At 64.1% G+C, this 57,317-nt stretch carries 54 protein-coding genes (1 of these 54 running past the window's edge); 25 read left to right on the top strand and 29 right to left on the bottom strand.

Annotated elements, in window-relative coordinates:
• A protein-coding gene (locus ACODSO_RS24180; RefSeq protein ID WP_489039212.1) for a thymidine phosphorylase crosses the window boundary here: on the top strand, positions 1-928 show its 3' portion. It extends 356 nt beyond the left edge of the window; the window shows 928 of its 1,284 coding nt (coding positions 357-1,284); its start codon lies off the left edge, out of view; it ends in the stop codon at positions 926-928.
• Here the strand turns inward: ACODSO_RS24180 and ACODSO_RS24175 are convergent.
• Positions 925-2,292: an aspartate aminotransferase family protein gene (locus tag ACODSO_RS24175; RefSeq protein WP_489039211.1), complete on the bottom strand. Its 1,368-nt coding sequence runs from the start codon at positions 2,290-2,292 to the stop codon at positions 925-927. The genes ACODSO_RS24180 and ACODSO_RS24175 overlap by 4 nt on opposite strands.
• Positions 2,289-2,753, bottom strand: coding sequence for an Lrp/AsnC family transcriptional regulator (locus ACODSO_RS24170; protein WP_489039210.1), 465 nt, complete (start codon positions 2,751-2,753; stop codon positions 2,289-2,291). The genes ACODSO_RS24175 and ACODSO_RS24170 overlap by 4 nt, the downstream gene beginning before the upstream one ends.
• A gap of 142 nt (positions 2,754-2,895) precedes the next feature.
• On the opposite strand from ACODSO_RS24170, the gene ACODSO_RS24165 reads away from it, so the two are divergent.
• Both ACODSO_RS24165 and ACODSO_RS24160 read left to right on the top strand, forming a co-directional pair.
• Complete coding sequence (locus ACODSO_RS24165; protein WP_489039209.1) at positions 2,896-4,386, top strand: gamma-aminobutyraldehyde dehydrogenase; 1,491 nt, start codon at positions 2,896-2,898, stop codon at positions 4,384-4,386.
• A complete protein-coding gene (locus tag ACODSO_RS24160; protein WP_489039208.1) occupies positions 4,383-5,798 on the top strand; it encodes an NAD(P)/FAD-dependent oxidoreductase in 1,416 nt (471 codons plus the stop codon). Before ACODSO_RS24165 ends, ACODSO_RS24160 begins: the two co-directional genes overlap by 4 nt.
• Before the next feature lie 169 nt (positions 5,799-5,967).
• Here the strand turns inward: ACODSO_RS24160 and ACODSO_RS24155 are convergent, their stop codons facing one another.
• Together ACODSO_RS24155 and ACODSO_RS24150 are read right to left on the bottom strand one after the other, a co-directional pair.
• Positions 5,968-6,819, bottom strand: a complete 852-nt coding sequence (locus tag ACODSO_RS24155) for a universal stress protein (protein ID WP_489039206.1) — start codon at positions 6,817-6,819, stop codon at positions 5,968-5,970.
• 14 nt (positions 6,820-6,833) lie between these two features.
• Complete coding sequence (locus tag ACODSO_RS24150; RefSeq protein WP_489039205.1) at positions 6,834-8,354, bottom strand: APC family permease; 1,521 nt, start codon at positions 8,352-8,354, stop codon at positions 6,834-6,836.
• Positions 8,355-8,549: 195 nt separating this feature from the next.
• On the opposite strand from ACODSO_RS24150, the gene ACODSO_RS24145 reads away from it, so the two are divergent.
• Positions 8,550-9,662 (top strand): adenosine deaminase, encoded by a 1,113-nt coding sequence (locus tag ACODSO_RS24145; protein ID WP_489039204.1) that lies wholly within the window; start codon positions 8,550-8,552, stop codon positions 9,660-9,662.
• A gap of 3 nt (positions 9,663-9,665) precedes the next feature.
• On the opposite strand, the gene ACODSO_RS24140 is transcribed toward ACODSO_RS24145, so the two are convergent.
• The 5 genes from ACODSO_RS24140 to ACODSO_RS24120 are packed head-to-tail and all read right to left on the bottom strand — an operon-like array spanning position 9,666 to position 13,025.
• A complete protein-coding gene (locus tag ACODSO_RS24140) occupies positions 9,666-10,943 on the bottom strand; it encodes a primosomal protein (protein WP_489039203.1) in 1,278 nt (425 codons plus the stop codon).
• A gap of 15 nt (positions 10,944-10,958) precedes the next feature.
• The gene (locus ACODSO_RS24135) at positions 10,959-11,261 is read right to left on the bottom strand and encodes a YbaB/EbfC family nucleoid-associated protein (protein ID WP_489039202.1); all 303 of its coding nucleotides are present in this window, start codon (positions 11,259-11,261) and stop codon (positions 10,959-10,961) included.
• The gene (locus ACODSO_RS24130) at positions 11,258-11,581 is read right to left on the bottom strand and encodes a hypothetical protein (RefSeq protein WP_489039200.1); all 324 of its coding nucleotides are present in this window, start codon (positions 11,579-11,581) and stop codon (positions 11,258-11,260) included. The genes ACODSO_RS24135 and ACODSO_RS24130 overlap by 4 nt, the downstream gene beginning before the upstream one ends.
• Positions 11,578-12,729, bottom strand: a complete 1,152-nt coding sequence (locus ACODSO_RS24125; RefSeq protein WP_489039199.1) for a C40 family peptidase — start codon at positions 12,727-12,729, stop codon at positions 11,578-11,580. The genes ACODSO_RS24130 and ACODSO_RS24125 overlap by 4 nt, the downstream gene beginning before the upstream one ends.
• Complete coding sequence (locus ACODSO_RS24120) at positions 12,726-13,025, bottom strand: type VII secretion target (protein ID WP_489039198.1); 300 nt, start codon at positions 13,023-13,025, stop codon at positions 12,726-12,728. Before ACODSO_RS24120 ends, ACODSO_RS24125 begins: the two co-directional genes overlap by 4 nt.
• A 98-nt stretch (positions 13,026-13,123) precedes the next feature.
• Here ACODSO_RS24120 and upp point away from each other — a divergent pair, with 98 nt between their 5' ends.
• Positions 13,124-13,747: a uracil phosphoribosyltransferase gene (gene upp, locus ACODSO_RS24115; protein ID WP_489039197.1), complete on the top strand. Its 624-nt coding sequence runs from the start codon at positions 13,124-13,126 to the stop codon at positions 13,745-13,747.
• Here upp and ACODSO_RS24110 read toward each other — a convergent pair.
• Complete coding sequence (locus tag ACODSO_RS24110) at positions 13,729-14,022, bottom strand: hypothetical protein (protein ID WP_489039196.1); 294 nt, start codon at positions 14,020-14,022, stop codon at positions 13,729-13,731. The genes upp and ACODSO_RS24110 overlap by 19 nt on opposite strands.
• Here ACODSO_RS24110 and ACODSO_RS24105 point away from each other — a divergent pair.
• Positions 14,017-14,682, top strand: coding sequence for a DUF2797 domain-containing protein (locus ACODSO_RS24105; protein ID WP_489039195.1), 666 nt, complete (start codon positions 14,017-14,019; stop codon positions 14,680-14,682). The genes ACODSO_RS24110 and ACODSO_RS24105 overlap by 6 nt on opposite strands.
• On the opposite strand, the gene ACODSO_RS24100 is transcribed toward ACODSO_RS24105, so the two are convergent.
• From ACODSO_RS24100 to ACODSO_RS24090, 3 genes are read right to left on the bottom strand one after another with little or no spacing between them, the layout of a single operon-like run.
• Positions 14,679-16,280, bottom strand: coding sequence for a phospho-sugar mutase (locus ACODSO_RS24100; RefSeq protein WP_489039194.1), 1,602 nt, complete (start codon positions 16,278-16,280; stop codon positions 14,679-14,681). The genes ACODSO_RS24105 and ACODSO_RS24100 overlap by 4 nt on opposite strands.
• Positions 16,277-17,104, bottom strand: a complete 828-nt coding sequence (locus ACODSO_RS24095) for a purine-nucleoside phosphorylase (protein ID WP_489039193.1) — start codon at positions 17,102-17,104, stop codon at positions 16,277-16,279. Before ACODSO_RS24095 ends, ACODSO_RS24100 begins: the two co-directional genes overlap by 4 nt.
• Positions 17,105-17,155: 51 nt before the next feature.
• The gene (locus ACODSO_RS24090) at positions 17,156-17,755 is read right to left on the bottom strand and encodes a TetR/AcrR family transcriptional regulator (RefSeq protein WP_489039192.1); all 600 of its coding nucleotides are present in this window, start codon (positions 17,753-17,755) and stop codon (positions 17,156-17,158) included.
• Between the two features lie 58 nt (positions 17,756-17,813).
• Between ACODSO_RS24090 and ACODSO_RS24085 the strand changes: the two genes are divergently transcribed.
• The 4 genes from ACODSO_RS24085 (at position 17,814) to ACODSO_RS24070 (ending at position 21,903) form a co-directional block, all read left to right on the top strand.
• Complete coding sequence (locus tag ACODSO_RS24085) at positions 17,814-18,764, top strand: NAD-dependent epimerase/dehydratase family protein (protein ID WP_489039191.1); 951 nt, start codon at positions 17,814-17,816, stop codon at positions 18,762-18,764.
• Positions 18,765-18,850: 86 nt separating this feature from the next.
• Positions 18,851-19,558 (top strand): enoyl-CoA hydratase/isomerase family protein, encoded by a 708-nt coding sequence (locus ACODSO_RS24080; protein WP_068380674.1) that lies wholly within the window; start codon positions 18,851-18,853, stop codon positions 19,556-19,558.
• Between the two features lie 15 nt (positions 19,559-19,573).
• Positions 19,574-20,743: a M20 family metallopeptidase gene (locus ACODSO_RS24075; protein WP_489039190.1), complete on the top strand. Its 1,170-nt coding sequence runs from the start codon at positions 19,574-19,576 to the stop codon at positions 20,741-20,743.
• Entirely contained in the window at positions 20,740-21,903 is a 1,164-nt protein-coding gene (locus ACODSO_RS24070; RefSeq protein ID WP_489039189.1) for a M20 family metallopeptidase, read from the top strand. The genes ACODSO_RS24075 and ACODSO_RS24070 overlap by 4 nt, the downstream gene beginning before the upstream one ends.
• Here ACODSO_RS24070 and ACODSO_RS24065 read toward each other — a convergent pair.
• On the bottom strand, positions 21,900-22,361 hold the full coding sequence (locus ACODSO_RS24065) for a gamma-glutamylcyclotransferase family protein (RefSeq protein WP_489039188.1): 462 nt from the start codon (positions 22,359-22,361) through the stop codon (positions 21,900-21,902). The genes ACODSO_RS24070 and ACODSO_RS24065 overlap by 4 nt on opposite strands.
• Before the next feature lie 171 nt (positions 22,362-22,532).
• Between ACODSO_RS24065 and ACODSO_RS24060 the strand changes: the two genes are divergently transcribed.
• The 3 genes from ACODSO_RS24060 (at position 22,533) to glpD (ending at position 27,219) form a co-directional block, all read left to right on the top strand.
• On the top strand, positions 22,533-23,936 hold the full coding sequence (locus ACODSO_RS24060; RefSeq protein WP_489039187.1) for an NAD(P)H-quinone dehydrogenase: 1,404 nt from the start codon (positions 22,533-22,535) through the stop codon (positions 23,934-23,936).
• A 231-nt stretch (positions 23,937-24,167) separates the two neighbouring features.
• A complete protein-coding gene (locus tag ACODSO_RS24055) occupies positions 24,168-25,340 on the top strand; it encodes an aminotransferase-like domain-containing protein (RefSeq protein WP_489039186.1) in 1,173 nt (390 codons plus the stop codon).
• Between the two features lie 127 nt (positions 25,341-25,467).
• Positions 25,468-27,219 (top strand): glycerol-3-phosphate dehydrogenase, encoded by a 1,752-nt coding sequence (gene glpD / locus ACODSO_RS24050; RefSeq protein ID WP_489039185.1) that lies wholly within the window; start codon positions 25,468-25,470, stop codon positions 27,217-27,219.
• Between the two features lie 44 nt (positions 27,220-27,263).
• On the opposite strand, the gene ACODSO_RS24045 is transcribed toward glpD, so the two are convergent.
• The 3 genes from ACODSO_RS24045 to ACODSO_RS24035 form a co-directional block, all read right to left on the bottom strand.
• Positions 27,264-27,806, bottom strand: a complete 543-nt coding sequence (locus tag ACODSO_RS24045; RefSeq protein ID WP_489039184.1) for a hypothetical protein — start codon at positions 27,804-27,806, stop codon at positions 27,264-27,266.
• A gap of 228 nt (positions 27,807-28,034) precedes the next feature.
• Positions 28,035-28,817, bottom strand: a complete 783-nt coding sequence (locus ACODSO_RS24040) for a DNA-formamidopyrimidine glycosylase family protein (RefSeq protein WP_489039183.1) — start codon at positions 28,815-28,817, stop codon at positions 28,035-28,037.
• Position 28,818: 1 nt separating this feature from the next.
• Entirely contained in the window at positions 28,819-33,357 is a 4,539-nt protein-coding gene (locus ACODSO_RS24035; RefSeq protein ID WP_489039182.1) for an ATP-dependent helicase, read from the bottom strand.
• A gap of 85 nt (positions 33,358-33,442) precedes the next feature.
• On the opposite strand from ACODSO_RS24035, the gene ACODSO_RS24030 reads away from it, so the two are divergent.
• A complete protein-coding gene (locus ACODSO_RS24030; protein WP_068380757.1) occupies positions 33,443-33,700 on the top strand; it encodes a modification methylase HgiDII in 258 nt (85 codons plus the stop codon).
• A 108-nt stretch (positions 33,701-33,808) separates the two neighbouring features.
• Here ACODSO_RS24030 and ACODSO_RS24025 read toward each other — a convergent pair whose 3' ends face one another.
• Both ACODSO_RS24025 and ACODSO_RS24020 read right to left on the bottom strand, forming a co-directional pair.
• Positions 33,809-35,335, bottom strand: coding sequence for an NAD-dependent epimerase/dehydratase family protein (locus ACODSO_RS24025; protein WP_489039180.1), 1,527 nt, complete (start codon positions 35,333-35,335; stop codon positions 33,809-33,811).
• On the bottom strand, positions 35,332-36,561 hold the full coding sequence (locus ACODSO_RS24020; RefSeq protein WP_489039179.1) for an aminotransferase class I/II-fold pyridoxal phosphate-dependent enzyme: 1,230 nt from the start codon (positions 36,559-36,561) through the stop codon (positions 35,332-35,334). Before ACODSO_RS24020 ends, ACODSO_RS24025 begins: the two co-directional genes overlap by 4 nt.
• Before the next feature lie 305 nt (positions 36,562-36,866).
• Between ACODSO_RS24020 and ACODSO_RS24015 the strand changes: the two genes are divergently transcribed.
• A complete protein-coding gene (locus ACODSO_RS24015; protein ID WP_489039178.1) occupies positions 36,867-38,000 on the top strand; it encodes an acyl-CoA dehydrogenase family protein in 1,134 nt (377 codons plus the stop codon).
• A 5-nt stretch (positions 38,001-38,005) separates the two neighbouring features.
• Here the strand turns inward: ACODSO_RS24015 and ACODSO_RS24010 are convergent, their stop codons facing one another.
• Complete coding sequence (locus ACODSO_RS24010; protein WP_489039177.1) at positions 38,006-38,605, bottom strand: ribulose 1,5-bisphosphate carboxylase large subunit; 600 nt, start codon at positions 38,603-38,605, stop codon at positions 38,006-38,008.
• A 68-nt stretch (positions 38,606-38,673) separates the two neighbouring features.
• Here ACODSO_RS24010 and ACODSO_RS24005 point away from each other — a divergent pair, with 68 nt between their 5' ends.
• The 4 genes from ACODSO_RS24005 to ACODSO_RS23990 all read left to right on the top strand — a co-directional run bounded on the left by ACODSO_RS24005 (position 38,674) and on the right by ACODSO_RS23990 (position 42,217).
• On the top strand, positions 38,674-39,891 hold the full coding sequence (locus ACODSO_RS24005; protein WP_489039176.1) for an NAD(P)H-binding protein: 1,218 nt from the start codon (positions 38,674-38,676) through the stop codon (positions 39,889-39,891).
• The gene (locus ACODSO_RS24000; protein WP_489039175.1) at positions 39,891-40,604 is read left to right on the top strand and encodes a CPBP family intramembrane glutamic endopeptidase; all 714 of its coding nucleotides are present in this window, start codon (positions 39,891-39,893) and stop codon (positions 40,602-40,604) included. Before ACODSO_RS24005 ends, ACODSO_RS24000 begins: the two co-directional genes overlap by 1 nt.
• 84 nt (positions 40,605-40,688) lie before the next feature.
• Positions 40,689-41,126 carry an Lrp/AsnC family transcriptional regulator gene (locus tag ACODSO_RS23995; protein ID WP_068380711.1) on the top strand — a complete coding sequence of 146 codons (438 nt, stop codon included), beginning with the start codon at positions 40,689-40,691 and terminating at the stop codon, positions 41,124-41,126.
• Positions 41,123-42,217: a lysylphosphatidylglycerol synthase transmembrane domain-containing protein gene (locus ACODSO_RS23990; RefSeq protein ID WP_489039174.1), complete on the top strand. Its 1,095-nt coding sequence runs from the start codon at positions 41,123-41,125 to the stop codon at positions 42,215-42,217. The genes ACODSO_RS23995 and ACODSO_RS23990 overlap by 4 nt, the downstream gene beginning before the upstream one ends.
• Here the strand turns inward: ACODSO_RS23990 and ACODSO_RS23985 are convergent.
• Together ACODSO_RS23985 and ACODSO_RS23980 are read right to left on the bottom strand one after the other, a co-directional pair.
• Positions 42,166-44,862 (bottom strand): molybdopterin-dependent oxidoreductase, encoded by a 2,697-nt coding sequence (locus ACODSO_RS23985; RefSeq protein WP_489039173.1) that lies wholly within the window; start codon positions 44,860-44,862, stop codon positions 42,166-42,168. The two genes, ACODSO_RS23990 and ACODSO_RS23985, sit on opposite strands and share 52 nt — an antisense overlap.
• Positions 44,859-45,668: an FAD binding domain-containing protein gene (locus ACODSO_RS23980; RefSeq protein ID WP_489039172.1), complete on the bottom strand. Its 810-nt coding sequence runs from the start codon at positions 45,666-45,668 to the stop codon at positions 44,859-44,861. Before ACODSO_RS23980 ends, ACODSO_RS23985 begins: the two co-directional genes overlap by 4 nt.
• Before the next feature lie 150 nt (positions 45,669-45,818).
• Here ACODSO_RS23980 and ACODSO_RS23975 point away from each other — a divergent pair, with 150 nt between their 5' ends.
• Positions 45,819-47,369 carry a PucR family transcriptional regulator gene (locus ACODSO_RS23975; protein WP_489039171.1) on the top strand — a complete coding sequence of 517 codons (1,551 nt, stop codon included), beginning with the start codon at positions 45,819-45,821 and terminating at the stop codon, positions 47,367-47,369.
• Positions 47,370-47,379: 10 nt separating this feature from the next.
• Entirely contained in the window at positions 47,380-48,009 is a 630-nt protein-coding gene (locus ACODSO_RS23970) for a DUF2461 domain-containing protein (RefSeq protein WP_489039170.1), read from the top strand.
• Between the two features lie 93 nt (positions 48,010-48,102).
• Here the strand turns inward: ACODSO_RS23970 and pucL are convergent, their stop codons facing one another.
• The 4 genes from pucL to uraD (ACODSO_RS23950) are packed head-to-tail and all read right to left on the bottom strand — an operon-like array spanning position 48,103 to position 51,765.
• Positions 48,103-49,023, bottom strand: coding sequence for a factor-independent urate hydroxylase (pucL, locus tag ACODSO_RS23965; protein ID WP_489039169.1), 921 nt, complete (start codon positions 49,021-49,023; stop codon positions 48,103-48,105).
• 1 nt (position 49,024) lies between these two features.
• Positions 49,025-49,351, bottom strand: coding sequence for a hydroxyisourate hydrolase (gene uraH / locus ACODSO_RS23960; RefSeq protein ID WP_489039168.1), 327 nt, complete (start codon positions 49,349-49,351; stop codon positions 49,025-49,027).
• Positions 49,348-49,851: a 2-oxo-4-hydroxy-4-carboxy-5-ureidoimidazoline decarboxylase gene (gene uraD, locus ACODSO_RS23955; protein ID WP_489039167.1), complete on the bottom strand. Its 504-nt coding sequence runs from the start codon at positions 49,849-49,851 to the stop codon at positions 49,348-49,350. The genes uraH and uraD (ACODSO_RS23955) overlap by 4 nt, the downstream gene beginning before the upstream one ends.
• Positions 49,852-49,860: 9 nt before the next feature.
• Positions 49,861-51,765 carry a 2-oxo-4-hydroxy-4-carboxy-5-ureidoimidazoline decarboxylase gene (gene uraD, locus ACODSO_RS23950; RefSeq protein WP_489039166.1) on the bottom strand — a complete coding sequence of 635 codons (1,905 nt, stop codon included), beginning with the start codon at positions 51,763-51,765 and terminating at the stop codon, positions 49,861-49,863.
• Between the two features lie 165 nt (positions 51,766-51,930).
• On the opposite strand from uraD (ACODSO_RS23950), the gene ACODSO_RS23945 reads away from it, so the two are divergent.
• Positions 51,931-52,473, top strand: coding sequence for a nucleotidyltransferase family protein (locus ACODSO_RS23945; RefSeq protein ID WP_489039165.1), 543 nt, complete (start codon positions 51,931-51,933; stop codon positions 52,471-52,473).
• A 69-nt stretch (positions 52,474-52,542) separates the two neighbouring features.
• Here ACODSO_RS23945 and ACODSO_RS23940 read toward each other — a convergent pair whose 3' ends face one another.
• Positions 52,543-53,385, bottom strand: a complete 843-nt coding sequence (locus ACODSO_RS23940; protein WP_489039164.1) for a DUF6597 domain-containing transcriptional factor — start codon at positions 53,383-53,385, stop codon at positions 52,543-52,545.
• 55 nt (positions 53,386-53,440) lie between these two features.
• Between ACODSO_RS23940 and ACODSO_RS23935 the strand changes: the two genes are divergently transcribed.
• From ACODSO_RS23935 to ACODSO_RS23925, 3 genes are all read left to right on the top strand, one after another.
• A complete protein-coding gene (locus ACODSO_RS23935) occupies positions 53,441-53,818 on the top strand; it encodes a VOC family protein (protein WP_489039163.1) in 378 nt (125 codons plus the stop codon).
• 277 nt (positions 53,819-54,095) lie between these two features.
• The gene (locus tag ACODSO_RS23930) at positions 54,096-54,485 is read left to right on the top strand and encodes a VOC family protein (RefSeq protein ID WP_489039162.1); all 390 of its coding nucleotides are present in this window, start codon (positions 54,096-54,098) and stop codon (positions 54,483-54,485) included.
• A 97-nt stretch (positions 54,486-54,582) separates the two neighbouring features.
• Positions 54,583-56,007 carry an HNH endonuclease signature motif containing protein gene (locus tag ACODSO_RS23925; protein ID WP_489039160.1) on the top strand — a complete coding sequence of 475 codons (1,425 nt, stop codon included), beginning with the start codon at positions 54,583-54,585 and terminating at the stop codon, positions 56,005-56,007.
• Between the two features lie 75 nt (positions 56,008-56,082).
• Here the strand turns inward: ACODSO_RS23925 and ACODSO_RS23920 are convergent, their stop codons facing one another.
• Together ACODSO_RS23920 and ACODSO_RS23915 are read right to left on the bottom strand one after the other, a co-directional pair.
• The gene (locus ACODSO_RS23920) at positions 56,083-56,790 is read right to left on the bottom strand and encodes a haloacid dehalogenase type II (RefSeq protein ID WP_489039158.1); all 708 of its coding nucleotides are present in this window, start codon (positions 56,788-56,790) and stop codon (positions 56,083-56,085) included.
• A gap of 2 nt (positions 56,791-56,792) precedes the next feature.
• Positions 56,793-57,224: a DUF1707 SHOCT-like domain-containing protein gene (locus tag ACODSO_RS23915; protein ID WP_489039157.1), complete on the bottom strand. Its 432-nt coding sequence runs from the start codon at positions 57,222-57,224 to the stop codon at positions 56,793-56,795.
• Between the last annotated feature and the right edge of the window lie 93 nt (positions 57,225-57,317).

The raw sequence follows: 57,317 nt of genomic DNA, 5'->3' as shown, positions 1-57,317 counted from the left end.
CGGCACCCTGGACAAGCTCGAGTCGATTCCGGGGTGGCGGGCGGATCTGTCGAGTGCGGAGATCCACGCGATACTGGCCGACCCTGCGGTCGGCGCGGTGGTGTGCGCGGCAGGCGCCGACCTCGCCCCCGCCGACAAGCGGCTCTACGCACTGCGGGACGTCACCGGCACAGTCGAATCGATTCCCCTCATCGCAAGTTCGATCATGAGCAAGAAGATCGCCGAAGGAACGGGCGCACTCGTCTTGGACGTCAAGGTCGGAGTAGGCGCATTCATGAAGAACATCGACGACGCGCAAGCACTCGCCGAAGCGATGGTCGGACTCGGGGCCGACGCGGGGGTTCGGACGGTGGCCGTGCTCACCGCTATGGATTGCCCCCTCGGGCTGACGGCGGGCAACGCTCTCGAGGTCGAGGAGTCGCTCGATGTTCTCGCCGGCGGGGGGCCGGCGGACATCGTCGAACTGACGCTGGCGCTCGCACGGACAATGCTGACGGCCGCCGGAATCGAGGGTGTCGACCCTGCCGACAAGCTTGCCGACGGGACCGCCATGGATCGGTGGCGAGCGATGATCGCAGCGCAGGGCGGAGATCCCGCAGCGCCACTACCGGTGGCGAAGGAATCCTGTCTCATCAGCGCAGAGTCCGACGGTGTGGTCACCGCGCTCGACGCGATGGGTGTCGGCGTCGCTGCGTGGAGGCTCGGCGCCGGACGTGAGCGCCAGGGTGAGGCTGTGCAAGCAGCGGCAGGTGTGCGGCTGCACGCCAAACCGGGCGACCGCGTCACCGCCGGTGCGCCGCTCGCAACCCTGTACACCGACACGCCAGAGAAGTTCGAGTATGCAGCCGAGGCGATTGCGGGCGCATGGACGATCGGCGACACTGCGGTGGACGCATCGCCGATCGTCCTCGGGAGGATCGGCGGTTAGAGAAGGTTCCCGGCTTCGGTGAGCACGCTGCGGAGTATCTGTTCCATGTCGTCGAACTCCTTCTGGCCGCAGATCAGCGGAGGAGCGAGTTGGACGACGGGGTCGCCTCGGTCGTCCGCGCGGCAGTACAGACCGGCGTCGAACAGTGCGGTCGAGAGGAAGCCGCGCAGGATGCGTTCGGCCTCGGCGTCGGTGAAGGTCTCCTTCGTGGCCTTGTCCTTGACCAACTCGATTCCGTAGAAGAATCCCTCACCTCGAACATCGCCGACGATGGGAAGATCGCGCAGTTTCTCCAACGTTGCACGAAACGCCGGTGCGGTCTGTGCGACGTGGGCGTTGATGCCCTCGCGTTCGAATATGTCGAGGTTCGCCAGTGCGACTGCGGCCGACACCGGGTGCCCGCCGAACGTGTAGCCGTGCGCGAAGCTGGACGTACCGTCGTCGAACGGTTCGAACAGCCTGTCGGAGGCGATCATCGCGCCGATCGGGGAGTATCCGGACGTCATTCCCTTCGCACACGTGATGATGTCGGGGACGTATCCGAAATCGTTGCACGCGAACATCGAGCCGATTCGACCGAATGCGCAGATGACCTCGTCGGATACCAGAAGTACGTCGTAGCGATCGCAGATCTCGCGGACACGCTCGAAATAGCCGGGCGGCGGCGGGAAGCATCCGCCTGCGTTCTGGACAGGCTCGAGGAACACTGCGGCGACGGTGTCGGGGCCCTCGAATTCGATAGCCTCGGCTATGCGATCCGCGGCCCAGATGCCGAAGGCCTTCGGGTCGGTGTCCAAAGGAGCCGGCGCGCGATAGATGTTGGTGTTCGGCACCCTGAACGCGCCCGGCGTCAGCGGTTCGAACGGTTCCTTCAGCGCCGGAATGCCGGTGATCGCGAGCGCACCCTGAGGAGTTCCGTGGTATGCGATCGAGCGTGAGATCACCTTGTGCTTACCGGGTTTGCCGACCTTCTTGAAGTACTGCTTCGCAAGCTTCCACGCACTCTCGACGGCTTCTCCGCCGCCGGTGGTGAAGAAGACACGGTTGAGATCGCCCGGTGCGTACCCCGCAAGTCGCTCGGCGAGCTCGATGGCAGGAGGCGTGACATACGACCACAGCGGAAAGAACGAAAGTTCCTTGGCCTGCTTCGCTGCAGCCTCGGCGAGTTCTTCACGGCCGTGACCGACCTGGACGACGAACAAGCCGGACAGGCCGTCGATGTAACTCTTGCCGTTGGAATCGAAGATGGTCGATCCCTCACCCCGAGTGATGATCGGAGGGGTGATGCCCGCCCCGTGACGCGAGAAGTGGCCCCAGAGGTGCTTGGCTGCAGAGGCGTCGAGCTCGGCTGTTGTCTTGGTCATCGGGTACCCCAATTGTATTGTTGTTTGACGAGTTTGAGATATACGAGCGTTTCGGTGCTGGTGACGCCAGGTAACGTTCGGATCTGCTTGTTGAGGATCTGTAGCAGGTGCTCGTCGTCCTCGCAGACGACCTCGACGACGATGTCGAACGAACCTGCTGTGAGAACGACGTAGTCGACGGCGTCCTGTGTAGCGAGTTCGTCGGCGAGCTCGTAACTGTCACCGGTGCACTTGATTCCGATCATCGCCTGCCGGTTGAAGCCGACCTGTATCGGATCGGTGACAGCAACGATCTGCATGACACCGGACTCGGTCAGCTTCTGAACTCGTTGCCGCACAGCTGCTTCGGACAGGCCGACAGCCTTCCCGATGGCGGAGTAGGAACGTCGGCCGTCCTCCTGTAACTGTTCGATGATGGCTTTGGAGACGTCGTCGAGTGGAACCGGCGGCTGATCGGGCATACGTCGATACTGGACTCTTCAGAGCGATTGTTCAAGCCCGAAGGTATGGAATTCGTCTTGAAATTGTTAGTTTTCGGCAGAATCAGTCGAAAATTGCGATTCTAGCTAGAGAATCAGTAGTGCTGTCGGTAGGGTTTCCGGCATGGACAACGTATCGATGATCCCCGGCTGCTGGATCGACGGCCGCCCCGTCGGCGGTGCGGGTGATATCCATGCGATCGTGAACCCGGCGACGGGAGAAACTCTGTCCACGCTCGCCCTGGCCACCGCAGAGGACGTCGACTCTGCTGTTGCCGCGGCGCGCTCGGCGTTCCCGGAGTGGTCACGGGCCATGCCGTCGCATCGCGCATCCGTTCTGCGTGAACTCGCCCGTCTGGTCAGCGTCGAGGCCGACACGTTCGCGCGTGAAGAGGTCGCACAGACCGGCAAGACGATTCGACTCGCGACGGAATTCGATGTGCCGGGAAGCATCGACAACATCGAGTTCTTTGCCGGAGCCGCTCGCAACGTGGACGGCAAAGCGTCCGCCGAGTACTCGGGCGAGCACACGTCGTCGATCCGCCGGGACGCAGTCGGTGTCGTCGGTTCCATCACGCCGTGGAACTATCCGCTGCAGATGGCCGTCTGGAAGGCGATTCCGGCGCTCGCGGCCGGATGTTGCGTCGTCCTCAAGCCGAGCGAATTGACCCCGCTGACCACTCTGCGGTTGGCGAGACTCGCGTCGGAGGCGGGTGTGCCCGACGGCGTCTTCAACGTCGTCACCGGCAACGGGATCGACGCAGGTGCGGCGCTGTCCGGGCATCCGGGAATCGATGTCATGACCTTCACCGGTTCGACGCCGGTCGGTAGGACCGTGATGGCCCAGGCCGCAGCGAACGGCACGCGGGTGCAGTTGGAGCTCGGAGGCAAGGCCCCGTTCGTCGTGTTCGACGACGCCGACCTCGATGCCGCCGTGCACGGAGCGGTCGCAGGCGCGCTGATCAACTCTGGCCAGGATTGCACCGCGGCAACGAGAGCCATTGTCGCAGAACCGTTGTACAGCTCGTTCGTCGATGGTGTCGCGGAGCTGATGAGCACCGTGGTCGTCGGCGATCCGACCGATCCCGCCACGGACATGGGGTCGCTCGTCTCGTTCGCTCATCGAGATCGCGTCGCGGCAATGGTGAACAGGACAGAAGCCAGAGTCGTGTGCGGGGGTAGAACGCCCGATCTGGCGGGAGCCTTCTACGTCCCGACGCTTGTCGCCGATGTGGGGGAACAGGACGAGGTGTACCGAGACGAGATCTTCGGTCCGGTGCTGACGGTCTCGAAACACTTCGGAGACGACGACGCGGTCCGCCGTGCCAATGACACCGCGTTCGGGCTGGCCGCGTCGGCATGGACTCGGGACCTCTACCGGGCGGGACGGGCGTCACGCGAGATCGACGCCGGGTGCGTGTGGATCAACGACCACATCCCCATCATCAGTGAGATGCCGCACGGGGGCGTAGGGGCGTCGGGATTCGGCAAGGACATGTCCAGCTATTCGTTCGAGGAGTATCTGACGATCAAGCACGTGATGACCGATATCACCGGGGTCGCGCAAAAGCCTTGGCATCGAACGATTTTCGCTCACGGAGGTGGCAGTCGATGATGTGGGCCGAAAGACCGACACGCCGCGGATTCGACATGGTGGTCGATGCGGTGCCGGAGTCGTTCTGGCTCGACCGCGGCGAGCGCCCGACGCCTCGGCCGCGGTACCGATACGATTCGAAGGCGGATCTCGTCGTGGTCGGCGCCGGATTCACCGGTCTGTGGGCCGCGATTCACGCCGCGGAGGACAATCCCGACCGTACGATCGTGCTACTCGAAGGTGACCGCATTGCCGAAGGGGCGACGGGACGCAACGGCGGCTTCTGCGCGGCCAGCTTGACGCATGGCCTCGGCAACGGCCTCGATCGCTACTCCGACGAGTTGCCCGCGCTGCTCCGAATGGGGACGCAGACGCTCGACGCCATCGAGAAGTCCGCGCGACAGTACGGCATCGACGCCGACATCGAACGGACCGGTGAGCTCGATATCGCCAACTTCGACTGGCAGACGAGTGATTTGCGCGAACTCGCCGAGGAAGCGGCGCGGCTCGGCCAATCGATGGTCTATCTGGATCAGGATGCTCTCGCACAGAGGGTCAGTTCCCCGATGGCGCGGGGTGCGTTGTTCGACCCCGATGTGATGATGATCGATCCGGCGAAGTTGGCGTGGGGGTTGGCCGACGCAGCGGAATCTTTGGGCGTGACGATTCACGAGAACAGTCGGGTCGAGTCGCTTCGCGCGTCGGGTGACGGCGTACGGGTGCAGACCGGATACGGAACCATCGAGGCGGCGAAGGTTCTGCTTGCGACGGCTGCGACGAAGCCGCTGCGTTGGTCGCTGCGTCAGCGGATCGTGCCGGTGTGGGACTACGTCATCGTGACCGAACCGCTGACGGCGGAGCAGCTGAGCAGCATCGGTTGGACCGGTCGAGAAGGATTGGCCGACAGCGGAAATCGCTTTCACTATTTCCGTCTCACGGCCGACGATCGAATACTGTTCGGCGGCTGGGACGCGATCTACCGTTTCGGGGGCGACACCGATTCGCGGCATCGCCAGCACCCCGAGACGTTCGGGCTGCTCGCCGAGCACCTACTGCAGGTGTTCCCCACGCTCGAGGGGATTCGTGCGACACACACGTGGGGTGGCGCCATCGACACGTGCTCACGCTTCAGCGCGTTCTGGGATGTCGGCATGGGCGGACAGGTTGCGAGTGTCCTCGGCTTCACCGGCCTCGGAGTCGGGGCGTCGCACTTCGGGGCACGCACGGCGCTCGATCTGCTCGACGGCCGGGACACCGAACGCACGCGGCTGAACATGGTGCGAGGGAAGCCGCTGCCGTTCCCGCCCGAGCCGTTCAAGTCGTTGGGCATCAACATCACGCGCAGCGAGTTCGCCAAGGCCGATCGAAACCGTGGCAAGCGTGGGCTGTGGCTCGCGGGTATGGACAAGATCGGGCTCGGCTTCGACTCGTGACGCTCCCAGGGGCCCGGAGGCTCCGCCTCCAGTGGCCCCGAGGCTTCGCCTCCAGTGGCACGGTTGAGTGCACCGGCGCGCGCTTAACCGTGCCACTAGCGCGGAGCGCCTAGGTCGCAAGACGCGGAGCGCTACCGTCGTAAGACGCGGACCGCTTGGGCGCGGGGTCCTACTCGTGCGGAACCACGATCACCGGAGCCGGGGTCGATCGCAGAATCTTCGCCGCACTGGATCCGAGGAACACGCGCTTCGGTGCGGCGAGCCGGCTCGAGCCGAGGAACAGGATGTCGCCGTCGTTCCATTGCAGTGACGCGACCGCCTCGTCGAGACTCGATCCGTCCGCGACGACGGACTCGAGACCATCCACGTCGGGGAGTTTGCGAGCAGCGTTTTCCAGGTTGGCTTGCGCTGCAGCGACATGGCGTCGCCGAGTTTCGAGACCATCGACATCGGCTTCGTCGTCCTCCAGTGAGACGAGTGAGACCAACCTCAGCGGAAGATGTGCGGCACTGGCAATCGTGATGGCAAGGGTCGATGGATCAGCGGTGCCGGTGCGGGTCGGGACTGCCGCAGTCAGACCGGTGAGCCTGCGCGGCGCGCCGGTCCGGTATCCGCGCGGGGCGAGCGCAATCGGGACCGGCGAGGCATGGAGGAGTTGACCGGCGACGGATCCGACGGTGTGGCGGTTCAGCAGTCCGTCACCGGCCCCGCCGACGACGATCATGTCGGCGTCGTGTTCGGCGGCGAACTCCATCAGGCCCTGCGCGAAGGATCCGTGCCGAGCGACGTGTGTCGTCACCTCGATGCCTTCGGGAACCTGCGCTCGCGCGCCGGACAACCATTGTTCGGCTTTGGCGTCGAGCACCTTTCGGTACGGGCCGCTGCCTTCCATGACCGGCTCGTCCGAGCGGATGACGATGACGATGTCGATGGACGCGTCGAGAGCGGACGCCAGCACGGCGGCCAACGCGACGCCGTCGTCGCCACTCGGGGTGGCGAGATAGCCGACGGTGAGTTTCATCTCGTGATCCTGTTCTAGTAAGAGTCCGGAACCTTGACTTCGGTGGTCGCGGTCAAGGTCTTGCCCTGGAAGAAGTCTCGGTTGCCGACGAAGCACAGCAGCATCAGCGGAATTCCGAGCACGAGCATCCCGATGCCGAGGACGAATACTCCGCCGATCGGACCGTATGCAGTGAAACCGTAGTCGGGCTTGATCATGTCCACCGCACTCTGCACGAATGCCCAGGTCATCGACAGTCCACCGAGGAGCGGGAAGATTCCGCGCATGAACAGGTTTCGGACCGAACCGAACAACGTCCGGCGGAAGTACCACACGCATGCGTACGCGGTGATTCCGTAATAGAACGCCACTGCGAGACCGAGTGACGCGACCGAGTCCTGCAGTGCGTTGGCGCTGACGAAGGTCAATACGAGATAGAAGGCCAGTGCCGAGGCCCCCATGACCAGCGTGCCGAACCCTGGCGTCATGTACCTGGGGTGCACGCTGGCGAATCGCTTCGGGATAGCCTCGTAGACAGCCATCGACAGGGTGCCGCGAGCGGTGGGGAGAATGGTCGTCTGGGTCGAGGACAGTGCCGAGATCGACACGGTGAGAAGCAACAACGACGCGACGACCGAGCCGGCAACGGGGCCGCCGAGGATCGTCAGCACGTCGTCGAGGTTGTCCGGGTTGTTCAGGCCGATTCCGGTGTCGCCGAATCCCGCGAACGACTGCACTGCATATCCGACGAGTACATACGTTGCGACGAGGATCAACGTAGTGATCACGGCGGCGCGGCCCGGTGTCTTCTCCGAGTCCTTCGTCTCCTCACCGACCGCGAGGCATGCATCCCAGCCCCAGTAGATGAAGATGCAGAGGATGATCGCCTGCGCGGCGTCGGACATCGTGACCCCGGTCGGGATGATCCAGCTGAGCTCGGGAGTGATGGCCTGCGGGCCTGCCGTGCCCGCGCCGACTTTCACCAGAGCCGTGATCGAGACGCCGATCAGCACACCGAATTGGACGACCAGCAATACGTTCTGCATGCGCTCGCTGATGAGGATGCCGCGGAAGCTGACATAGGTCATCGACACGATGAAGAACGAGCCGAGCGCCACTTTTGCTGCTGTGGACTCGGCGGCCCCTTCCATTCCTAGGAATTCGAAGAGGTAGATCGCGGCGACCTCGGCGACGTTGGCGAGCACGATGATGGCCGACACGGCAAGTCCCCACCCGGCCATCCACCCCACCCACGGGCCGAAGGCCTTGGTTCCCCAGGTGAACGACGTGCCGCAGTCCGGGGTGTCCCGTCCTAGCTCGCGGTAGGCGAACGCCGTGAGCAGCATGGGAACGAATGCGACGAGGAACATCGCAGGCGCCTTGTCGCCGACGGCGAGGACGACGTATCCCAGCGTCGCCGCCAGGCTGTAGGCGGGAGCAACCGCGGACAGCCCGATGACGATGTTTCCGACGAGACCGAGCGCCCCCGTGTTCAGGCCTTTGCCCGCGGGAGCGTCCGGAGGTGGAGAAGTCGCAGGCGTATCCGCAACAGACATGATCACTCCAAGCTCGAGACCGGATCGATTGCCCAAAACGATACGATTTCGGTTGCGGTTCCGCTCGGTTTCGACTGATCTGTTTTCAAAAGGGTAACAATGCAACGAAATGGGTTGCTTGATCGAACTCCTTCCGGCGTGCGGGATCGTTGTCGAACGCACGCGAGTCCGTTCCGATCGCGCTACCGTCGACTCATGAGTACCGCGAATCCGATCAGCGGCGCGACGCCGCTCGACCTGCCCTCCATCAAGACGGCTCCCAAAGCTCTACTGCACGACCATCTCGACGGCGGACTTCGGCCGCAGACCGTGCTGGAATTGGCCGACGAGTGCGGATACGACGGCTTGCCTGCGCAGGACGGTCCTGCTTTGGGCGAGTGGTTTCGGAACGCTGCCGACAGCGGTTCGCTCGAGCGGTACCTGGAGACCTTCGCTCACACCGTCGCGGTCATGCAGACGCCGGAGGGACTCTGTCGAGTGGCCCGTGAGTGCGCGGAAGACCTGGCCGAGGACGGCGTCGTGTATGCGGAGGTGCGGTTCGCCCCTGAACAGCACCTGGATCGAGGGCTCACCCTGGATCAGGTCGTCGAGCATGTTCTCGAAGGGTTCCGTGCAGGAGAATCAGCGGCACGGGTGAACGGCAAGCGAATTCGTGTCGGATGCCTGCTGACGGCGATGCGTCACGCTGCACGGTCACGGGAGATAGCGGAGCTTGCGGTGCGCTTCAGGGACCGCGGTGTCGTCGGCTTCGACATCGCTGGAGCGGAAGCAGGGTTTCCTCCCAGTCGTCATCTCGATGCTTTCGAGTACATGCGAGCTGCCAACGCGCACTTCACCATTCACGCGGGGGAGGCCTTCGGTCTGCCGTCCATTCAGGAAGCCGTCGCGTTCTGCGGCACGGACCGCCTCGGTCACGGCGTCCGTATCATCGACGACATTTCGGTCGCATCGGACGGAACTCCGTCGCTCGGACTGCTCGCGGCATACGTCCGTGACACGCGCATGCCGTTGGAACTCTGCCCCAGCTCGAACGTGCAGACCGGCGCCGTCGACAGCATCGAAAAGCACCCGTTCGATCTTCTTGCGCGACTGCGGTTCCGCGTCACCGTCAACACCGACAACCGGTTGATGAGCGATACGTCGATGTCGCGCGAGATGCACACCCTCGTCCAGACATTCGGCTACGGCTGGACCGACCTCGAACGCTTCACGATCAACGCGATGAAGTCCGCCTTCATCCCGTTCGACGAACGACTGGAACTGATCGACAACGTCGTCAAACCTGGATACGCGGTGCTCGTCGGATAGGGCTCACTCCTTGCGGAGGCGGGCCTCGAAATCACGCTCGAGTGCCCGCCACGCTTCGGCTTCCAGCTCGAACGGCGCGCTCGGTGCAAGTCGGTTCGGGTCGGGTTCGAGTGTGTAGGAGACATACCAGCCGAGCGGCGTCGAACGTGCGAGCGCGGTTTCCACCGAGTCGTCCTCGGCGAAGTCCGCTGCGTCGGTGAACAGTTCGACAGCCAGATCCAGCTGGTCGACATCGACGGATTCCGGTCCCTCGGCGAGATCGTCTGCCAAGCCCGGCAGGACGTACACATTGTCGTCGGTGATGTCTATGCGCAGAGAACCGTCGATCGCTGCGGTCTGCACCTCGGCGTAGGTGCTGACCTTCGCCAGGTCGTGATCGTGGTCGTCGGCCAGGTACCGGGCGAGAGCTCGTTCGGAACCGAACACCGTGATGCTTCCGGTGCGCCCCAGAAAGATCGGCTCGTCGTCGATGTAGCACCGCAGGGTGTAGTAGGTGTCCTCGGAGGTGATGATCTGGATGGGGTCGATGCCTACCGAAGTCCAGAACCCTTCTTCGGCGGCAGCGTCGGCGATGGGATCCGGGGTGACTTTCTCGTCGGCAGTGTCCCCGTCAGGAGCATCGTCGTCGAGGGTGTCGACATCGTCCTCGTCGGACACGTCGTCGACGTCGACCTCGTTCTCGGTGGCTGCGAGCAGCTCGGCTTCGGCGACGTCCACCGCAGCGGCGTCGACCTCGGGTGAGGTGACCACCGAGTCGATCGCGTCGATGACAGCGTCCCAGCTCTTGGAAATGGACGCGCCGATTCGGTTCCAGAGATTCTGACCGTCTTTGCCGACGTAGGCATCGACGCCGATCCCTACCGAACCCAAGTGTGGATTTCCGGCGAAGAACGAAGTGACAGTGGAGAGTTCGCAGACGTCGCCGATGGTCTGGACCATCTCGAACGTCGCGGCGAGTTCGTCGAGGATATCGGAGTCGGGATCCTCCGCGACGAGTTCCGGAACACCGACGAGGTCGAAGCGATGAAGGTCGTCGGGCTCGAGCTCGTTGGCGGCGAGAGCCGACACGATCTTCCACGACGGATGATCGACGAGGTCGTTGTCGTCGTTGCTACGGATGAATGCGGCCAGGTGAGCGACCGCCTCGAAACCGTAGAGATCTTCCTCGTGTCCGAGGAAGGCCTCCCATTCGTCGTCACCTTCGTGCCATTCGGGAGCCCACAAGGTCACGAAGTCGCCGCGGGTGAGACCGAGTTCGATCGGGATGATGTCGCCAGCCATGGCGGGAAGCCTATCTCAGGTGTCTGAGAGCGAACTTTGCATCTGCTCCAATACCGCGGCTCGACGCCGAAGTGCCTCGCCGGCGGCCTCGGCAGCGGTGACGACGATGGAGTTTTCGAGCTGGGTCGCCGACTCGCGGGACAGATCGGGCTGCAGGTACAGGTCGACCATTGCCCCTGAACCGTCGACTGTGACGGTGGCGAGACCGTCGGCGGATCGGCGAACTATCCGCAGCGCCGACAGCATCTCGGATGCATCGTGCATGACGGACAGCGCGCGGTCGGCGCGATCGATCAGGTCATCGAGCGGATCGTTCACAGAGATTTCATCCAGCTGACAGGTGCGGCTTCGATACCCAACAGTTCGTTCTCGGTATCAGCGACGGTCGACGCACGGGGGAGGCCGAGTCTGTCGAGAATGTCGGCTGCCATCCCGTCGCGTTCGAGCCGGGTGCGATGCCGAGCCATGGCGGACCGGGTTGCTCTGGCGTGCACCTCCATGATCATCCGGGCCAATTCGGTTCCGCCGAAGCGAAGTTCACGTGAGTCGATGTGCACGGCAGTCGGAACTCCGCCCGAGGTTGCCTGGACACGGACGGAATCGGTGCGCGTGGCGGCCCACGCTGTCGACTCGATCATGCGGTCGGCCGGTAGAAGCCTTTGAAGGCCATACCCGAGTTGGTGGTTCGGATGTCACCGACTTGCACGGGATCGCCTGCCTCCACGATCTGTCCGTTTCCGATCACCATGGCGACGTGACCGTCCCACACTGCAAGGTCGCCCGGCATGAGCTCGTCCTGGCTCACCTGGGCGCCGATGTTCTGCTCCTGCGCCAGCCTCGGCAACTCGACACCCTGCTCGCCGTACGCCCACTGGGTCAGGCCGCTGCAGTCGAGGCCGCGGCCCGGCTCGGTTCCGCCCCAGACATACGGCGTGCCCTGTTGCGTCAGTGCACTGCGCACCGCGCCTGCTGCCTCCTCGTTGGGCGCCACTGCGACGCTTCCGTCGGGGAGTGCGACCTGGACACCACCTCCGACGCCGCCCACGTTTGCCGATCTCCGCTGGGAATTGCCGGTGAACATGGACGCGTCGGAGGTCGGCGCCGCGGGGACGGTTGCCGTTGCCGGTGAGGTCATCAGGTTCGACGGAGTGTCGGGAAGGACCGAGGACGCGGACGACGACAGCGTCCTGGCGAAGTTCTGCCCGAATTGGCTGCCCGGGTCCGATCCCGCTGCGGTAGGAGCAGATGCCGGTGCCGTCGTAGGCGCTGCGCCCGCGGGTTGGGGAACCGGCGGAGGAGCGGTGTAGGCACTGATCTCAGCGGTGTGGACGGCAAGCTCGCCGCGCACGCGAGCCACGACCGCCAGCGCGCGCTGCAGGTGTTCGATAGCCGTCGCGATCAGCATCGACTGGCCTGCCGGGGTGAACAGCATCGGTGCGCCGGCGCCTGCTACCGAGATGAAGGACTGCAGAATGCCCTGCAGTTCGGCAAGTCCGGCCTGGACCTTTTCGCAGGCGCGATCGACTACTGCCGCGATCTCGACGCCATGATCGGACAATCCGAGAGCGCTCGTGTGCGCCTGCCCGGCGACTTCGATTGCGGCGGTGGCAGCCGGTCCACTCCATGCTGAGGCAAGTTCGCCGACTGCCGATTGTCCGATGCTCTGAACCGACTCGAGCGCCCGCGACGAGGATCGCAGCACGTCGGCTGGTCCACCGCTGGGAACGATGCCGGACCCGAAAGCACCGAGTAGGTCGGTGATGGGTTTGGCGAGCAGCTCGATCACATCAGGCTCGCGGTGGTCTGGGCGTCGGCGAGGTCATAGGCTGCGCTGGACGCCGATGCCGCGGCACCGAGGCTGGCCACCGTCTCGGCGAGCCTGCCGACCGCGGCCCCGTGCGCACTGTGAACGCCGGTGAATGCAGCGAGAAACTCGGTGCCGATCAGCCCGAACACCGGTGTGAGAACGGCAGGCCCGCACGCAGTTGTCGCTGCAGCCGCTGTAGCGACCTGAGCGGCGGCCGCTCCCATCGTCGTCGCGTACGCGTGCACTTCCGCAGATACTGCCGATATCTCTGTCACCGATTCCCCCATGGATTCCTCGACGGCGCACGAAAAACTCCTACACATATCTTCGACGCACGTGACGGCCGATCGGTTCCCACATTTATCCTGTCGGAATGGAAACTCACGTGGTCGACCATCCCCTGGCCGCTGCACTGCTGACGACGATGCGCGACGAGCGCAGCGACAACGCAACATTTCGGTCCGCACTCCGCCAGCTCACCCACATGCTGGTGTACGAGGCCACCCGCGACGCCGACATCGACACGTTCGACGTGACGACGCCGGTCGCTACCACAAAGGGCACGCGACTGGCGCGTCCGCCGCTGCTCGTCCCGGTGCTCAGGGCGGGACTGGGAATGGTGGAGAAGGCAAGTGGCCTGATCCCACAGTCACGCGTCGGATTCGTCGGGATGGCGCGCGACGAGGAGACGCACCAGCCGGTTCCGTACATGGAGTCGCTGCCCGACGACCTGTCGCAGACTCCGGTCTATGTGCTCGACCCGATGCTGGCAACCGGAGGTTCGATGGTCCACACCATCGAATTGCTCGTCGAGCGGGGAGCAGCGGACGTCACCGCAATCTGCGTCGTCGCCGCTCCGGAAGGCGTCGCGGCCCTCGAGGCGTCGGGACTGCCGGTGCGACTCGTCGCCGCGAGCATCGACGACGGACTCAACGACGACGCCTTCATCGTGCCGGGTCTCGGCGACGCCGGCGATCGTCAGTTCGGCCCGCGCTGAGCATCTCGCTCGTCCTCGGCGTCACCTGGCCGGCGCGCGAGGGCGACCCTCGTCTTCGCGTCGTCGACATCGAGACGAAGGCAGTCGAGCACGTGGAACTGCGCGGCGGACGACTCGGCTTCGCTTCTGCAGGCGCGCAGCGCTGGTGCACCGGTCGTGTCGCTTTTCGTACGGGCGCAGGTTCGGAGTACGTTCCGTGCCCGCGACAGAGCCCGGTGGACGTGGGCACTCAGTGTTCGGAATGCGAATCCAAGGACGGATTTCGGTTCGTGCACACCATCCATCGTGGCGGGTTCGTCTCCCGCGAGCTCGAAGCGCATGTGATGCAACCGCATTGGCTCTACATCGCGACGTTCGCGAACGGAGTGCACAAGGTGGGTACGGCAGCCGACACCAGGAAATGGGGGCGCCTCGCCGAACAAGGTGCGATCTGCGCGCGCTACGTGGCACGAGCCGAGGACGGCAAAGTGATTCGGGTGCTGGAGGACAGCGTGACCGAGCAGCTCCAGGTCCGGCAAGCTGTTCGATCCTCTGCCAAGGCCGCAGCGTTGGCGCTTCCGATCGACACCGTCCGCATCGACGCCGCGACGACGGCGCTCGCCGCTCGTGTCCGCACGATGATCGAACCCGCCATCGACGAGGTGACCTACCGCGTCGTGGACGAGCCATGGCGTACGGCCGGATTTCGTGATCTGGCGTCGGGAAACAGGCTCGCGTATCCCCTCGACATCACCACCGGCACGCACGGTTTCACCGTCGACGCCTGCATCGGCCAGGCGGCGGTGGTGAGGCTGAACGATCGGGTCACCATGCAGGAACGCACCCCCGACGAGGATGCGTCGTTCGTCGTCGACCTGCACGAACTGAAGGGACGACGGGTGACGTTCGGGGACTACACCTCCGAGTTGCCCGCCGTGCAATCAGCTCTGTTCTAGAGAGTCCGTGCGAACTGCCGGAGTTGGTCCAACGTGGCGTCGGCGGTGGCTCGTGCTCTCACCAGGTCCTCACGCGAGCCGGCCGGCTCGACGACCTTGAGATACGCCTTCACCTTGGGCTCGGTTCCCGATGGCCGCACGATGACGCGGATTCCGTTTCCGGAGAGCTCGACGGCATCGGTTCTCAGCGGACCTCGTGTGGCGAGCATGTCGGTCACTGTGACTGCGCGAGAGGCCAATTCGGTCGGAGGATCGGAGCGCAGCCGTGCCATCATCGAGTCGATGCGGCCGAGATCGTCGACTCGCTTCGACACCTGGGCGCCTGCATGGACTCCGAATTCCACCGCGAGGTCGTCGAGAACGTCGAGTAGCGTCCGACTGTCGGATTTCAGTTGCGCAACCAGGTCCGCGAGCACAACTGCCGCCGAGATGCCGTCCTTGTCGTTCACCGTCGTCGGATCCACGCAGTGGCCGATCGCTTCCTCGTAGGCGTAGACCAGGCCGGACCCTGCGCGTACCAGCCACTTGAATCCCGTCAGTGTCCGCGCGTACCTGGCGCCGCGTGCGGGTGCCAACGCCGAGAGCAGTTGAGAGGACACGATAGTGTTGGCCACCAACGAGTCCGGTGGCGCCGACTTCAGGATGTGATCGGCAAGCAGAGCCCCGGTTTCGTCGCCGCTGAGCATTCGCCAGCCTCCAGGGCCGGGCACGCCGATTGCGCACCGGTCGGCATCGGGATCCAGTGCGATCGCGAGGTCGGCGTCCACCTCTGCAGCGAGGGCGAGGAGAGCGTCGGCTGCTCCTGGCTCCTCCGGATTGGGAAACGTGACGGTGGGAAAATCGGGGTCCGGGTCGAATTGGCTTGCCACGACGTGGACGTCGAGGAATCCGAGTCCGCGCAGCGCGGTGAGTGCAATTTCGCCGCCGACTCCATGCAAGGGTGTCAGCGCGATGCGGATGTTTCGACGAGGTGCGTGCACGAGCGCGGGCAGAGTGTCGAGGTAGCGAGCAGTCACGTCGGCGCCGCCCGGGGTGACGAGACTGCGGGGTACGTCGACGGCACGGCCCACTGCAGCGATCTCGGCTTCGATCTCCTTGTCGGCAGGCGGGACCAACTGCGCACCGCCGCGGAGATAGACCTTGTATCCGTTGTCGGCGGCAGGGTTGTGCGAGGCGGTGATCTGAACACCCAGATCGGCATCCAGAGCGCGAACGGCGAAGGCCAGCACAGGCGTCGGGAGCGGGCGGGGGAGCAGCACCACCGAGAAACCGGCAGCTGCAAGGGTTTCGGCAGCTGCGGTTGCGAACACCTCGGACCCGTGGCGTGCGTCCCTGCCGACGACTACCGTCGACCCGCCGAGGCACTTCTTCTGCAACCACGTACAGATTCCGGCCGTGGTGCGAACGACGACAGCGACGTTCATTCCGTTCGGTCCTGCCCGCACCTCGCCGCGCAGACCAGCGGTACCGAAACTCAGGGGAGCCCGGAAGCGCTCGGTCAGTTCGGATTCGGAGAGCTCTGCCAGCTCGTCGCGGGTGATCGGGTCCGGATCTCCGGCAATCCACTCGGAAAGCTGTTCGGAGAGATCGGATGTCACAGCGTCGAGACCAGTCGGTGCAGCAACTCGCCCATACGCGACGCCGAAGCCTTACCTGCCTCGAGGACTTCCTTGTGGTCGAGGTGTTCACCCGTCATGCCGGCAGCGAGGTTGGTCACGAGCGAGACTCCGAGGACCCGGGCACCGAGCGCGCGTGCGGCAATGGTTTCGTGCACCGTCGACATGCCGACGAGATCGGCTCCGATCGTTCGGAGCATGCGGATCTCGGCGGGCGTCTCGTAGTGCGGACCCGGTAGGCCAGCGTAGACGCCTTCCTCGAGAGTGGGATCGATGCTGCGCGCGAGAGTGCGAAGCTCGGGGGAGTAGGCGTCGACGAGATCGACGAACTCGGCGCCGATCAACGGTGACCGGGCAGTGAGGTTGAGGTGATCCGAGATCAAGACCGGTTGTCCGACGCTCATGCCCTCGCGGATTCCGCCCGCTGCATTGGTCAACACGATGGTGCCGGACCCGGCAGCGACGGCGGTGCGCACCGGGTGCACGACGCGTCGAAGCTCGTGACCTTCGTATGCGTGCGTACGGCCTTGGAGTAGGAGGGTGTGCGTCCCTCCGACATTGACCGAGGTGATGGTTCCCGAGTGTCCCGACGCCGACGGCGGCGCGAACCCAGGGAGATCGGCCATGCGAATGGTCGCCGTCGGTTCACCGAACCGATCGGCGGCGGCCTGCCAGCCCGAGCCGAGAACGATCGCTACCGAGTGTGCGGCGACGCCGGTTGCTTCGGCGATGGCGGCGGCCGCAGTTGCGGCGGCACCTGCCGGGTCGATGGTCGGGTCGGCACTGTGTGCGTCAGAAGTTCCCACGAGGGACCACCCTAGGAGATAGACGGTCGATGCGGCGACAGATAGTTGTTGTCATCCACACTCGGCTGCCGCCGCGAGTCCTTCGACCACCCAGGCTTCGTACTCTTCCGTCGTCCATCCGCGATCGTCGACGAGCAAAGTGAAGTTCTCGGGACTCAACAGCGCCAGGCCGACATCCACGCAGGTCTCGACGTCCATGCCGTCGACCTTCTGGGCCAGCGAGGTCATGAGATGCCGAAGCACGATGACTCGCTGCTCGACGTTGGTTCGCCACAGTGCTGCCACGTCCGGATCGGCGTGTGCGCCCGCGCGGACCGCGAGCAGAATTCCCGCGACGCGTTCGGAGACGAGGCTGGCGGCGTGCACGTGGATTCGCAGGTGCTCTGCGGGGTCCGAGGCGGCGACGGCGGCGGCGACCCATTGCCTGTCGAGAGTGGCAATGGGGAGTTCGTCGCCCGCGATCGCGCGGTCGAGCACCGCTTCGAGGATCGCGCGCTTGTTGCCGAACACGAAGTACACGGTCTGCACTGCGACTCCCGCGTCGGTTGCGATCTGCTTGATGGTCGTCGACGCGTATCCGCCGCCGACGAACAGCGGGTGGGCCGCAGTGAGAATCTTCGAGCGAGCGCTGGTGTCGGAGGAATTGACCACGAAGAAGAGTCTAGCTCTAGAGTAGTGCTCTAGTTCTTCACTCTAGAGAGGCTTTCTGATGACTGTTCTCGTTCTCGGCGGATACGGCGCTGTCGGCCGGCGCATCGTCGACACGCTTCGAGCGGATGGTGTCGCTACTGTCTCGGCGGGACGCGATCCGGCACGAGCGGATCTCGCTGTTGATCTTCGCGACCACAGTGCGTACATGGAGGCGTTGAACGGCGTCGACGTGGTAGTAAACGCATCGGGAAGCGAGGACGTCGACCTCGCGCGGATCTCTGCAGGACGCGAGATCCCCTTCGTCGATATCTCGGCGACCAGCTCGTACACGCAGGCATTGAACGCAGTTCGTGGGCCTGTGCTCGTCGGGGTCGGAATCGCACCTGGGTTGTCGGGAATCCTTGCCCGTGAGGCCTTCTCGGAACGTTCGACAGGGGTCGATGTTGCCATCGGGCTCGGTGCAGGGGAACGACACGGGGCGGCGGCCACGGAGTGGACCTACGGATTGCTCGGCACGAGATTCGACGACCCGGACGGATCGTCTGTCAAGAACTTCACCGCAGGCAAGCAGTTCGATTTCCCAGCTGAATCGGGATATCGGCGATTCGCGTCGTTGCGAGCGGATTTCGCCGACCAGCACCGGTTGACGGAGGAGCTGGCAGTTCCGGTCCGAACCTATCTACGGCTCGATTCCCGGCTGATGACGGTAGGGCTCGCCGCCATGACGCACGCGCCGTGGCTGTCTCGGTTCACGCCGTCGGTCCTGCCGGGAGGCGATCGCTGGGCCATCGTCGCGCGTGACCACGGTGGCATGCAGGCGTGGGCGACGGGGCGCGAGCAGTCGGTGGCAACAGCTGTGATCGGTGCTTGGTCGGCCCGGGCGTTGCTGGAAGGGCGGATCGAAATCAGCGCCCCCACGTGGCTGCACGGCGCGGTCTCACTTCGTGACCTGAGCGAAGAACTGCAGGCTGCCGGCATCATGACGTCCCCGGGGGCGTCGGGCATCTGACAGCATGAAGCCGATATTCGTCGCGCCGGTACGCAGTAGCGTCGCTGCCCTCGAGGCCTGATGTTACCGCCGGGTAGTATCCGCCTATGCCTTTCCTCGAACGCAGCGGTGACGTGCACATCCTCTACCTCGGTGACGAGGCAGGCCCCGAGAACAACGAGAACCGATTCCACCCCGAGTGGATCGATCGGGTCCACGTTCTCCTCGACGAGGTGGAGGCCACCGAGGGCCCCACAGCCTTGGTCACGACGGCGTCCGGGAAGTTCTTCACCAACGGCCTCGACACCGATTGGCTGTTCGCCAACCTGGACAAGATCACCTGGTACCTCGACCGCGTCCACACGCTGTACACCCGTCTGCTCACCTTCCCGATGGCAACGGTGGCGGCAGTGCAGGGCCACGCGTTCGGCGCCGGTGCGATGCTCGCGACGGCACACGACTTCCGCACGGTCCGAGTCGATCGCGGCTTCTACTGCCTCCCCGAGGTCAACCTGAACATGCCGTTCACGGTGGGCATGTCGGCATTGGTCACGTCTCGACTGCCGAGGCAGACCGCGATCGAGGCCATGACGACCGGCCGTCGCTTCGGCGGAGCCGATGCCGTCACCGCAGGTATCGCCGACGTTGCAGTGACCGAGGACGAGGTCCTGTCATCCGCCGTCGAGCGTGCGGCAGCACTGACGAATACGCGCGGAAAGAACCTCGCGGGTATCAAGGCGGGCATCCACGCCGACGTTCTCGCTGCTCTGAATACCCCGACAGGTGAGAGCAACTTCAGCTTCGGAAACCAGTAGTGACAGACTGGTGCGGTGATCGATGAGACCGATGCAGGTGTGCAGAGCGCCGCACCAGAGCTGATCGAACTGTCGCATTCGATTCATTCCGAGCCCGAGTTGGCGTTCGAGGAATATCGAAGCTCCGCAAAAGTGCGCGAGCTGCTCGGTGCCCGTGGTTTCGAGATCGAGTCGGGCGTCGCGGATATGCCCACTGCGTTCACCGCCAAGTACGGTTCCGGCGACCTGAACATCGGCATCTGCGCGGAATACGACGCCCTGCCGGAAATCGGTCACGCCTGCGGGCACAACATCATCGCTGCATCCGCAGCCGGAGCGGCGATTGCTCTCGCGCCTCTCGCAGACGAACTCGGGATCACCGTCACCGTCCTGGGCACTCCCGCCGAGGAGAGCGGAGGCGGCAAAGTTCTGATGCTGGAGCGAGGAGTGTTCGACGGGGTCGCCGCGGCACTGATGGTCCATCCGGGTCCGTTCGACATCGTCGGCGCCACCTCACTTGCGTTGTCCGACATCGGTATCAAGTTCACCGGGCGTGCCGCCCACGCATCGGCGGCACCCGAATGGGGCATCAACGCGGGCGACGCGGTCACCATCAGCCAGGTCGCGATCGGTCTGCTTCGCCAACACCTGGCCCCCGGCCAACAACTACACGGCATCGTCAGCGACGGTGGGCTCGCGCCCAACATCGTTCCCGGGCACGCCGAATTGCTGTACTACCTCCGCGCGCACACCTCGGAGTCGTTGGCCGCGTTGACCACGAAGACGTACCGGTGTTTCGAGGCCGGTGCACTGGCGACCGGATGTACTCACGAAATTCGAACGATCTCACCGACGTACACGGAACTGACCCCTGATCCCTGGCTCGTGACGCAGTTCCGCCGCGAGGCGGAGGCGATCGGGCGCAGGCCGCTTGCACCAGAACTGGAAGGATTCCGCCCTCTGGGCAGTACCGATATGGGAAATGTGACGAATGTTCTACCCGGAATCCATCCGGTCATCGGGCTGGATTCGGCGGGCGCAGTGACCCATCAACCGGAGTTCGCGGCGGCCTGCATCACCGCGTCCGCTGACACCGCTGTCCTCGACGGCGCTCGGTTGCTGGCCAGGACCGCAGTGCGTGCCGCCCAGGACGCTGACGTGCGAGCACGACTGCTCAGCGGCGTGGAAGCGCGGGCAGCGACATGATCGACAGACACGCACTCGTCGACACGTGGATCCTGAAGCACGCAGACGACCTATCGACGTGGCGTCGCCATATTCATGCCAACCCGGAACTGGCGCGACAGGAATTCGCGACCACGGCGTTCGTGGCCGAGGAGCTCGAAGCTGCAGGGCTGTCGCCGAAGCTGTTGCCCGGTGGAACCGGCTTGATCTGCGACATCGGCCCGAGCGGCCCCCGTGTTGCTCTCCGCGCCGACATGGATGCGTTACCGCTGCAGGAGTTCACCGGCGCGACGTACAGCTCCACCGTCCCCGGTGTGTCGCACGCGTGTGGACACGACGCGCACACCACCGTTCTGCTCGGCACCGCGCTGGCGCTGGCATCGCTGCCCGACCTGCCCTTCGGGATTCGGCTCATTTTCCAGCCGGCCGAAGAGGTGATGCCCGGCGGTGCCCTCGACGTCGTCGCGGCGGGAGGGCTGGAGGGTGTGACGAAGATCTTCGCCCTGCACTGCGATCCGCGCCTCGAAGTCGGCAAGGTCGGAGTCCGCGTCGGCGCGATCACCTCGGCAGCGGACACCGTCGAGCTGCGCCTGGACTCACCGGGCGGTCACACCTCGCGCCCCCATCTGACGACTGATCTGGTCTACGCGTTGGGGACCGTGATCACCGGACTCCCCGGCATGCTCAGTCGACGGATCGATCCCAGGACCAGCACCGTCATGGTGTGGGGTGCAGTCGTCGCAGGCCAAGCGCCCAACGCGATTCCGCAGACCGGGATGCTGACGGGAACAGTTCGAACCGGCGACCACGAAACCTGGGCGCTGCTCGAGCCGATGGTCTCCGAGATCGTGACCGGTCTGCTCGCGCCCACCGGGGTCCGCTTCGAACTGCACTACAAGCGTGGGGTTCCGCCGGTGGTCAACGACGCTGCGGTGACGAGAACCTTCGAGAATGCCATTCGGAGGGTCGGACCGGCCGCGCTGGCGGACACTGTGCAATCGGGCGGCGGGGAAGACTTCTCCTGGTACCTCGAAGACATTCCCGGCGCAATGGCGAGGCTCGGTGTCTGGTCCGGCACCGGACCTCAGCTCGACATCCACCAGCCGACCTTCGACCTGGACGAACGCGCCCTCGCAGTGGGCGTCAAGGTCATGACGGGTATCGCGCTCGAACCGAACTAGCTGGTGCCAGGCCCGACATTGCGGCTGTTGCGGGTACGAAGGTCCCGCACGTAGTCGGCCGGAGCGCCGGCGATCTCTGCCGCTTCGGCCATGACACCCAGGTAGCGGGCTGAGGGAAGGCCGCCCTCGTAGGCGTCGAGCACGTACAGCCAGGCAAGGACCGGTCCGTCGGCGGTCTCGACCCGTAGCCTGACCTTGCGGTGGATGCCCAGTTCCGAGCCTTCCCACCGGTCCAGGCTTTGTTCGTCCTCTTCGGAGACGTCGTAGAGGACCACGAACACCTTCTCGTCCTGGTCGGGTGCGACCGTTGCGAGCGCGCCCTCCCAGCCGATGTCGCCGCCGCCGAACGTCAGACGCCACCCGTGCAGCCAGCCGGTTCCGGACAGGGGAGAGTGCGGACAACGCTGCAACATCTGCTCCGGATGCATGTTCGATCCGTAGGCGGCATAAATTGGCACGTCGGCCAGCCTAATCCGTCGGCACGTCGGGGGTCGCGGGGCGACCCCCGAATCCGACATCAGCGCTGGTCGAGATCAGTGAAGTGAGCCTTACCGGTGCATGACGCCCGTCACTGCAATAGCCTCGACGGCGGACCACAAGTCAACTTCCCCCAATTCGAAAGAGGATCAATGAGCCGGATCGTAATCATCGGTGGCGGCCCAGCCGGGTACGAGGCAGCACTGGTGGCGGCACAGCACGGGGGAAAGGTGACTCTCGTCGACTCCGAGGGCATCGGTGGCGCATGTGTCCTGTGGGACTGCGTTCCGTCGAAGACCTTCATCGCGTCCACAGGCATCAGGACGGAGATGCGTCGCGCCAGCGATCTCGGGATTGCACTCGACCCGTCGCAAGCAGCGGTAGCGCTCCCGCAGATCCACGAGCGGGTCAAGTCGCTCGCTCGAGCCCAGTCCGCCGACATCGCGGCGCGGGTGCGCTCGGTGGGTGTCGAGCTGATCTCGGGGCGCGCGGAGATGATCGACACGCAGGTAGGTATGGCTGCGCATCAGATACGCGCGACGCTCGCCGACGGATCCGAACGAATCCTCGACGCCGATGTCGTCCTCATCGCTACCGGTGCGAGTCCGCGCGTGCTGAAGGGCGCCGAGCCCGATGGCGAACGGATCCTCAACTGGCGTCAGCTTTACGACCTCGACGCACTGCCCGAGCACCTCGTCGTCGTCGGTTCCGGCGTCACGGGTGCGGAGTTCGTCTCCGCGTACACCGAGATGGGCGTCAAGGTGACCGCAGTGTCGAGCCGCGACCGCGTGCTGCCGCACGAGGACGAGGATGCGGCGCTCGTGCTCGAGGACGCATTCAACGAACGCGGGGTCACGCTCGTCAAGCACGCGCGCGCCGACGCTGTCGAGCGAACCGACACCGGGGTCATCGTCCGACTCGCCGACGGCCGAACCGTCGAGGGAAGCCACGCTCTGATGACCGTCGGTTCGATCCCGAACACGTCGGGCCTCGGCTTGGAAAATGTAGGGATCGAGCTCGACCGGGGTGGATACCTGCGGGTGGACCGCGTGTCGCGTACCTCGGTCGCCGGCATCTACGCGGCCGGTGACTGCACCGGACTGCTGCCGTTGGCGTCGGTAGCGGCGATGCAGGGACGTATCGCGATGTACCACGCACTCGGTGAAGGCGTCACGCCGATCAAGCTCAAGACGGTGGCGTCCGCAGTGTTCACGCGGCCGGAGATCGCGTCGGTGGGCGTCAGTCAATCCGCCATCGACAACGGAGACGTCCCAGCTCGCACCGTGATGTTGCCGCTCGCTACCAACCCGCGAGCCAAGATGTCGGGGCTCAAGCGCGGTTTCGTCAAGATCTTCTGCCGACCGGCCACCGGTGTGGTCATCGGTGGCGTCGTCGTCGCACCGACTGCGTCGGAGTTGATCCTGCCGATCGCGATGGCGGTGCAGAACAATCTGTCGGTGAACGACCTTGCGGCAACGTTCTCGGTGTACCCGTCACTGACGGGCTCGATCACCGAGGCCGCGCGTCAGCTGATGCGGCACGACGACCTGGACTGACTCGTCCTGCTCTGGAGCCTCCGGCTCCCAGTGGCACGGTTGAGTGCATTCGGGTGCACTCGACCGCGCCACTGGGGCGGAGCCCATTCCTCTCATCATCTGAGATTTTAGTTTCATAATGTGGTCCACCGTGTCATAGTGGACGAGAGCCGACCACCACACGGCAAATTCACACCCCAGTCGATCCTCGGGTACGCCAGATCATCCGTGCTTCGACTTCGGGAGAATCCCATGTCCATCGCCTTGCCTCCGATGTCCAGCCGTCTCGGCTCCGTGCAGAGTTCGGCCATCCGCGACCTGCTCGCTCTCACAGCGCGCGAAGATGTCATCAGCCTCGCCGGCGGTCTACCTGCGCTGGAACTCATCCCGTCACGCAGGATCAGGGAGGCCGCACGGTCGGTTCTGCTCGAGTCGACCGCCGTTCAATACGGTGAAACCTCGGGCTGGCGCGGGCTTCGCGAGATCGTGGCGCATCGGGAATCGGTGATCACCGGACGTTCGGTGCAGTACGCGGAAGTGGTCATCACTCACGGATCTCAACAGGCTTTGACGTTGATCGCTCAGGCATTGCTCGATCCGGGCGCCGTCGTCGTGGTCGACGAACCTGCCTATACCGGTGCACTGCAGGTGTTTTCGATCGCCGGCGCGGACATTCATGCGATTCCGATCGGCGAGGACGGGATGGATACCGACGAACTCGAGCGTCGCCTGCGAGGCGGTCTTCGGCCCACACTCGTTCACACGGTGAGCAATTTTCACAATCCGCGTGGGGTGACGATGTCCCATGCTCGGCGACGCCACCTCGCGGAGCTGGCGGACCGATACGGCTTCTGGATACTCGAGGACGACCCGTACGGCGAAATCTGGTTCGGCGCTCCGCCGCCCGCCCCGATCGCATCCGACCGCGTCGTGCGTCTGTCCAGCGCGTCGAAGATCCTCGCCCCCGCTCTGCGCGTGGGGTGGATGGTCGCACCGAGGCCGGTGTGCGATGCAGTCGAATTGCTCAAGCAGGGCGCTGACCTGTGCGGTTCCTCGATGACCCAACAGATGGCGGCGCACATGTTGGCCGACACACCGTGGCTCGACCTTCACCTGGGCACTCTGCGTGGTGAGTACGGGCGGCGCGCCGACGCGCTGCACCGAGCTCTCGGTGCTGTGTTCGGTGACGCTGCTTCGGCGAAGCCAGCCGACGGTGGAATGTTCCTCTGGCTGACGTTCCACGACGGTACCGACACGACAGCGCTGCTGCCGACGGCTCTCGACCACGGTGTCGCGTTCGTTCCGGGAAAGGCATTCGCGGACAACGCGACCTACGAGAGATCGGCTCGGTTGTGCTTCGCAAGCTCACCTGCGCCGGTCCTGGACGAGGCAGTGCGGCGGTTGGCACGGGCTCACGCGCTGTAAGTAGCTGGGTTCGTGCAGGTAGTGCGCCTGCAGAACTACCGAGCGGGGCAGGTAGTCGCCCCGAACGGTAACGTTGTCCAGGCGCCAACAACTTTCTGTTCGAACCATCCACGTGGGGAGCGAGCTCTTGAGCAACCGATCGAACACCACATTCCTTGGTCCCGCGGCGCGCGAGGAGGCGTGGGAGCGGCTCGGATCCGAGCAGTTCGACGTGATCGTGGTCGGCGGAGGTGTCGTCGGCGCGGGAGCAGCACTCGACGCGGCGACCCGCGGGCTCAAGGTGGCACTCGTCGAAGCGCGTGACTTCGCGTCGGGGACATCGAGCCGCTCGTCGAAGATGTTCCACGGTGGTCTTCGGTACCTGGAGCAGCTCGAATTCGGCTTGGTTCGGGAGGCGCTGCACGAGCGTGAACTGTCACTGTCGACGCTGGCTCCGCACCTGGTGAAGCCACTGAAGTTCCTTTTCCCGCTGACCCATCGCGTGTGGGAGCGGCCGTACATTGCTGCAGGAATCTTTCTGTACGACACGATGGGCGGCGCGAAGTCCGTGCCCGCGCAGAAACACTTGACTCGCTCCGGCGCCCTGCGAATGTCGCCAGGGATCAAGCGAAAGTCACTGATCGGCGGGATCCGCTACTACGACACCGTCGTCGACGACGCCCGGCACACGATGAGCGTTGCTCGGACGGCTGCGCACTATGGCGCCGTCGTACGAACGTCGTCGCAGGTGGTCGGCTTCCTGAGGGAAGCTGATCGAGTGTCCGGTGTGCGGGTACGTGATTCGGAGAACGGCGCGACGACGGAGGTGCGCGGTCACGTCGTCATCAACGCAACGGGCGTGTGGACCGACGAGATTCAGGCGTTGTCCAGTCAGCGTGGCCGTTTCCGGGTTCGCGCGTCGAAGGGCGTGCACATCGTCGTGCCACGCGATCGCATCGTGAGCGAGGCAGCGATCATTCTGCGCACCGAAAAGTCGGTGCTGTTCATCATCCCGTGGGGGGCGCACTGGATCATCGGCACCACCGATACCGACTGGAAACTCGATCTCGCGCATCCAGCGGCGACCAAGGCCGACATCGACTACATCCTGGGCGAGGTCAACACAGTCCTCGTCACACCGCTCACCCATCAGGACATCGACGGTGTGTACGCAGGCCTGCGACCGCTACTGGCGGGGGAGAGCGACGAGACCTCGAAGCTCTCTCGTGAGCATGCCGTCGCACGCGTCGCGCCCGGGTTGGTGGCGATCGCAGGGGGCAAATACACCACGTACCGCGTCATGGCCGAGGACGCGGTCGATCTGGCGGCGGAGGACATCCCGGCCAGAGTCGCGTCTTCGATCACCGAAAAGGTGCCGCTGGTCGGCGCCGACGGCTACTTCGCCCTCGTCAACCAAACGCACCACCTCGCCGAGATGTACGGGCTGCATCCGTACCGAGTGACACATCTGCTCGACCGTTACGGTTCGCTCATCGACGAGGTCCTCGACTTGGCGAAGGACAAGCCAGAGTTGCTGCAGCCTCTTACCGACGCACCGAGCTACCTGCAGGTCGAGGTCGTGTATGCGGCTGCGGCCGAAGGCGCGTTGCATCTGGAGGACATCCTGTCGCGTCGTACTCGCATCTCCATCGAGTACTCCCATCGCGGTGTGAACTGCGCAGGTCAGGTCGCTGCTCTCGTCGCGCCGGTCCTCGGGTGGGATTCTGAAATGGTGGACCGCGAGGTCGACACCTACAACGCCCGCGTCGAGGCCGAGATCAAATCGCAGATGCAGCCCGACGACGAATCGGCGGATGCTCTGCGGGTCGTCGCGCCGGAGGCACGGCAGGAAATCCTGGAGCCGGTGAGCGTTGCGACGCCGCCCGTGCGGGAGCATTGACCGAGGGGCCTCGACACCGGTGGCCGACGCCACTGTGCCAGTGGTCAGTGCGTCAAAACGATCTTGACGGCGACGATGATGGTGGCCGCGGCCGCGAGCGCTAGTGATCCGAAGAATGTTTCGCGGGTCGGTTTCTCACCGCGGAGACGACCGATCACAAAGTTCGTCGACGCGATTCTGGCGATCACGGTGATCTCGGCCAGGATCTGACCGAGCTCGGGATCGAAAAGACCCCACCAGCCGATAGCCAACAAACCAGCGGGTAGCACTGCCGCGCTGAGAACGGGTACCGAGTTGCGAAGCTCGCTCAACCGTTCGGAACGCGACAGGTTGACGCCCGTCCGTACGGTCTGCCCGACTCCTTCGGCGAAGGCATGTGCAATGAAAGTCGAGATCGCGGTCCCGAGCACGATTGCAACGCCCTGGAACGTGTGCTCTTCATGGAACGTCAACGGGATGAGCGCGGCCAGGACCAGGATGTTTCCGTAGACATACGCGCTGATACGGCTCGCGGCGTTGTCCGGTTCGAGTGGGTGGCTACGAGACAGCAGCGGACGATGCAGTAGCTGCCGAAGATTCAGTGCCATGCGACAAAAGCATAGATTGCGCGGCCTCGAGATTTACCGAACAGCCGACAGAGATCCCGCTTCGCGTCGGGCCGGTGTGGTCCTGCGATGCAGCTCGTCCTGTTGTTCTCGGGTTCGCACCAGAGTCCGAGGCGCTGTGGCTGCCACCGACCCCGACACTGCCATGACGGACAGAGTGAGTATCGCCAAGAAGATCATGGATTCGATGATCGGCGCCGACCCTGTGAATCAGCTGGGTTGCGGCTGGCAATACGGGCAGTAATAGATCTGCCGTTCCTCGAGCGGATTGTCGCCCAACGTCCCGAATTCGATCGTGGTCCCGCAGCGTCTGCACGGCTTGTTCTCGCGCCCGTACACCCAGAAGTGTCGGCCCGCTCGGCGGTCGCCAGTGGTGACCCGTTGATTTCGGTCCTTGTTGGCAACGATCGTCCGCGACGACAGGTCGACGATCTTGTCGATGTTGCCGGCGTCTTTCACCGGCGTCCTGGGATCTATGCCGCGAAGGAAGCAGATCTCGTTGCGATAGACGTTGCCGAGCCCCGCGAGGTTGCGTTGATCGAGCAAGGCAAGGCCGATCGCCCGGTTGGGATCGGAGCGAAGGTTGGCGACCGCGGCAGATGCGTCCCAGTCCGGACCGAGCAAGTCGGGTCCGAGGTAGCCGACCACGTCCTCCTCGTTCTCGACGATGTCCAGAACGCCCAATTCGAATCCGACAGCGGTCGATCGGTCGGTCGAGAGAATCGCTCGAGCTTGGAAGGCCGGCCTTCTCCATTTACCGCCGCGCGGGTAGACCTGCCAGGTGCCTTCCATCTTCAGATGGCTGTGGATCGAATAGCCGCCGACCCGAATCAGCAGGTGCTTGCCGCGGGAGCGCACCGCGTCGACCGCGTGCCCGGTGAAGTCGACGGTGGCATACCTCGGCACACGGATGTCGCAGCCGGTGAGGACATGGCCTTCGAGCGCCGCGCGCAGCGTATTGGCCGCGCGGTACACGGTGTCGCCTTCGGGCATGTCAGCTCCTCAGCCTGAGTCCGCGCGGCGTCACGGAGAACCCGGCCTCGGTCAGCACCTTCGCGAACCGGGTGCCGTGAATGTCGTTGCCGTCCACCCGTTCCACGAGCAGCTTGTCGACACCTCCCCGTTTGACCGTCGCGGCAAGAGCGTGTGCGGCCGTTGCCGTTACGGTGTCGTCGTCGGAAAATGTCAGGACGGTCTTGCCGCCTCGTTCTACGTACATCGCGAGTTCACCCTCGTGCAGTACGACCAGTGCACCCGCCTTTCGGCCAGGACGGTGTTTGATCTCCTCGTCCGACGCCCGTTTGGGCCACGTCAACGCCGCGCCGTAGGGGTTCGCAGGGTCGCAGGCCGCGAGTACGACGGCACCCGTCTTCTCCCGCTCCTCGTAGGTTCGCAGTCGGTCTACCACCTCGGATGTGGAGAATTGCGCGCCACCGAGCGAGTCGACGAAGTACCCGCGCCTGCTGCGACCGGAATCCTCGAACGTGGTGAGCACCTTGTACATCGTTGCGAATCCACCCGGCACACCCTCGTTCATGACCGACCCACGAGTCACCACGCCGTAGCGTTCGAGAAGTACATCGGCGGTGGCGTGGGCGCGGACCGTGGCGTCGGGTTCGAGCTCGGGCAGACGGGACCACCGTCCGCCTGCCGTCGGCGGCCCGGTTCGGGTGGGCATGGTCGGACGCTCGAGCCTGCGGTACGACCTCAGCCGAGGCGTTCTGCGGGGTGCACGATGGCTGGGCGCCGATCTTGTCGTTGCGTTGAGCAGAGCGCGCAACGGCGCGAAGGTGTCGTTGCTGAGTTGGCCTGCCCAGACGAGCTCCCACAATGCTGCGTGCAAGCTGTCGTCGTCAGTGCTACCGACGGTATCGGACAGCTGGCGGAAGAAGTATGCACCGCCTGCGGAGACTGCATCGAGTACCCGTAGCTGAAGCTCCGACAGATCGGACTCGGCGGGCGGCGCAAGGGTCAGCGGTGCTGTGTCCGCCATGTGCAGACAGACCCACCCGTCCTTCGAGGTGATCGATCCATGGCCGGACCATATGACCTCGCCGGTGGATGTGAGCTCGTCGAGCATTGCGGGGGAGTAGTCGCGAACCCTCGACGCGAGCACGAGCGGTTCCCACGCGGAGGCTGGAATCGGCACTCCGGACAGCTGTTCGACGATCGTCGCCACTCCGTCGATTCCACTGAGTTGACGACTGTCGACGTGCTGCCATGCGGGTAGGAAACGTCCGAAGGTAGCGGTGGCGACGGGTTCGATTTCGTGCCTCGCCGCAGCAAGTGACCTACGACGAATTCGACGCAGGACTTCGGCGTCGCACCACTCGCTACCGGTCTTCTGAGGTCGGAACTCCCCCTCGACGACGCGCTTGTCGGCCCCGAGCGCCGCCAACGCACTCTTGGCGACTGCCGTCCCCAGGCCGAATCGGGTGGCAAGGTCGGTCACCGCGAACGGTCCATGCGTGCGGGCGAAGCGGCTGACGAGGTCGGTCAGGGGATCGTCGACCGGTTCGATGAACGCAGCCGGGGTGCCGATCGGCAGCGGGACACCGAGTGCGTCGCGTAGTCGGCTGGCGTCCTCGATTGCGGCCCACCAGGTGTGACCGGCGAAGCTGACCTCCAATGCTCTACGAGCAGAAGCCAGTTCGGTCAACCACAGCTGGGACTCGTCGCCGTTGGTGCGTGCTGCCACTTCGTCGATCGTCAACGGCCCGAGCATTCGGAGCAGGTCGGCGACACCTTCGATGTCTTTCGCGTGCCGGTCGGGTGCAAGCCGCTGCAGCTCCGACTCGGTGATCTCGATGACGGACTGGTCCAGGAGTTCGCGCAGCTCGACCCGTCCGAGAAGCTCGGCCAGCAAGGTCGAATCGAGCGAGAGCGCTTGTGCGCGGCGTTCGGCGAGAGGGCTGTCACCCTCGTACATGAACGCTCCGACATAGCTGAACAGCAACGAGTTGGCGAACGGTGACGGCGATGCGGTCTCGACCTCGACGATCCGAATTTGCCGTCGTCCGATCTGCGCCAAAATCTCTTCCAGGGCAGGCAGGTCGTAGACGTCCTGCAGGCACTCACGGACGGTTTCGAGGAGTATGGGGAACGTCGGGTACTTGCGTGCAACGTCGAGCAATTGAGCCGCCCGTTGCCGCTGCTGCCACAGTGGGGCCCGCTTACCCGGATTGCGGCGGGGGAGAAGCAGTGCGCGGGCAGCACACTCGCGGAAACGCGATGCAAACAAAGCAGATCCGCCGACCTGCTCGGTGACGATGTCGGCTATCTCGTCTCTCTCGAAGACGAACAGATCGGCACCGGGCGGGCGGTCCTCGGTATCGGGCAGACGCACGATGATCCCGTCGTCGGATGCAGTGGGAGCGGCATCGATGCCGTACCTCTCGATCAACCGCGCGCCGATGGCGAGCGCCCACGGGGCATGCACCTGCTGGCCGTATGTCGAGTGCAGCACCAGACGCCAGTCGCCGAGCTCGTCACGGAACCGTTCGACGATCATGGTCCGATCGGTCGGAAGCTGCCCGGTGGCCGTGTTCTGTTCGTCGAGGAGCGCGATCAGATTGTTGACGGCATTCGGGTCGAGTCCGTCGTCGGACAGTCGTTGCGACAGCGGTCCGCGCTCGGTGGTGCTGCGCAGGAATTCGCCGAGTGCGCGCCCGAGCTCAGCGGGCCTGCCGAGGCCGTCGCCGTGCCAGAACGGTAGTCGACCAGGTTGTCCGTAGGCGGGACTGACGAGAACCCGATCGTGGGTGATCTCCTCGATTCGCCAGCTGGTGGCACCGAGCGCGAAGACGTCGCCGACTCGGGACTCGTAGACCATCTCCTCATCCAGTTCGCCTACGCGAGAGGCTTTTTCGCCGACCATGTACACGGTGAACAGGCCGCGGTCCGGGATGGAGCCACCGGACGTCACGGCAAGGCGTTGCGCCCCCGGCCGGCCGGTCAGGGTGTTCGCGTCGCGGTCCCAGACCAGCCTCGGCCTCAGCTCGGCGAACTCGTCGGACGGATATCTGCCGGCCAAGAGGTCGAGGGTGGACTCGTAGGCCGAACGGGGCAGAGTAGCGAAGCTGCCGGTGCGGCGAACCGCGTCGAACCAGTCGTGCGCATCGATCGGTTCCAGCGCGCAGGCAGCTACGGTCTGCTGGGCCAGGATATCGAGTGGGTTTGCCGGCACGAACAGTGATTCGATCTTGCCCGACGTCATGCGTTCGACCGTGACAGCGCAGTGGATCAGGTCGGTGCGGTGCTTCGGAAACAGCACGCCCTTGGAGATCTCACCGACTTGGTGTCCGGCGCGTCCGACGCGCTGCAACCCGCTCGCCACCGATGGCGGCGCTTCGACCTGGACCACGAGATCGACTGCTCCCATGTCGATTCCGAGTTCCAAGCTACTCGTCGCGACCACGCACCGAAGTCGACCGGTCTTGAGGTCGTCTTCGATGAGGGCGCGCTGGTCCTTGCTGACGCTGCCGTGGTGGGCGCGGGCGAGCAATGGATCGGCGCCGTGCCCCACCTCGCTCGAACCGCCGAGTTGGGACGGCGGGCCGTGGACAGTGTCGACTCCCTCGCCGAGTCGCTCGGAGTACACCTCGTTGAGGCGTGCAGTCAACCGCTCGGCGAGACGCCTCGAGTTGGCGAACACGATGCACGACTTGTGCTCGAGAATCAGGTCGACGATCTTCTCCTCGACGTGAGGCCAGATGGAACCCTGCTGCGGCGCGGCCGTGGCATCGCCGTCGGGCGATTCCTTGACACCGAGTTCGGTCATGTCTTCGACGGGCACCTGCACGGAGAGGTCGAACGTCTTGGGCGCCGGGGGCGCCACGATCTCGATGGGGGCCACTCCGGTCAGGAATCGCCCCACCTCTTCGTGGGGGCGAACCGTCGCCGACAGCCCTATCCGTTGCGCGGGCTTCGCCAGCATCAGATCGAGACGTTCCAACGACAACGCCAGGTGCGAGCCACGCTTGGTTCCGGCGACAGCGTGTACTTCGTCGACGATGACGGTGTCGACGAGGGTGAGGGACTCACGCGCCGCGGAGGTGAGCATCAGGAAGAGCGACTCGGGCGTGGTGATCAGGATGTCCGGCGGCGTCTTGATCATCGAACGGCGGTCGGCGGGACTCGTGTCTCCTGACCGGACGCCGACCGAGATGTCGGGTGGCTCGAGGCCGAGCCGTTTGGCGGTCTGCGTGATGCCGACCAACGGGGCGCGTAGATTCCGCTCGACGTCTACGGCCAGCGCCTTGAGCGGCGAGATGTACAGAACCTTCGTCTTGCGTTCTTCAGCCGGTTTCCGGCTGGCCAACTGATCGATCGACCACAGGAACGCGGACAGCGTCTTGCCCGATCCGGTCGGCGCGACGACCAGCGTGTGGCGGCCGCTGGAGATCGCATCCCACGCGCCGACCTGGGCGGACGTGGGACTGTGGAACGCGCCGCTGAACCACTCCTGAGTAGCGGGAGAGAACTTGGACAGGCCAGTGCCGTTCTGCTGCTCGGACGCGCGTTTTCTGGCCACCCGACCACTATGCCCCGAGGTACCGACAAACAACCACGAGCACCGTTGACGTGTGAAACCTGTGGCGATCGGGTACGGCACAGAGATGACCGAAGACCAAGACATCATGCAGAAGATTTCCGCACAGCTCGATGCTCGGCTCGGCAGGCAGACCAACGGTCTTCAGAACGAGGTCCCACCCGGAGCCAGCATTCAGAACGACGATGGCGAACGCGGACCGCTCGGTCGGGACTACCACCTGGCGAGCAAGTACGCGCAAGCGTTGGCTATCGGCGAGCCCCAGCTGGTCGATCGCGCCGAATTCGATCGTCTCGTGGCCGAATACGGCCAAGCCGAAAGCTGATCCGAACCGGGCCTACGAACGGTTACCTGGGCAACCTGGCACCCTTTTTGCCGAGTGAGCACACGTGTTCACGTGGTGATAAGGGGTGCCAGGTCGGGAAAAACGGTGCTAGCTACGTACATCTCCGACCCGGCCGGCGACGCCCGCCCGGACGACGAGATCGACGACCTCCGCAGCGGTGGCAACCGTGGCGATCGAACCAGGCGACGTTCTCGCACGTACACGTCGGGGGAGAAGACCGTCTGCGGCGTTGATCGGTCGATGTCTCGACCACCCGCGCAGCACATCGACTCGGCGGGGCGGAACTCGTGGTTCGCCGACGTCGACGACGGTGACAGGACCGTCGAACTCGGAGTACGCGTAGTCGATCGCCTCGGCGATCGCGGCATCGAGGTCCGGCTGCGTGACGTATCCGCGCGGGCCGGTGCTGAGGCCGTGTCCAGGCAGGTCGAGCAGGACGCAGTCGATACCTGCTTTGCTGAGTTCCAGGGCAACCGGGCTGAGGTAGCGAGCGTGTAGACCGGGCCGGACCGGTATCACCACTGAAGCGACGCCGGATCCTCGGTGGACTTCGATATGGACCCGTCCGGTCGGGGTCGGCAGCTGAGCATGTTCGCCGGCAACCATTCCGACGTACTTCGAGGCGGGCTCCAGCGCCGCCTCGCAGGCGTCGTGCGAGGTCAACGCGTACTGTCCGCCGAAGATCGGCCGACCCTGCAGCAATACCATGATCGCCGCGCATTCGCGTGAAGTCAGCGTCGCAGTCCATCCGGTTGCCTCGTGCAGCGAAGTCGAGTCGACCTTCGGCTCGCCCGCAGTCACCCACTGCCCGGAGAACGGCGTGAGGCCGAAACGAAATGCTATGTCGGCAGCCCTGATTGCGGGTTTCTCGGGAACGTCGAACAACCACTGTCCCTGCATCTTCGCCAGTTCGCGCACCCCGGTCCAGTCGCGGGGGCCGACGTTGTAGGGTCCGACCAAATCCTGCTTGGCGGCCCGGTGAAAGGCGTCGGCGAGATCGCGCTGATGCAAAAACTGGTACGCCGCTTTGTCCGCCTGTGGGAATGCGGCGATCTTGCCAGTGAATTGATCGATGCCGTCGTTGGAGAAATCAGGTCCGATCACGTAGGTGGGGCGCAGCATTGACACCGCCATCTCGCCTGGATGTCGGCGTAGCCACCACTCCGCGTAGTGCTCCACTTCGGCCTTGTCGTGGAAGTAGTAGCGGTCTGGATCGCCTGCGGGGTAGTGGGTTTCGTCGATGGGATCGTCGTGGATCTCCGCTCCGTACGCATTGATGCTGGACGCGATGACGAAGCGGCTCACCCCGGCGCGGTACGCGGAGTCGAGAACATTGCGTGACCCACGTTGGTTGATGTCGTGCGTTTCGGACTTGTCCTTCAGTTCCTCGACGACGAACGCCAGATGAAGTACGACATCGTATCCGCGGAGGATGTTCTCCAGATCGGCGGAACGGATGTCAGCGCGGACGGAGCGCAACTTCGGATGTGTGCGATCGAGTGGCCGTCGGGCTATGCCGAGGACCGAATCCACATCGTCGTCGTCGAGCAGCGCAGGCAGGATCACCTTCGCGAAATCGCTCGTCGCGCCGGTGACCGCGATGCGCAAGGTCACGACGGCAGCTCGGCGACGGTCTCGGCGATCGTCTCTACCGCGGTCCGGATCTGCTGGTCGGTGTGCGACGCCATGACGCACAGGCGTAGGAGTGCACCGTTGCGTGGGACGGCCGGGTGCAGCGCGGCAGAGGTGAAGATTCCTTTGTCGAACAGACTGCGCCACAGGTTCATTGCGACCAGATCGTCGCCGATGTGCAGGGAAACGATCGGCGACGCTGTGTCGCCGCCAGGGATGGGGGAGCGAGCTCCGATGTCGAGCCCTTCCGCTGCCAAACCGCCACGGAGCGCCTCGGCGTTGTCGAGTACGCGGCGTGCCCGTTGTCTGCCTTCCTCGCTCCTGATCAATTTGATCGAGGCGAGCGAGGCGCCGACCGCTGCCGGTACCCCGGACGTGGTGAACAGAAATGCGCGAGCGTGGATCCGCAAGTTGTCGAGCAGATCGTGCGATCCGGCGATGAATCCACCGGTGGAGCTCGGACTCTTGGACAACGACGCCATTCGTATGTCGGTGCCGCCGGTGGTTCCGAACAATTCGGCTGCGCCGGTGAGCTGCTCACCGTAGATTCCGACGCTGTGCGCCTCGTCGACCATCAGGGCGGCGCCGTACTTGGTGCAGAGCGCGGTCACCTTGTCCAGCGGAGCCAGGTCGCCCTCCATGGAATAGAGACCGTCCACGATGACCAGCACAGCGCCGTCGTCGACCACAGGGGCCTGTAGCTGCGTCTCCAGGTCCTCCATGTCGTTGTGCGCGAACTTGCGGATCGTGGCGCCTGACAGGGCGCTACCGTCGCGAATCGATGCGTGGGCCGCCGAATCGACGACGATGACATCACCCTTGCCGACGATCGCAGCGATGGTTCCGAGGTTCGTCTGATAGCCGGTGGTGAATACCATGGCATCTTCGGTGCCGTGCCATTCACGGATCTCGTTCTCGAGTTCGAGATGGATGTCCATGGTGCCGTTGAGCAGGCGACTGCCGGTGATCGCGGATCCGAACGTATCGAGTGCATCCTGGGCGCCCTGGGTGATGTCGGGATGATCGGCAAGCCCGAGATAGTTGTTCGAGCCCAACATGATCCTGTCCTTGCCTTCGACCTGCACGATCGGTGCGGTCGCGGACTCCATGACGCGGAAGTAGGGCGACACATCGCTCTCGCGCACAGCGCGCAGCAGCTCGACTCTTTCGTCTCCGTCGAGTCGTTTTATCAAACGGTTGGCAGTCATCGTCGAAAGTTCTCCTGACGCATCGTGTGGGATGTGGTGAAGGATCCAGCTGTGAATCGATGGTCGCGAATTCGAGGAGTGATTCGACACCGCCGCAGAATTGGATTGGTCGAGTGCATGTTCATCTATTTCTCCAGGTACCCGCTTTCGGGCAGCGAAAAACAAACTTAGTTCCTCTTTCGATCCCCCGAGGGCTTTACTCCCATTTGAATGTTTTGCCTGCTCGGTGCATGGGTACGGCTGTTTTGGTTGCGAATTCGATTCACCTTTGTTTGCCATGCCCATTTGATTTCACCAGGAGAGTCATGACTGCATTGATGGTTCGAGAACGCGAAATGCTGGAAAACTACATCCCAGGCTTGTTGGACTATTTGGACCGAACGCCGTTGATGGACCTCGAAAGCAGGGGAAGCGACGCGATCGCCAAATTCAAGGAGTTCGGGGGCACATCGCTGATAGTGCCGAAAGAACTCGGTGGTAGAGGCGCTACTGCCCTGGAAGCCGTGCGCGCACAGCGCGCCATCGGGTCGCGGTCGCCGTCGCTGGGGGCCGCGACGACGATGCACCATCTGTCGATCGCCTCGCTCATCGAGTTCGCGCGCGGGGCTTCGGAGGACGACCGGGCACTCGTGAAGGGGTTGGTGGGCCAACATGCCGTCATCGCATCCGGGTTCTCGGAGGGAACGCCGGGTGGAAGCGTGTTCGTCCCGACAATGAAAGCCAAGCGAGTCGGCGACGTATACGTGGTCAACGGAAGCAAGAAGCCGTGCAGCCTGTCCGGTTCCATGGACTTGTTGACCGCCAGCGTCGAGGTGGAGGGTGTCGGAGCGAAGGACGGCGAACGCGCAGTTGCACTGATACCCGCTGCTCTCGACGGACTGACGGTCGAAAAGTTCTGGGAAACGCCATTTCTCGCGGCATCGCAGAGCGACGTGGTGAATCTGCGCGACGTCGAGGTTCCGGCCGACCTCGTGTTGCTGAACAGTGACGACGACCCTGACGGTGTGCACGAAATGACCGGATACCTCTGGTTCGGCATGCTGATCAGCGCGAACTACCTCGGCGGTGCGACGATTCTGTTGGAAAAGATGCTGGCGGCCGACAAGGGTGACTACGAGGGTTACACGCGAGCAGCGGCGGAGATCGAGAACAGTATGGCTGCCATCGAGAGCGTTGCGCGGGCTGTCGACGATGGTGAACGTGGTCAGGACATCTCGGCTCGGCTGTTGTTCTGCCGCATCGCCATTCGCGATGCACTGATACGGGCCAGCTCTGCGGCGATGGAGTCGCTGGGTGGTATCGCCTTCATCAAGTCACCTGAAGTGGGATATCTCGCAGCCGCCTTGCAGGCCTTCGCCTTTCACCCGCCGTCGAGGCGCTCGATCTCGGAGACCCTTGCCAGGTACCACGCAGGAGACGAGTTCGCGTTCGTGAAGTGAGCGAGTCAGTCTTGGATGTCTTCGTCGTCCAACTTGTCCTGGCCGCGGTTACGGAAGAATTTGAACCCCGGGATCCCGATGACAGCCCGTCGTACATCCTTTGTGACGCCGAGCAATTCGTGGATCTCGGGGGCGACGGTATCCAACGTGGCCAGGATAGGGATGACCGCCTCCATGTGTGCGACGAGCCCAGGCAACTGATCGACCATCGCGATCGCCGCATCTATCTCGTCCTCGTCCAGGTTCTCGACGAACTTCTTCGCCATCGGCGCGGATCGTTGTGCGATGGGATCGAACAGTTCGACCAAGCCGAGCGCGGTGACCGAGGCTTTGGATGCCGAATCCACGACGTCCTCCGCGGACCGCGTCGTCGTGGCGACCTCGGCGACGACCGTGTTGGCGGCGTCGACGACAGTGTTGACGCGCACCAGAAGCGCGGACACATCGTCGAGCAGCGCTTCGACCCGACTTGGCAGTTCGAACGCGAAAACAGCAGTGTCGATGGACCACCGGGCACTCGATCGGACAATGTCGAGTCCTATCTTCACGACGGTGAAACCGCTGTTGAGATCGGGAAGCCGCACGCCCGCACGCTCGAGTGCCATGACACGAACAATGCCACAGGGCCCCCTCGTCGTCGGCGGCACCGCGCGGATGCGGTTAGCCTCGAGGCATGAGAGTTCTCGTCACCGGTGCCAGTGGGTACATCGGGTCGCGGTTGGTCGCAGCATTGCTCGACGACGGTGACACGGTTGTCGCAGCGTCGAGGAATCCCGCCGGCCTGAGCGTGTTCGACTGGTGGGACGACGTGCAGCCGTGCCAACTCGATGCGAGTGACGAAGGTTCGCTGAAAGACGGGTTCGCCTCCGCTGGGCAGATCGATGTCGCGTACTACTTGGTGCACGCGATCGGGCAGTCGGACTATCGGGCTCAGGACAAAAGTTCGGCGCAGCAGTTCGCCGCCGCTGCGGCTGCCGCAGGTGTGAAGAGAATCGTCTACCTGGGAGGCTTCGTTCCCGACGACGAGCAGCTCTCCGAGCATCTTGCGAGCCGAGCAGACGTCGGAACGGCGCTGAGCGTGGACGGCGTCGAGCTCGTCTGGTTGAAGGCGGCGATAGTGCTGGGCGCGGGCTCCACGTCGTACGAAATGCTCCGCTACCTCGCGGACAGGCTTCTCGTCCTGCCGTTGCCTGCGTGGTTGAGCCACCCCGTTCAGCCCATTGCGGTCGACGATGTGCTGTTCTACCTGCTGGCTTCGCGATCGACCGTGCCTGCAGGTGCGTACGACATCGGCGGCCCCGACGTCGTTCCTTACCGGGACCTGCTGTTCGCCTACGTCGACGCTGCTGGCTTGACGCGGGTCGGGGTATCGATGCCGGGTGTCCCCACCTCGCTCGCCGGTCGGGTGATCGGCAAGATCATCCCGCTACCGGACGCGCTGGCGGAGGACCTGGTCGATTCGCTGCACAACACGATGACCACCGGCGAGGACCGTATCGTCGAGCTGGCGGGTGAACCTGCAGGCGGCCGGACCACCGTGGAGAGCGCTATGCACCGAAGTGTGCAGGGCACGGTCGGCACACCGCCCGGGGTGCGTGCGCTCAAGGACCCGTTGCGACTGGCGGTGACCGATGCCGCATGGAGCGGCGGTGACGAACTCGGCATCCGCAGGTACGGGGTGGCAGCCTCGTCGGGACAGACATGGAGCCTGTTGGAGTCGCTCGGCGCGACCAAGCTTCTGTATTCCTGGCCGGTGGCCGCTGTGGTCCGCACCAACCTGGACGTCGTCGACGGGGTTTCGGACCGCGCACGATCGGTGATACGACGCGTGCTGCACGACGACAAACCCCAAGAACCGTCACAGCTGGATGACAAGACAACGGAGGTGTGATGGCGTCCTGGCAGACGAGCGTCAGAGACGTCGTCCGATCCGCTCTCGTGGAGAAGGTGGATCGAAACCACGAAGAAACCGACAGGGCGTTCCTCCGTCGACGGATCGTAGTAGTCGTCACACTTGTCGTCGGGGCGACGCTGCTGGGGGTGTCGCTGTCCGTCAGCCCCGGCGACAGCGCGTTCTACCCCCTGACCATCGGTCTGGCGGCGGCATGGATCATCGGCGGCTTCGCCTCCGGCCCGCTGCACCTGGGGCGAATCACCTTCAAAGGATCGATGCGACGTCCGATCGTCACGCCGATTCTGATCGGTCTCGCTGCGGGCGCGGTATTCGTCGCAGGCGCGCTGGTCGTGCGCCAGATTCCCCCACTCGCCGACTTCACCGAAAACGTCCTGGCACACGCCCGGTTCGGGCCGCTCGCACTGATCGTGTTCATCACTCTCCTCAACGGTGTTGCCGAAGAGATCTTCTTCCGAGGAGCGTTGTTCGCGGCCATCGGTCGTAAGAAGCCGGTGCTCATCTCGACGATCGTCTACACCGTCGTCACATTGGCGAGTGGCAATCCGATGCTGGCGTTCGCAGCCATCACCCTCGGGTTCGTCCTGGCACTGCAGAGGCGCGCGTCGGGCGGCATACTTGCGCCGATCTTGACGCATGTTGCCTGGTCGACGGTGATGGTCTTCGTTCTGCCCCCTCTGTTCGTATCATGATCGAAAACAAACTATCTCTCTTGAAAAATGATTTGTCTGCGGTCCGATAGGCCGAAAGTTACCTGTCTGAGCTACATTGCGCAGGTGAGCGAAAACCTCGACCGGATCGACCGGTTGATCATCGACGAACTCGTCGCGGACGGGCGTGCCACCCTGGCAACCCTCGCCGAGAAGGCAAGTCTGTCCGTGTCGGCCGTGCAGTCGCGAGTGCGCCGACTCGAGTCCAGACGCGTCATCCGCGGGTACACCGCGCAGGTCGATTCAGAAGCACTAGGGCGACCGTTGTCGGCGTTCGTCGCCATCACTCCGATCGATCCGGCGCAACCCGACGACGCACCGGCCCGGCTTCGGCACATCAGCGCCATCGAATCGTGCCACTCCGTAGCCGGCGAAGAGAGCTACGTTCTACTCGTTCGAGTGGAATCCCCACGCGGCCTCGAACATCTCCTGCAGGAAATTCGCGCTACCGCGAACGTGCGGACTCGCAGCACCATCATTCTGCAGACCTTCTACGACCGATGACCCGGTCCGGAGTCCGGAAGGTACTGTCCGCCGTTCTTTCCTACGGCGTGGTCGGGCTCGTCATGTGGCTCCTCTACCGCACTGTGGGCAGCTCTGACGAGGTGTCGAATGCCATCGACTCCATCTCGCTCGCTCAGGTACTGATCGTGTCGGGACTAGGGCTCGTGTATCTCGCGTCGATGTTTCGGCCGATGGTCTACACACTTCCCGGATTGTCCATGCGCCAAGCCGGCGTGGCCCGCACAGCATCGCTTGCACTCGCCAACACCGTCCCCGAAGGCGGGACCGTCGCAACAGGTTTGACCTTCGCGATGTACCGGTCCTGGGGATTCGGACTGTCCGACAGTACGACGTCGATCATCGCGATCGGTATCTGGACCAACCTGTCGCGGTACGTGCTGATGTCCATCGCACTGGTCGTGCTCGTGACGTTCGGTTCCGTGACCGGCTCCACGGTACTGATCGCGGTAGGGGCATGTGTCGTCGTGTCGGCCGTCTGTCTGATGATCGCGTTGATCATCACCAACGACGGATTCGCGCGCCGAATCGGCCGGGTGCTCACGCGATTCCGTAACGCACTGGCCAGGCGGTTCACCAGGATCGGACCTCGAGACATGGAACAGGTCATCGCCGATTTTCGCGTCGACCTTCTCGGCCGAGTGCGCACGTGCTGGCGTGCGCTGACGGCGACCATGTTGCTGTCTCAGCTACTCGGAGCGCTGGTGCTCGGCGTCGCAGTTCGGATGTCGGGACTGGGCCACGACGAGATCGGCTGGGATCGTATCGTCATCGCATTCGGCGCGATGTGGCTCGCTGCGTTCGTCGCACCGACTCCTGGTGGGCTCGGCGTGGCGGAGGCCGCGCTCATCGCGGTGCTCGGTGCCGGACTGGCCGCGAGCGCGCAGGCGGAACTCGTTGCTGCCGTTCTGCTGTTCAGGTTCGCAACGTGGTTCCTACCGATTCCGCTCGGGTTGATCGCGTACCTCTACTGGAGGTTGACGAAGAACTGGCGGGTCCCCACCGAACTGGCTCCGAGGATTCAGCCGTCCAATGATCTCCATACCCGTTCCGAGGACAAGGGCAACTCGTAGAGACGTGAGCCGACGGCGTCCTTGATCGCATTCGCCAGCGCCGGGGCGACCGGGTTGTACGGCGATTCGCTCATCGATTTCGCGCCGAACGGACCGAGCTGATCGTAGGTGTCGGCGAAGAAGACTTCGGTGCGCGGTATGTCCGCGAACTGCGGAACGTGATAGCTACGAATGGAATCGGTGACGACCGTGCCGGCTCCGTCCGTCTTGATCTCCTCGTACAGTGCAGATCCGATGCCTTGGGCGACCCCACCCTCGATCTGCCCGCGGCACTGCTGCGGATTCATGATGGTTCCGGCGTCGGCACTCTGAACGGATTGCAGGATACGCACTGTGCCGGTCGACTCTTCGACGGCAACGCGGAACGCCTGCACGTTGAAGGCCAACGACCGCGGAACGCCGCCACTGTCGCCCACGGTGACGAGAGTTCCGCCGGAGGCGGCCAGGATCTCCGGCAAGGAAACGAACCGTTCGCCGCACTGGACGCCCTCGGGGCCGAGTTCGCAGGACTGCGCCGCACACCCGGAGGCGGAGGCAGCGAGGTCTCGAATGCGGCCGGACATCGATTGCGCTGCTGCGTACAACGCCTTCCCTGCCACCACGGTGCCTGCCGATCCGAACGCGCCGGTGTCGTATGTGGTGGCGTCTGTGTCCGATTGACGGACAACGATGCGCTCCGGCGATGTGCGCAGTTCCGTCGCCGCGATCTGAGTGTGCACCGTCGTCGTCCCGTTCCCGAACTCTGCTGTGCCGACACGAATCTCGTAGCAGCCATCGCTCAGCAACGCAATCGACGCCTCCGCGACGTGGCCACGCGGGGGGATCGTCGCGATCATGGCCACGGCCATTCCTTCGCCGACCTTCCACCCGTCGGGTGCGCCGGCACCGTCACCCGATCGCAGAGCACGTTCCGTGAGATCCAGGCACTGGTCGAGGCCGTAGCTACCGAAAATCAGATCATCGCCCTCGACGTGCGCGGCGACAATCGGGTCGCCTGGCACGACGACGTTGCGTCTGCGGAACTCGAACGGGTCGATGTCCAGGTCGCGGGCAAGATCGTCCAGGGCGGACTCGACGGCAAAAATCACCTGGCCCAGTCCGTACCCGCGAAAGGCGCCGGAGGGAATGTTGTTGGTGTACACGGACCTGGCATCGACCCGCTTGTTCGCGCAGCGGTAGAGCGCCACCGACTCGCTGCACCCGTGAAACATCACCCCGGGACTGTGATTACCGTACGCACCGGCGTCGGTGACGACGTCGATGGCGAGGGCGGTCAACCTACCGTCGGCGGTCGCGGCGGCAGTCACGTCGATCTGGAACGGGTGCCTGCACGGTGAGACGGTGAATTCGTCCGTGCGGGTGAACTCGAACTGGACCGGGGATCCTGTCTTCAATACCGCAAGCGCAACGACGTCCTCGGTCAGCAGTTCCTGCTTGCCGCCGAATCCACCGCCGACCCGAGCTGTGAACACACGTACCTTGTCCTGGCCGAGCCCGAATATTTCGCAGATTTCGTCGCGCACGAGGAACGGAACCTGGGTGCTGGTACGCAACGTCAGTCGACCCTCGTCGTCGATCCACCCGATGGTGCCGTGCGTTTCGAGGTGCACGTGCTGTATCCGCTGTGTTCGGTAACGACCGGTCACTACTGCGTCGGCGGCCGCGACAGCGGAATCGACATCCCCGGTACCTCCGTGCAGTTCGGCGACGAGATTGCGTGAGGGGTCACCGATCCTCGACTCGGGTCCCTTGTCGCCGTGCACCAACGGCGCCCCCGGCAACGACGCCTCGGCGGGATCGAACACCGCGGGCAAGGGTTCGTACTCCACGACTATCGCTCGGCACCCCGCTTCGGCCGCAGCCAGTGTGTCGCCGACAACGACGGCCACCCGCTGGCCCTTGAAGCGCATCACGGTGTCGATGAGGCGAGTGTCGTCAGGATCGTCCGTGCGTTGATCGTGCCGAGCCGTCGAATACACGCGATCGGGACTGTCGGCCGAGGTGAGGACGAGTCTGACGCCGGGCATTGCCTCGGCGGCAGAAGTGTCGACTCGCACGACGCGTGCGTGCGCGTGCGGACTCTGCAGCACGCTCGCATGGAGTAGCCCCGTGGGGGTGTAGTCCAGCGTGTACGGTTCGGTGCCGGTGACGATTCTCGTAGCCGCCGGTGCCGACAGCGACCGACCCGACGACGGACCTTCGGTGGGCTTCTCGGTGTTCACCACCCCGCGCAGAGCGTCCTCGATCGACCGGTATCCCGTGCAGCGACACAGGTTCCCCTTCAAACGTTCCGGCAGCTCGTTCATGTCGCCTGCGTCCAGCGTCGACGCAGTCACCACCATGCCTGCTGTACAGAAGCCACATTGGAATCCACCGGCCTCGACGAACCGTCGCTGAAGGGGGTGCAGATCCTCGGGCGTGCCGAGTCCCGCTACCGTGACAACCTCTCGACCTGCCGCGCGGAACGCCGGAAAAATGCACGAGTGCACCGGTTGTCCATCGACGAGCACCGAGCACGCACCACAGTCGCCGGCGTCGCATCCCTTCTTGACCTCGAAGTGCGCATGGTCACGCAGCATCGTGCGCAGGCACTGTCCCGGTCGAGGGGAACATTCGGTGGGTCTTCCGTTGATGCCGACCTTCACGTCAACTCCTCGAGTATCTCCTGGGCCGACCGCAGACTGATGTGCCTGCGCCAATCCGGTGCGCCGTGTGGATCGTCGTACCAGGCTGCGCCCGGAATGCCCTCTGCCAGAGTGGAAACCAGCTCGGCAGGCCGCGGAGGCGTCGGGAATCGGAAGACGTAGGGGCGGGTGGTCGCCGCCGTCACCGAGAGTACGAATCGACCGTCGAGATCCATGCGCCCGATGACGACCGCTGCAGACCGACCGAGCGGTGACAGAGCCGTTTTTCGAAACGCGGTGCGCGCGGACAGTGCCCGCTCGGGCAACTCGATACTGCGCACGACGTCACCGATTCGCAGAGCGTTCTCGTGCGGACCGGTCACCAGGTCCACGACGGGGATGCGGTAGTCGGCGCCGTCGGAAGACCAGACGAACGCGACGCCGTCGAGCGCGGTAGCCATCGAGATCATCGCGCCCGCAGGCAGTGACAAGCAGATGTTCCCACCGACCGTCGCAACCTTCCAGATCTTGAACGACGCGAGCAGGGCCGTTGCACACTGCTCGAAGAGAACGGTTGCAGGCCAATCACGGTCGAAGCGTGCTCGGGCTAGTTGTTCGATGGTGCACGTCGCCGCGATGTCGAGGCCGTCTCCCACCGTGATCGGATCCCAACCGAGCGCGGTGATGTCGACCAGGCGTCGTAGATGGTCCTGTTTTTCCGACATCAACCAGGTCCCGCCCGCCATGACGGCGGTGTCGATGTGGCCAGGGGGAAGCCCCGACCTGCCGTCGGGAATCACGACGTCCTCGATAGTCCCCAGGTCCACGCGTCACCACCTTCACATGCAAGTCGTCGTCAACCCTAGTAAACAACTGTTACGCGGGAGGAGTACTGATGCGATACGACGGAAACGCAGCCGAAACACGTCCTCGCTATTGTCCGTTCGTACAAACAAGGGGCAGGCGAGGGGGGATACGTGCAGGTCAAGGACTTGCTCGACGTGCCGGAGTTCGGCATCAGACTGCTCACCACCGACCTGGACGCGCTCGACCGGACAGTGCGGTGGACGTTCACCACGGACCTTCCCGATCCGTCTCGCTACATTGCCGGCGGCGAACTCGTCATCACGGGGCTCGTCTGGCGGCGCGAGCCCGGCGATTCCGAGAGCTTCGTCGCCGCGGTGTTCGGCTCGGGCGCTACGGCATTGGCTGCCGGCGAGGGATTGCTCGGCCACATACCCGACGATCTCGTCGACGCGTGCGAGCGTCACGGCCTCCCGCTCCTGGCGGTACCCGAATCGGTGTCCTTCGGCGATCTCACGGAGTTCTTGGTCGGACGTGTCGCGGGCGACCGAATCGCCGCACTCAATTCCTCGTTGATGCGTCAGCGGCATCTGTTGACGGCGGTGGCAGAGGGCCGAGCTCTCGACGAGCTGGCGCTGCACACCACCCGCGAAACAGGGATGCAGTGCTTGATCTTCACCGCGACGGGCCGTCGTTTGGTCATCGAGGCCACACCGTTCACCGACGCCGATGTCGATGCGCTCACCCATCGCGCATTGTCAGCCCTTCGCCTGCCTGCCACCGTGAGCCTCGACGGCGGTCGTGAATACAGCATCTTCGCTGTCGGGGCGTCGCTGTCGTCGCGCGCGATGCGCTGGTTCATCGCAGCTGCGGGCAACTTCGAGGAATTCAGTCCGCCCATCGCCGATGCGTTCGGTCAGCTCGCGTCGATCGCGGCACTCGATCGGGCCCGTCGGGAAGAAGGTCGCCTGGTGCGTCGCGAAATCGCCGATCAGGCGGTGCGGTTGCTCGAAGAGGATTGGTCCAAGGCCGAAACTCTCGTCCGTATTCGGCAAGCCGGAGTGGATCCGGATCGGCCGCTGGTGGTGATCAGCGCGGCGTTCGTCGGTCGAGGCGACATGAACGAATTGCTCAGGACAGTTCTGTCGGACACTCTCACGTCCTTCGGCGGGCGATGTGTCGGAGGCGGAACCAAAGGAGACATCGTCGGAATCGTCGCGACGAAGGGCCTCGACATTGTGCCTGTTCTACGGACGCGTTTGCGAAGACTGGCTCCTGGTATCGGCCGCGCCAGACTGGTCGTCGGAGTCAGCTCCGAGGTGACCGGAGCCGCCCTCGAAGGAGCGATCCATGCTGCGCGGCACGCTGCGGACGTCGCCCGAGCCAGTGAGCGGCAAGTGGCGGTCGTTGCTGCAGGTGACTTGGACTCGGCGTTGTCTCTGGTGTCGATACTTCCCGACCGGGTCCGACGTGAATATGCGGTGCGAGTACTGGGGCCGGTGCTGGAGTACGACGGAGATTCCGGGCTGCTGGAGACCCTGCGTGAGTTTCTCGCGCAAGGTGGGTCGTGGAACCGGACTGCCGAAGTGTTGCACGTGCACCTGAACACGGTCCGGTACCGGATCAAGCGAGTCGAGGAGTTGCTGGGGCGCGATCTCGGGTCGACGACCGACCGGCTCGATGTGTTTCTGGCGCTCGAGTCGGTGGGTACGCCCGCCACCTAGAATCGCCCGTATGGCTTTCACCGGAATCCCGTTTGCTGCGCTCGATTTCTACGAGGACCTCGAAGCTGACAACAGCAAAGTCTGGTGGAACGCTCACAAGGATGTCTACGACCGATCTGTGAAAATTCCGATGACGGCACTCGCGGCCGCGTTGGAGCCGGAATTCGGCCCGGCCAAGCTGTTTCGGCCGTACCGCGACGTCCGATTCTCCAAGGACAAGACGCCGTACAAGGCGCATCAGGGCGCGTTCGTCGCGAGGGGACCGAGCTTGGGGTACTACATGCAGATCGACCCGGCAGGGTTGTTCGTCGCTGGCGGGTTCTACGGCGCGACCACCGAGGGGATCGCCAGATTCCGCGAAGCCGTCGACACCGAGGTCCGCGGAGCGGAGCTCGAGGGCATCGTGGCCGCCATGCGGAAGTCAGGGTTCGACATCGGCGGAGACCAGCTGAAGACGAAGCCTCGGGGCTACGAGGCGGACCATCCGCGGATAGACCTGCTCCGGCACAAGACGCTTACGGTCAGCAAGCACTTCGGTTCACCCCCGTGGCTGGAGACTCCCGACGCTGCGGTCCGTATTCGAGATGCGTGGCGGAACATGGCGCCGTTGGTCGAGTGGGCGGAGCAGGTTCTGCAGTAGGGCCCCGGCCCCAGTGGCACGAATAAGTGCATTGGGATGCACTTATTCGTGCTACTGGCGCGGAGCGCCTACCCGACTACTGGCGCGGAGCGCCTACCCGACTACCGAGTACGTGCGCCAAGCAGATCCGCCGTCGGGAGCGTCCTCGCGTTCAACGGTGGCCTGGATGAGGCCGTACGGACGGTCGTCGGCGTTGAAGACCTCGTTGTTGTTCTCGACGCCGAAACGGCCGATGTCGTAGAGGAAGTGGTGCTTGTTCGGCGCGGACATGCGGATCTCCGCGATGAACGGGTACTTCTCGAGCACGGCTTGGCCCATTGCGTACAGCGTCTGCTGCAGGGCGAGCGATTGCAGGTTGGCGAACCGTTCGACCATCGCTGCTTTGACCCCGGCGTACACCGCGTCCCAGTCCACATCGGTACGCGTGTACCGCCATTGTGCGGTCAGCGACGTGGCCATCACTCGGTCGTGGGTCGGTTCGAGCACTGTCAGTTCGTCTGCGAGGAAGCCCGCGAACTCGGAGCCTGTGGACTTGAGAATGATCAACTCCTTGAAGCCGCTGATCACCCAGGTGCGCTGATTCTCGCTCTTGCCCTCGACGGTCACGGCGGAGGTTCTGATCTCTTCACCCTTTCGCGTCCAGGTGTGGTTGTGCTCGGCGCCGTCGATCACGACTCGTTGCCACGCGTACTCCTCCAGCTCGATACGCGCCCCCTCGACGGGTTCGACGTCGTCGACGTAGTGGCGAGCGAGATCGAGACCGTAGCTCTCAATGTGCAGCACACCCTTCGCCTTGGCATAGGTGTAGGCGGTCTGCTTCTGGGTGTCGGTTGGGAGCACGTTCGACTGATCGCCGACGAGGTGTGCGGGGGAGAAGTCTCCGCGTAGGGCGCTGGAGACGTTGATGTCGTGGATCTCGTGTCGAGGGGTGTCTCGGTAGATGCGCACGACGCGATTCTCGGCCTTGCCGTACTGATTGGCGCCGAGGACGATCTTGCCGTTCAGGTCGGTCATGTCAACTCCCGCGATAGGTCGAATAGGCGAACGGAGACAACAGCAATGGAACGTGGTAGTGCGCCAGCGGGTCGGTGACGGTGAACGAGATCGTCACCTCCGGATAGAACGTCGGCGTGCCGAGTTGCTCGAAGTACTGTCCGGTGTCGAACGAAAGTCGGTACGTGCCGGAGTCGATCGGTCCAGACAGCAACTCGGCAACCCGTCCGTCTCCATCGGTGGCTGCGGTCGAGATCTCACTGTTGGTCCCACTGAAAAGCGCAACTCGAATACCGACGGCAGGCTGGCCGCTGACCGCGTCGAGAACGTGGGTGCTCAGCCCGCTCATTCTTCCGGTCCCAGCATGCGGTTCAGCCGAATTCTGTTGATCTTTGCCAGTTCCACTCGCAGTACCCGCCGCTCGGTCTCGGGGTCGTTCCCCAGTCTCTCCTCGAGGATAGCGAGCAACTCCGGAGCAGACCGGCCGGTAGCGCACACCAGGTATACGTGGCCGAACTGGGCCTCGTACTTGCGGTTTGCTTCGGCCAGCGCCGTGAGCACAGCGGCGTCGGCGCTCTGTACCGCTGCCTGTTCGCGCTTGGACGACGCGTTGTCGGCCTTGTCTCCGATCCTCGGATGTCCGTCGAGCGCATTGTCGACCTCCGCTTCCGACAGCTCCGCGAGAACCCGATCGGCTCTGTCCAGAAGCTGATCTCGGGTGGAGTAGGGACGGGAGCCGGCGACGCGTCGCGCCCAGATCGACGACGAGCAGCACTCGAACAATGCGTGCATCGCTTGTCGATCCGAGAGCCTGTTCAAGCCATCCAGGCCTATCCATTCGTGTAACAACGCATCTCGCTATCTGTACTCGGTGAGGCGACCGAATCGGGCTGCTGCGATGGGGTTGGCATCGGCGACGAGGTCATCGAAGCGGTAGTTCGCGATCTTGGCGATCTCGATCATCGCGAACGAACGTTCCGCGGCCGTCGCGTTCTCGATTCTGGACCACCCATTGGCAAGCACTCGATCGTATCGTTCGGTCTCGCGCGCGCAGATCACGAGGGGAAAGCCGAAGTGCTGCCGATACTCGGCCGCAAGTTGAACGATGTTCTCGTGCTCGTCTTCTTCGAGGTTGGACAGACCGGTGTGATCGGACGCGTTGAGCGTCCCGGTCGCATCTTCACTGCCCAGGTCGGGGTAGTTGTTGATGAGTTCGAGCTGCTCCTCCGTCGTGCCCGCCAGCAGGGACTCCTGGAAAGCCTCGCGCAGGCTGTGGGCGTCGGCGAACGGGGCCTGCTGGTACGCACGCTCGACCACCCACGGCGTGCCCTGGACGAGACCGCCGAAGGTGGCTGCGAACTCGTCCGGCGTCATGGCGTTGACCTTGTCGAGGGTGATGCCCTTACCTGGGCCTCCCGCCACAGCCTGCCCACGACTTCCGACGTGGAAGAACAGGACGTTCAGCACGATCGCAGTAACGGCGCCGAGGACGATTCCGCTTCCGAACAGCATCTCCAACCACGCTGGGACACCTTCGGAGACGCTCGGCTGAATCGTCACCAGCATGGCCAGACCGAGGCTGGTCGCGACGATGATGAGGTTTCGGTGGTCGGTGAAGTCGACTTTCGAGAGCGTCTGGATGCCGACGACGGCGACCGTCGCGAACAGTGCGAGCGCTGCGCCACCCAGGACGGGAGGTGGAATCGACGCGACGACTGCCGCGGTCTTGGGTAGAAGTCCGAGCAAGATCATGATGCCGCCTGCCGCCGCGACGACCCATCGGCTCCGAATGCCGGTGAGGCGAACGAGTCCGACGTTCTCCGAGAAGGCCGTGTACGGGAACGAGTTGAAGGTGCCACCGATGACCGTTGCGACACCGTCCGCGCGGAGAGTAGCCGCGATATCGTCCTTCTTGATGCGTTTGCCGACGATCTCTCCGGTGGCGTAGACACTGCCTGTGGTCTCGACAGCAATGATGAGCATGACCACGATCATCGAGATGATGGCGATGAGACTGAACTTGGGGGCACCGAACAGGAACGGCTGGGTGAAGCCGACCCACGACGCTTCACCGGTCCCGTCGAAGCTCATGTCTCCCAATACGAATGCGACGGCGCTGCCGATCATCAACCCGAGAAGAACGGCGATCGTCGCCATGAACCCTTTGAAGAACCGCTGGATCAGCACGATGATCAGCAGGGTGCCGATGGCGTAGGCCATCCATCGACCGTTGGTCGGATCTTGTTCGTGTGTAGCAGGATTGGTGACTGCGTCGTTCACTGCGACGGGCAGCAGTGCAACACCGATGATGGTGATGACAGTGCCGGTGACCACGGGCGGGAAGAACCGCAGCAGCTTGCTGAAGTACGGAGCCATGAAGAACGTGACGAGGCCGGCGACTATCACCGCCCCGTAGACGTACAGCAGCCCCTCGGTGCCTCCGCCGTTGGCCATTGCGATCGCGATGACCGGTGACACGCCTGCGAATGTGACGCCCTGCAGCAGAGGCAGCCGCACACCGATCTTCCAGAAGCCGACCGACTGGATGATCGATGCGATTCCGCATGTGAACAGATCTGCGTTGATCAGGTGGATCAGCTGTTCGTTGGTAAGACCGATGGCGCTGCCGATGATGATCGGCACCAGGACGGCACCCGCATAGAACGCGACGACGTGCTGGAAGCCGTAGGCCGCAAGCTTCGGAACGGGCAAGACTTCGTCGACGGGATGAACACGGCGACGTTTGGTGGGTTGGACGGACATGTGGACACCTCGCGGTAGCAAAGCAGGGCATGAATTCCTGCGGCGCTGCAGGAGAAGTGCTCTCAGAATCCGGCATCTCGTCGGTTGTCGCGAGTCGAGAGGGCACAATAATCACCGTCCACCGGGCCGCAAGCCTTGTACGAACATCCAAACGGAGGGTGCCGGGTGTCGGAAGACGCAGTGGGAGTGGTGCTGGCCGCCGGTGCCGGCAGGCGGTACGGCTCCCCGAAGGTCCTCGCACATGGCGGCGACTGGCTCGATATCGCCGTGCGCGCGCTACTGGACGGCGGCTGCGAGAAGGTACTCGTCGTGCTCGGTGCTGCCGACGCGCCGATGCCTGCCGGTGCCTCCGCCGTCGAGGCGCTGGACTGGGCGTCGGGTATGAGCGCATCCCTGAAGGCGGGTCTGTCGGCGGCAGGCGACGCAGACTTCGCGGTACTGCACGTCGTCGACACTCCCGATGTCGGATCCGAGGTGGTACGGGCTGTGCTGGCAGCTGCCCGTGCGTGCGATTCGGGCATTGCACGAGCAGTGTTCGACGGTTCGCCCGGTCATCCCGTCGTCCTGGCGCGTCGGCATTGGGAAGAGGTCATGTCCGCGTCGACGGGCGACAAGGGTGCGCGAGAGTTTCTGCGAGGTCGCAACGACGTGGTTGTGGTCGAGTGTTCCCAGTGGGCGACGGGTGTGGACCACGACTACCGTTCGTGACCGATGTGCAGGCCGCAGGCATGATGGCGCCATCGTCGCGTGTCGATGGCGAACTGCGGGAGTTCGAACTCACCTCCCGTAGGCGCTCGGCGGTACGCCGATGAGTTCGGTGAACTCGCGCGAGAAGTGCGCCTGGTCGAACCAGCCGTATCGTGCGGCCAGGTCCGCGAGCGATCCGTCGTACCCGTCGTCCAGTTCGGTCACAACGTCGTGGATGCGGTACCGCGCGAGGACCCACTTGGGTGGCGCTCCGATGTATTTCGCAAATAGTCGTTGCAACCGACGTGCGCGGATATTGCAGTGTTCCTCGACCTGCGTGACTCGAATCAACGTGCGATCGTCCAACATGGCCGCGACGATGCCGAGTAGTTCATCGTATTCGGGATCGGTTGTCCAATTGAGGTTTTCCAACGCCGAGTCTGCACTCTCGCGACAGGCGTCGGCCCTCAGGTGCGGTCCGAGTTGGGCCAACGCGTCGACCGTCGCTGTCGGAATCGAGGATGGCGGAGACACCGGTGCATCTCGGAGAGACTTGGCATCGGCACCGGTCAGGCTGGTGAAGCCGCCGGGGCGAAATTTGATACCGAGGACCCAACCGGTCGCGGCGAGAGTCACGTCGAAGCGGCGGGTGAGAACGCCGGTCACGACGACGGGTCCGCCGAGAGCGGCGACACCGTCTCGCACCCAGCCTTTCTCGACGCTGAGCGTGTGCGCAGGATGTGGAAGTGTCGAACTGCAGTACGACGTCCCGGCCGGAAGATCCCAGTGCAGCATCCAGTAGTTCTCCACCCAGGGCGTGAGCGACGGCGCGCACGGCAGCCTGACGAGGTCGACATGCCGGGCCAACTGATCGGGTCGCAAAACACCTGCGCCCGTCGATGTGGAGCCTGTCGGATTTTTACTAGCCGTCATGGGCCGACTCTAGAAGGCTGGACCGACACGCAACGACTTCTCGAGGAGACCGAACATGACAGATACTGCCGTCGCCAAGCTCGAAATGATCACGCTGGACTGTGCGGACCCCGAAGCGAGCGCATCGTTCTGGTCGTCCCTGCTTGGGTGGAGCATCGTGCACGCCGAAAAGGACTACGCGATGCTCGCCGGACCTTCTCACGCGCTCGGCTTCGGCCGCGTCGAGGACTATCACGCTCCGGCGTGGCCTAATCCGAACGGCAGCAAACAGTTTCACTTCGATCTGTCGGTGGAAGACCTGGACTCCGCGGCACGCAAGGCCGTCGAACTGGGCGCGACACTGCCCACCGATCAGCCGGGGGAGACCTGGCGCGTACTCCTCGACCCGTCCGGGCATCCGTTCTGCCTGACCAAAGCGGAGAACTGGGGCTGAAGGACACTGGTTCCCGGGCGTTCGCCGGTGCTCGGACGCGAGCACCGGGCCGCCGTCATCGCCGTCATCGCCGTCATCGCCGTCGCGACGGGGAACAGAGGAGCCCGAGATTGACTTCGCAGTCCCGACGACGTTGTGCGTTCGCCATGGGCGGATGTGGATCACAACTTTCGCTCTTGACCGGTATGCCGTGGAATAGGCATGATACGGGCCAACGTCGCGTGTCGATGACGGACTGCGTCAGACATGGAGGCGTCGTACTGCCCCGGAGGCAGCGTTGTCCATCTCGTTCGATCACCTCATCATCGTGTCCAGGCACCACCTCGACAGCTCGAAGTTCTTCAGGGACTTGTTCGCCCTGCCGGAAGCAGAATCGTGGGGGCCGTTCTCGAACGTCCAACTCGATGATGGGACATTGATTCAATTTGCGTCCCCGGAAGTCGACAAAGTCCAGCGTCAGCATTACGCGTTCAGAGTCGACGACAAGCTCTTCGACGCCGCATACCGCCGGCTTCTCCACTGGCACACCGAGCATTGGGCAGACCCTCGGATGACCGAGCCGGGGCGTGTCAATCACGGGCACGGCGGCCGGGGCGTCTACTTCCTCGACCCGAGCGGACACCTCATCGAGGTGCTGACCCGGTCGTATCTCGGTGAGAGTCGGTGATCGGCTCGAGGTTCTCCGTGCGGTCGGCCGGGACGTTGCCGACCAGCACCTCATTGCACCAATTTCTTTGTCGGAGGTGTGTTGTAACTTCTGCGCCATGGAGCAACTGGGAGATGTGCACAGCGCCGACGGGCTCTCCGACCAGGAGATCATCAGCGGCATTGCGGCGATCACCCAGGCCGAAAGTAAGTCGGCTGCGCACAAATTCGCACTGCTTGCGCAGTTCTCATGCCGCGGTCTCAACCTGAAGCTCGGGTGCTCCAACCCATCGCACTGGCTCGCTGACGGAACACGTGTTGCACGGGGCAACGCCGATCGTCAATTCGACACTGCCAACTGGCTCACCTCATGGCCGACGGTTATCGACGCACTCGCGTCCGGCGACATACATTCAGCCCACGTCAAAGAAATCCATGACGGCTACAAGCACATTCGCGCCTCCGATCCCACGCTGAGTCAGCAACGGATCGCCGACGCCGTCACGGACCTACTCGACACCGCCTTCGTCAGCACCTCGAACAGAGTGCGCGAGCGAGCGCAGGAGCTGGGGCACGCCGCAGCGGACGACGCACGTGCACGCTACGAAGAGAAGAGGCGCGAGCAAGCGCAACGTAGACAGCAGGAGCGTGATCAGGACATGCCGACCCGCGAGCGCGAGGACGACGACCGTCGGCCCGATCAGGTCGACGACGATCGTCTCGATCCGCCGCCGCTCCGGGTATCGGAGAATCCTGCACTGAACAAGCTCGATCTGTTCTTGCACAGCAACGGTCGCACCACCATCCGAGGGGATGTGGACGCCGTCCTCGCCGAGAAGCTTCGGGCATCTTTGTCGAAGCACTCACACCCGCGACCGTCCGACGGCGCACGTGACCCCCGGAGCGCCTCCAAGCGCAACGCTGACGCGCTCGACCACATCCTCGACAAGAATCTGCGCGGACAATCGGGCACCGGTACGTCGCCCACCCGTGTGAACGTCACTGTGAAGCTTCGTGACCTACTGGCGAAGGCAGCCGCCGGAAGTGCATGTCCAAGCAGCGGTGCAACAGCACCCGCCGCGAAGGAATCGGGCCCGTCGATGGGCGATCCAGAATGGCCCTTTCACCTCGACTGGACCGGACCCATCAGTGCTGGCCTTGCCCGACTACTCGCGTGTGACGCTGACCTCCAGCCAATCATTCTCGACGACCACGGCATTCCGCTCGCCATGGGTCGCGCTGTGCGCCTGGCCACGCCAGAACAACGCGTAGCGGTCAAAGTCCGCGACCGCTGCTGCGTCAAATGTGGTCTGCCTGCGCAGTGGTGTCATATCCACCACTTAGTGTTCTGGAGCAACGACGGCGCAACGGATCTCACCAATCTTGTTCTGTTGTGCGGCGATTGCCATCGAGACGTCCACAACAATGGCTGGACGGTGGACATCGGCGATGATGGGCACCCCTATGTCGTCCCGCCGGCCTCAATTGACCCCGAGCGTAAACCCGTCCCCAGCTATCATCGTCGCCGAAAACCGGCTGCGTAGATCACGCTACGACCGTCGCCTCGCATGGTCCGTAGACGCCCAGAATCCCAGACACGTCCAGAATCCCAGACACGCTCAGCACCCTAGTGTTTCCGCGAGATCGGCGATCGAATCGACGCTGTAGGTCCAATCCGATTCTGCGGCAAGGTCGGTAATCTGTGCGTCCCCGTGTTCGAGGGGGCGACGGACGAACGCCGTCTCGAAGCCGCAGTCCCTGGCTGCAGCCAGATCGCTGTTGTGGGCAGCGACCATCATGCAGTCCTGCGGAGCAAGCCCGAGGATGTCTGCGGTGCGGAGGTAGGCCTCGGGCGTCGGCTTGTACGCGCGGGCGGCTTCGGCGCCGAGGATCGCATCCCACGGCAGCCCGGCGTTCTTTGCCATGTCGAGGAGTAGCGAGATGTTGCCGTTGGACAGGGGTGCGACGACGAACCTGGACTTCAAGCGCCCGATGCCCTCGACGGAGTCGGGCCACGGCTCGAGTCGATGCCACGCGAAGTTCAAGGCATTGACTTCTTCGTCGGGCAGGGTGATGTCGAACTCCGACAGTACTGTTCGCAGGCTCTCCCTATGCAGGTCGTCGAGGCGAGTGAAGTCTCGGACGCCTGAGCGCACCTGCTCCATCGCGGGCTGATACAGACTGCGCCAGCGATCGGCGAAGGCGTAGGAATCGGTGTGGGAAGGGAGTGCTGCCGCGCAGTGGGCAGCGATGCTCGTGCGCCAATCGACCACTGTGCCGAAGACATCGAACAGCAGAGCTTTCGGCACCCTTGCTTCTGTGGACACAGCTAGCGGTCGCGCCTCTTCGAGCGGTCCCCGCCGAACAGCAGGGCGCCCGCCAGCGGGATGAGGAGGAAGAACAGCCAGCTGTTGGACACCGGCACGACGAAGAACAGAATCAACGCGATGATGGGAGCTGCGCCCATGACTGCCTTGCGCCAATCCCAGCCGTCGTCGGCGGAGGGCTGGGCGGGGGTCGTGGCGGGCTCGGTCGACCTCGAGATGTCGAGCGGACGCGAGTCGGTAGGCGCGAGCGAGGGAGTCGGAAGGTCTGTGAACACCGAATCGAGTTGTCCGCGCGTCGTCGCGGCTGCGACCACCGCGCTACGCTCGTCGAATTCAGGGAGAGTGAGACGTCCGTCGCTGAGATGCTGACTGAGGTTCGAGAGCGCCTGTTCACGCTCGGCCGTACCTATGCGAACGTCCGGGTTGTCTGCCATGACAGACAGACTAACCCGGACGTCGCGTACTTTTAGTACTACTTCAGTTCGGCGAGGACGGTGCCCTGGGTGATGGCGGAGCCTGGTTGCACG

This window comes from Rhodococcus sp. FG69 (assembly GCF_057808915.1).
Note: the sequence above shows the minus strand (reverse complement) of the source record. Positions and strands in the feature narration are given on the sequence as shown.

Excerpts from the sequence above, each read along its gene's own strand:
- ACODSO_RS24155 (WP_489039206.1), bottom strand. The coding sequence starts at position 6,819 with ATGAAACTCACCGTCGGCTATCTCGCCACCCCGAGTGGCGACGACGGC.
- ACODSO_RS24130 (WP_489039200.1), bottom strand. The coding sequence starts at position 11,581 with ATGATCGAGTCGACAGCGTGGGCCGCCACGCGCACCGATTCCGTCCGT.
- ACODSO_RS24055 (WP_489039186.1), top strand. The coding sequence starts at position 24,168 with ATGTCCATCGCCTTGCCTCCGATGTCCAGCCGTCTCGGCTCCGTGCAG.
- ACODSO_RS23940 (WP_489039164.1), bottom strand. The coding sequence starts at position 53,385 with ATGACGGCTAGTAAAAATCCGACAGGCTCCACATCGACGGGCGCAGGT.
- ACODSO_RS24080 (WP_068380674.1), top strand. The coding sequence starts at position 18,851 with ATGCCTTTCCTCGAACGCAGCGGTGACGTGCACATCCTCTACCTCGGT.
- ACODSO_RS23915 (WP_489039157.1), bottom strand. The coding sequence starts at position 57,224 with ATGGCAGACAACCCGGACGTTCGCATAGGTACGGCCGAGCGTGAACAG.
- ACODSO_RS24045 (WP_489039184.1), bottom strand. The coding sequence starts at position 27,806 with ATGGCACTGAATCTTCGGCAGCTACTGCATCGTCCGCTGCTGTCTCGT.
- ACODSO_RS24000 (WP_489039175.1), top strand. The coding sequence starts at position 39,891 with ATGGCGTCCTGGCAGACGAGCGTCAGAGACGTCGTCCGATCCGCTCTC.
- ACODSO_RS23990 (WP_489039174.1), top strand. The coding sequence starts at position 41,123 with ATGACCCGGTCCGGAGTCCGGAAGGTACTGTCCGCCGTTCTTTCCTAC.
- ACODSO_RS23970 (WP_489039170.1), top strand. The coding sequence starts at position 47,380 with ATGGCTTTCACCGGAATCCCGTTTGCTGCGCTCGATTTCTACGAGGAC.
- ACODSO_RS24150 (WP_489039205.1), bottom strand. The coding sequence starts at position 8,354 with ATGTCTGTTGCGGATACGCCTGCGACTTCTCCACCTCCGGACGCTCCC.
- uraH (WP_489039168.1), bottom strand. The coding sequence starts at position 49,351 with ATGAGCGGGCTGAGCACCCACGTTCTCGACGCGGTCAGCGGCCAGCCT.
- ACODSO_RS24005 (WP_489039176.1), top strand. The coding sequence starts at position 38,674 with ATGAGAGTTCTCGTCACCGGTGCCAGTGGGTACATCGGGTCGCGGTTG.
- ACODSO_RS24140 (WP_489039203.1), bottom strand. The coding sequence starts at position 10,943 with ATGGCTGGCGACATCATCCCGATCGAACTCGGTCTCACCCGCGGCGAC.
- pucL (WP_489039169.1), bottom strand. The coding sequence starts at position 49,023 with ATGACCGACCTGAACGGCAAGATCGTCCTCGGCGCCAATCAGTACGGC.
- ACODSO_RS24020 (WP_489039179.1), bottom strand. The coding sequence starts at position 36,561 with ATGACTGCCAACCGTTTGATAAAACGACTCGACGGAGACGAAAGAGTC.
- ACODSO_RS24015 (WP_489039178.1), top strand. The coding sequence starts at position 36,867 with ATGACTGCATTGATGGTTCGAGAACGCGAAATGCTGGAAAACTACATC.
- ACODSO_RS24175 (WP_489039211.1), bottom strand. The coding sequence starts at position 2,292 with ATGACCAAGACAACAGCCGAGCTCGACGCCTCTGCAGCCAAGCACCTC.
- ACODSO_RS24160 (WP_489039208.1), top strand. The coding sequence starts at position 4,383 with ATGATGTGGGCCGAAAGACCGACACGCCGCGGATTCGACATGGTGGTC.
- ACODSO_RS24040 (WP_489039183.1), bottom strand. The coding sequence starts at position 28,817 with ATGCCCGAAGGCGACACCGTGTACCGCGCGGCCAATACGCTGCGCGCG.
- ACODSO_RS24085 (WP_489039191.1), top strand. The coding sequence starts at position 17,814 with ATGACTGTTCTCGTTCTCGGCGGATACGGCGCTGTCGGCCGGCGCATC.
- ACODSO_RS24030 (WP_068380757.1), top strand. The coding sequence starts at position 33,443 with ATGACCGAAGACCAAGACATCATGCAGAAGATTTCCGCACAGCTCGAT.
- ACODSO_RS24060 (WP_489039187.1), top strand. The coding sequence starts at position 22,533 with ATGAGCCGGATCGTAATCATCGGTGGCGGCCCAGCCGGGTACGAGGCA.
- ACODSO_RS24070 (WP_489039189.1), top strand. The coding sequence starts at position 20,740 with ATGATCGACAGACACGCACTCGTCGACACGTGGATCCTGAAGCACGCA.
- ACODSO_RS23925 (WP_489039160.1), top strand. The coding sequence starts at position 54,583 with ATGGAGCAACTGGGAGATGTGCACAGCGCCGACGGGCTCTCCGACCAG.
- ACODSO_RS24165 (WP_489039209.1), top strand. The coding sequence starts at position 2,896 with ATGGACAACGTATCGATGATCCCCGGCTGCTGGATCGACGGCCGCCCC.
- upp (WP_489039197.1), top strand. The coding sequence starts at position 13,124 with ATGGAAACTCACGTGGTCGACCATCCCCTGGCCGCTGCACTGCTGACG.
- ACODSO_RS24145 (WP_489039204.1), top strand. The coding sequence starts at position 8,550 with ATGAGTACCGCGAATCCGATCAGCGGCGCGACGCCGCTCGACCTGCCC.
- ACODSO_RS24170 (WP_489039210.1), bottom strand. The coding sequence starts at position 2,753 with ATGCCCGATCAGCCGCCGGTTCCACTCGACGACGTCTCCAAAGCCATC.
- ACODSO_RS24010 (WP_489039177.1), bottom strand. The coding sequence starts at position 38,605 with ATGGCACTCGAGCGTGCGGGCGTGCGGCTTCCCGATCTCAACAGCGGT.
- uraD (WP_489039166.1), bottom strand. The coding sequence starts at position 51,765 with ATGTCCGTCCAACCCACCAAACGTCGCCGTGTTCATCCCGTCGACGAA.
- ACODSO_RS23935 (WP_489039163.1), top strand. The coding sequence starts at position 53,441 with ATGACAGATACTGCCGTCGCCAAGCTCGAAATGATCACGCTGGACTGT.